The organism is Youngimonas ophiurae (nom. illeg.) (genome assembly GCF_049803795.1).
Taxonomy (GTDB): domain Bacteria; phylum Pseudomonadota; class Alphaproteobacteria; order Rhodobacterales; family Rhodobacteraceae; genus Thalassobius.
Genome location: NZ_JBNAGJ010000004.1, coordinates 111,424 through 167,482, shown reverse-complemented (window position 1 = coordinate 167,482; position 56,059 = coordinate 111,424). Strand labels below are relative to the sequence as shown.

Sequence of the window (56,059 nt, the reverse complement as noted above, 5' to 3'; positions counted from 1 at the left end):
AGATGGTCTGGCCCCACATGCTGGCCCGCGCCATGCTCACCGAACAGCTCTACCGCGCCGCTTCCATCCTCGCCGGCAGCCCCTATCACCGCGCCTGACCTCCTTCTTTGCTCTGTAAATACTCAAATTCCACGCCCACCGATTGCACCAAACCGGCGAAAGACGCCCATATTCCCCCCTGTGACGCCAACAGAGGTTCACCCTCACGCCCGAAGCCGTTAGAAGCAGGGCAAATCTGACGGAGCCCTCGCGACATGACCACACCCAAACCCGTTGTATTGTGCATTCTGGACGGCTGGGGCCTGTCCTCGGAAACCAAATATAACGCCCCGTATCAGGCCCACACCCCAACTTTCGACCGGCTGATGGCCGAATGCCCGAACAATACGCTGATCACCCACGGCCGCGATGTGGGCCTGCCGACGGGCCAGATGGGCAACTCCGAGGTGGGCCACACCAATATCGGCGCGGGCCGCGTGGTGGCCATGGACCTGGGCCAGATCGACCTGGCCATCGAGGAAGGCTCGTTTCAGACAAACGACGCCCTGACCGCCTTTATCGGCACGCTCAAGAAAACCGGCGGCACCGCGCATCTGATGGGCCTTGTCTCGGACGGGGGCGTGCATGGCCACCTGACCCACATCATCGCCGCCATTCAGGCCATCGCCGCCGCGGGCGTGCCCGTGGTCCTGCACGCGGTCACCGACGGGCGCGACGTTGCCCCCAAATCCGCCTTCACCTATTTCGAAGAGCTGACCGCCGCCCTGCCAGAAAACGCCCGCATTGGCACCGTCACCGGGCGCTACTATGCCATGGACCGCGATAACCGCTGGGAACGCGTTTCCGAGGCCTATGAGGCGATGATCCACGCCAAAGGCGGCAAATCGGCCAGCGCTCATGCCGCCGTAGACGCAGCCTATCAGCGCGAAGAATCCGATGAATTCATCACCGCCACCGTGATCGGCGACTATGCCGGTGCCCAGGACGGCGACGGGTTCTTCTGCCTGAACTTCCGCGCCGATCGCGCGCGCGAGATTCTGCGCGCCGTGGCCGAGCCCGGCTTTGACGCCTTCGACACCGGCACCCGCCCCGACTGGGCCGCACTGCTGGGGATGGTGGAATATTCCGAAGGCCATAACGCCTATATGGAAACGGTTTTTCCCCCGCGCGACATTGTGAACACGCTGGGCGAATGGGTGGCCAAGCAGGGCAAAACCCAGTTCCATCTGGCAGAAACCGAAAAATACCCGCATGTGACCTTTTTCCTGAACGGCGGCAAGGAAGCCCCCGAAGAGGGTGAGGATCGCTATATGGCCGCCTCGCCCAAGGTGGCCACCTATGACTTGCAGCCGGAAATGAGCGCGGGCGAGGTAACCGATGCTTTCGTCAAGGCAATCGAGGATGGCTATGACCTGATCGTCACCAATTACGCCAATCCCGATATGGTGGGCCACACCGGCGATCTGAAGGCCGCGATGGCCGCCTGCGAGGCCGTGGATCAGGGCCTGACCCGTGTCGTCGCCGCGCTGGAAAAAGTGGGCGGTGCGATGATCGTCACCGCCGATCACGGCAACTGCGAAACCATGGTCGATCCGGTCACCGGCGGGCCGCATACCGCGCATACCACGAATCCGGTGCCCGTCATTCTGGTGGGCGGCCCCGAAGGCGCCAAGCTGCGCAGCGGCGGCCGTCTGGCCGATCTGGCGCCCAGCCTTCTGGAGCTGATGGGGCTGGAACAACCCACGGAAATGACAGGGAAAAGCCTGCTGGAATGATCCGCGCTCTTGCTCTCTTGGCGCTCTGCCTTTGGCCCCTGTCTTTGGGGGCCGCCACCGACCCGGCCACCGCCGCACGGGCCGCGGCCAAAGCCCTGGAAGAGGCCGCCGAATCCCTGGCTCAGGCGAAATCGGCCCGCGACCGTGTGAAGGCCCTGACTGTCACGCTCAAGGCCTATGAGGACGGGCTGGAGGCCATGCGCGACGGGCTACGCCAGGCCGCCCTGCAAGAGGCACGCCTGACCCAGGAATTACGCGCCCGCGAGGCCGAGGTCGCGCAGCTTTTGGGGGTTTTGCAAAGCATCGCCTCGGCGCCGACGCCGGTGACGATGGTGCATCCGGACGGTCCCACCGGCACCGCACGCGCCGGGATGCTGCTGGCCGATGTCACCCCCGCGCTGAACGCCAGGGCGCTTGAATTGCGGACCAAACTGGAAGAGGTGCAAACCCTGCGCACCCTGCAACAAAGCGCCGCCGATACGCTGCGGCGCGGACTGGAGGGCGTTCAGACCGCCCGCGCCGAACTGTCTCAGGCGCTGGCCGATCGCAAAGACCTGCCGCGCCGCTTTACCGAAGACCCGGTGAAAACCGCGATCCTGATTTCCTCGACCGAGACGCTGGAGGGATTCGCCAGCGGGCTTTATGACATCACCAATGACGAGGCGAGCGGCAGCCTGCCCGACATCAGCCACCGCAAGGGCGCGCTGCCCCTGCCCGTCCAGGGCCGCGTGCTGCTGCGTGCCGGGGAATCGGATGCGGCCGGCATTGCCCGCCCCGGCGTGGTTCTGGCCACACGCCCGCGCGCGCTGGTCAGCACGCCCACCGCTGCGACGATCCGCTATCTGGGGCCGTTGCTGGATTACGGTAACGTGATGATCCTAGAGCCCCAATCAGGCGTATTGTTCGTCTTTGCCGGGCTGGAAACGGTTTACGGCCGGGCCGGGCAGGTTCTGCCGGGGGGCAGTCCGGTGGGGTTGATGGGCGGAACGGATGCACAACCGGGCACAATTCTGTCAGAGGCGAGTGATGGGGCTGGAACTCAGGCGTCGGAAACGCTCTATATAGAGGTCAGACAGGACAACGTCGCCGTTGACCCGGCCGCGTGGTTCAAAATGAAAAAGGATGGGTGATCCATGAAGAAGTTCGTCATGGCTGCGATCAGCGGCACGCTGGCCGGTGTGCTGGTGACCACGCAGGTGGCCGGGCCGCTGCTGGCTCAGGAAAGCGCACAGAAGACCAACGTCTACGAGCAGCTGGACCTGTTCGGCGACATCTTTGAACGGATCCGCGCCCAGTATGTCGAGGAAGTCGACGAGAAAAAGCTGATCGAGGCGGCGATCAACGGGATGCTGACCTCTCTGGATCCGCACTCCAGCTATCTGCCGCCGCAGGATGCCGCCGACATGCGGATGCAGACGCGCGGCGAATTTGGCGGGCTGGGCATCGAGGTCACGCAAGAAGAGGGCTTTGTCAAAGTCGTCTCGCCCATGGATGGCACCCCCGCGCAGTCTGCGGGCGTCGAGGCCGGGGACTTCATCACTCATGTGAATGGCGAAACCCTGCTGGGCCTGACCCTGGACGAGGCCGTGGAACTGATGCGCGGCCCCATCGGCAGCGAGATCATCATCACCGTCGTCCGCGAGGGCGAACCCGAACCCTTTGACATCTCGATCATCCGCGACACGATCAAACTGACCGCCGCCCGCGTCCGCCGCGAAGGCGACTCGGTCGTTGCACGGATCACCACTTTCAACGATCAGACCTATCCCAACGTGGCCGACGGGCTGGCCAAGGCAATCGAGGATGCCGGCGGCCTGGACAGCGTCAACGGTGTTGTTCTGGATCTGCGGAATAACCCGGGCGGCCTGCTGACCCAGGCGATCCGTATCTCGGATGCCTTCCTGGAATCGGGCGAGATCGTCTCGACCCGCGGCCGCGTCCCCGAAGAGGGCGACCGCTATAACGCCACCCCCGGCGATCTGATCAACGGCAAACCCATCGTCGTGCTGATCAATGGCGGGTCGGCCTCGGCCTCGGAAATCGTGTCGGGCGCGTTGCAGGATCACCGCCGCGCCATCGTCGTGGGCACCAAAAGCTTCGGCAAGGGCTCGGTTCAGACGGTGATGCCGCTGCGGGGCGAAGGCGCGATGCGCCTGACCACCGCGCGCTACTACACACCGTCGGGGCGCTCGATCCAGAATCTGGGCGTGTCCCCCGACATCGTGGTGGAACAGCCCCGCCGCCGCCCCACCTCCGAGGAAGACGAGACCACCAACCGCCATTCACGCACCGAGGCCGACCTGCGCGGCACTCTGGCCAATGACAGCCTGACCGAGGACGAGATCAAACAGATCGAAGCCGAACGCGCCAAAGCCGAAGAAGCCGCCAAACTGCGCGAGGAAGACTTCCAGCTGGCTTATGCGCTGGACCTGCTCAAAGGCCTGTCCGCCATGGCGGTACAGGAATAATCCGATGACCCCCGAAGAAATCGCCAAACTGCCCTATCGCCGCAATGTGGGCGTAATGCTGATGAACGCTGACGGACATGTGTTCGTCGGCCAGCGCATCGACAATCCCGGCCCCGCCTGGCAGATGCCGCAGGGCGGGATCGACAAGGGCGAATCCCCCCAGGACGCCGCCCTGCGCGAACTGCAAGAGGAAACCGGCGTGCCCGCCACCCTGGTGCAAATCACCGCCGAAACCGAAGGCTGGCTGCCCTACGACCTGCCCCACGATCTGGTGCCCCGCATCTGGAAAGGCCGCTATCGCGGACAGGAACAAAAATGGTTCCTGCTGCGCTTCTCAGGCACAGATTCAGACGTGAACATCCAAACCGCCCACCCCGAGTTCTGCGAATGGCGCTGGATGGCACCCAGCGATCTGGTGGACAATATCGTACCGTTCAAACGCGAAGTTTACAGCCGCGTTCTGGACGCGTTCCACCCTCATCTTTGATCCGCCATGCAGCTTCTTTTTGATAAAAATACTCAACGGCGCGACGGTCTCTTGCGCGGGACATTTTGAGTATTTGGATCAGAAAGAAGCATAGGGCCTACTTGCGGGCAAAGCTGTCCGCAAGGGCCTGAGCATCGTATTTTGTCGCGATCCAGTCGCGGATGGGCGTCGGAGTTTGCGCGGTGTCGGCGGCGTATTGCTTAAACATGTGATCCAGAACACCGGCGCGCGATCCTTTGAGGTGCAGGTAGCGCAGCCCCAGATGCGGGCGGGCCTGCTCCAGCGATAGTCCCTCTTGGGTCATCAGATACAACACCGAGGCCAGCCCAGCCCGGTCCGCCCCCGATTTGCAATGCATCAGGAAGGGGCGCGGCAGGCTGGGGAATATGTCGATCAGGCGCAGCATTTCATCCCGGTCACAGGGCTTTTTCGCGTGCAGGCTGACGTCAATCAGATCAATTCCGTGGCGCGCGCAGGCCTCTTGTTCGAACAGGTAGTGCGCTCGCTGCGCCCGCCCGCGCAGGGTGACAATCGTTTTGATTCCCATCCGTGCATAGCGCGCCACGCGGGCCGGCCCTGGCTGATTGGAGCGGTAGGCCCCCGGCGCAATCTGATCCAGGTTCGTCCACAGATGCCGCAACAGCGCATGGTCGAACAGCTCGAAATGGATCGAGGACAGCAGCCGTTGTCGGGGCGTGTCGATGCGATCTCCGAAAGATGTGCGGAACCTGCGTTCCCATTCCGCGATGGCCTGCGAAAGCTTCATCTGCGTCCCCATGATTGCAAACGGGTGATGCGCAGCCGGGGGGCACTCTGTCAACCGTCCTTGTTCAGATCAGGCCGGCGGCGGGCCGCAGCATCCCGGTTTCGATCCCGCGCCAGTTGCGGAGCACCGCGTTTCGGCGTTTCAGCGTGGCGGGGTGATCGGCCTCAAGCAGCCCGTATTTCACCAGAATCGAGGCAATCGCGCATTCCGCCCCACGGGTAGAGCCATCCATGATTTTCAGCGCAATCCCCCACCCTTTTTCCGGAACGATCCCGGCAAAGAATGCCTCGGCGCCGGTTTTCAGGGCCACGCGCCCGCCCGCCGCGCGCATCAGTTCGGTGCAGGCGCGGCCCTCGCCGGCCACCAGTTCGGGATAGGCGATCATCGCATCACGCAGGCGTGCCGCCGCCGAGGCCCGCGTGCCCTGCCCCTCTTGCGCCTTGGCGAAAACCGCCATCGCGCGGCCCATCCCCATCAGCGTGGTCGCGAAATTCGGAGCCGAGCAGCCGTCGATGCCAAAACCGGGGCTGTCCTCGCCAGTGACGTCCTGGAAGGCGTCTTTGATGGATTTCTGGATCGGGTGGTCCGGTTCCACATATTCCGCCCCCCCGCCGATATGTTGGTTCAGCGTCAGGAACCCGGCATGTTTGCCCGAGCAATTGTTGTGATACTGGCACGGGGTCTGCCCGGCGCGGATCAGGGCCTGATGCGTGTCCTGATCGCCCGGATCCTGCGGGCCACAGCGAAAATCGTCATCGCTCAGCCCCAGTTGCGCCAGCCAGGCCTGAACCCGACCGGTATGGATCGGGGCCCCATTATGCGAGGCGCAGGCCAGCGCCAGATGTTCCTGCGTCAACCCAAAAGCATCCGCAGCGCCGCTTTCGATCAGCGGCAGCCCCTGCACCATCTTGGACGAGCTGCGCGGCAACACCACCGCCGTGGGGTCGCCCCAGGCCTGAACGATCTGCCCGCTGTCATCCACGATCACCGCATGGCCCAGGTGCACGCTTTCCAGGAACGGACCACGCCAGATTTCAGCCAAAGGCACCGGGTTTCCCATGGTCAAACCTCTTCAACTCTGTTTGAACGCTGTGCGATTTTCCGCCAATGGCTCTTTCGCCCGTGGCGCAAATCAGGCTATTAATGCATTGTCGAGTGGAAAATGATGCGTCCGTCAAGAATCTTCAGAACAGAAGCGACGCATTCGCAGGATATTTGAGGCAAGCTACAGCTTGGAGGCTGGAACTATGGGATCACCTTTTGTGCGCGGCTTAGCCGGGGCCCTGATGGCGCTGGCAGCAACGGGTGTTTGGGCGCAGGACTCAAGCAATAACCAGGTCGCTGCGAAAACCGACTGGAGCGTCTTCGAAGACAAAGACCCGCGCGAATGCTGGGCTGTCTCGGCGCCCAAGGAAACCGTGAACACCAAGGACGGGCGCGTCGTGGCCGTGCGCCGCGGTGACATCCTGCTGATGGCGTTCTATCGCCCGGCGGCTGGCGTGAAGGGGCAGATCACCTTTACCGGCGGCTATCCCTTCGCCAAGGGCGTCCCTGTCACGCTGAACGTGGACGGCGACTCGTTTGATCTGTTCTCCGAAGGGGAATGGGCCTGGCCGGCCTCGGCCTCGGATGATGCCAAGATCATCGCCGCGATGAAGCGCGGGTCCAAGGCCGTTCTGACTGCCCGGTCCTCGCGCGGGACGCAAACCAAGGACAGCTTTTCCCTGCTGGGCTTTACCGCCGCGCTGGACGAGGCCGAAAAGCGCTGCAAATAACCACGTGCGCAGGTGACAGACTGAATGGGCCCTCGGATTTCGGGGGCCTTTACCGTTGGAAACATATGTTTTGGCATTCTGCGAAGAATCCTGTATGACCCCGGCTCATCCCGAAAAAGGAATAGCGCGATGTCGGCCCAGGCTCCGATCACCCAGGACGTAATGACCATTCCCCGTAAGGCCCCCGAGGGTCCGGTGAACCTTGTCGGGCTCACCCGTGATCAGCTGCGTCAGGCGCTGCTGTCGATTGGCACGCCCGAAAAGCAGGCCAAGATGCGGGTGAATCAGATCTGGCAGTGGATCTATCAATGGGGCGTGCGCGACTTTGCGGCGATGACTAACCTGGCCAAGGCCTACCGCGCCCAACTGGCCGAGAATTTCGTGATCGAAATCCCTGAAATGGTGTCCAAGCAGGTCAGCATGGATGGCACCCGCAAATACCTGGTGCGGATTGCAGGCGGCCACGAGGTCGAGGTGGTCTATATCCCCGAAACCGATCGCGGCACACTATGTGTCAGCTCTCAGGTGGGGTGTACGCTGACTTGTTCCTTCTGCCATACGGGCACGCAGAAACTGGTGCGGAACCTGACCTCGGGCGAGATTGTCGGCCAGATCATGATGGCCCGCGACGATCTGGGCGAATGGCCCGAACCGGGCGTCGGCACGGGCGAATCCGGGCCTCGGCTGCTGTCGAACATCGTGCTGATGGGCATGGGCGAACCGCTGTACAATTTCGATAACGTGCGCGACGCGATGAAGATCGCGATGGATGGCGAGGGGATTTCCCTGTCCCGCCGCCGCATCACCCTGTCCACCAGCGGCGTGGTGCCTGAAATTGCCAAAACCGCCGAGGAAATCGGTTGCCTGCTGGCCGTCAGCTTTCACGCCACCACGGACGAGGTGCGCGATAAGCTGGTGCCGATCAACAAGCGCTGGAATATTGCCGAACTGCTGGATGCCCTGCGCGCCTATCCCAAGCTGTCGAATTCCGAACGCATCACCTTTGAATATGTGATGCTGAAGGACGTGAATGACACGGATGAAGACGCCCGCCGTCTGGTCAAGCTGATCCAGGGCATCCCCGCCAAGATCAACCTGATCCCGTTCAACGAATGGCCCGGCTCGCCCTATCAGCGCTCGGACTGGTCGCGGATCGAGAAATTCGCCGACATCATCTATAAGGCCGGCTACGCCAGCCCCATCCGCACCCCCCGCGGCGAGGACATCATGGCCGCCTGCGGTCAGCTGAAATCGGCCACCGAACGCGCGCGTAAATCCCGCAAGCAGATCGAGGCTGAGGCGGGCGTCGCGCAACAATAACGCGCCAGACCCCAAACTGTTTCACATTTTCACATTAATGCCCCAATCCGGGGCATTTCCGGCCTCAATCCAGCAACAAACTGTTTCCAGTAACAAGTTAAAACTGGAGACAGTCCAATGCAGAAAATCGAGACCATCACCCCCGACCTGACCAACTCGGTCCTGGAACTGATCCGCGCCGAGCGCGAAAAATCCGTGTCCGTGCGCGAATGGAAATTCCGCCTGAAGGGCTATGGCTACAAGGTCATGGACACCGACCACGGCGAGGTCATCGCAAACCTGCGTCAGCAAGAGATTTGCGCCGTCCCCACCGAGCTGCTGCACTAACGACCCGGTATCACATCTCGTTTCTGGCCCGCACCATCCCAGTTGTGCAGGGCCTCGAACGCCTCTTCGGCAGTTTCGACATAGCGGAACAGCTCCAGATCATCCGGGCTGATCGTGCCGGCATCCGCCAGGGCCTCCCAGTTGATGATCTTTTCCCAGAACTCTTGCCCGAACAGCAGGAAGGGCACGCGTTTCATCCGGCCCGTCTGGATCAAGGTCAGCGCCTCGAACATCTCGTCCATGGTGCCAAACCCACCCGGGAAAACGCAGATCGCATTGGCGCGCATCAGGAAATGCATCTTGCGGATCGCGAAATAGTGGAAGTTGAAGCACAGGTCCGGCGTCACGTGCGCATTCGGGGCCTGTTCATGCGGCAGCACGATATTCAGCCCGATCGAGATCCCGCCTGCCTCTTCGGCGCCTTTGTTTCCCGCTTCCATTACGCCAGGCCCGCCACCCGTGCAGATGATGTTGTCATGCCGCCCGGTTTCCAGCGATTCGCGGGTCACCAATTGCGCAAACTTTCGCGCCTCATCATAGTATTTCGACAGATCCGCCAAAGTCTGCGTCCGCGCCTGCCCCTTGTTTTCAGGCGCCGGCACCCGCGCGCCGCCAAACAGCACAACCGTGCTTTCGACCCCGTATTCATCCATCATCAGCTGCGGTTTCAGCAGTTCCAGTTGCAACCGCACGGGGCGCAGCTCGTCTCGGCACATGAAATCGAAATCATCGAAGGCCAGCTTATACGAGGGCGCCCGCGTCTGCGGCGTATCCGGCACCTCACGCGCGGTTGTCCGGTCAACATGAGCATCCCGAAACGGGCTGGTACGGTCGTCTTTCATAATCGAATTCCTGCTACGCTTTTGCCTAAGACCTAGCGCGCTCTGTCCGTATTGACCAGCGGCTTGGACCGACGGACGCATTGCGCGCCGCGCCCCGGCCATCTATAGGCTTGGGCCAACCGGAAAACCTGACCTAGGGAGAGACCCATGTCGAATGCCCAGCTGGAAGCTGCAATCGAAGCCGCGTGGGACGCGCGCGACACCATCACCCCCGCCACCACCGGCGAAACCCGCGACGCCATCGAGGACACGCTGAACGCGCTGGATTCGGGTAAGCTGCGCGTCGCTGAGAAGCTGGAAAACGGTGACTGGCACGTGAACCAGTGGGCCAAAAAGGCCGTGCTGCTGGGGTTCCGCATCAAGGACATGGAAATCCAGACCGGCGGGCCGCAGGGCGGCACCTGGTGGGACAAGGTCGATAGCAAATTCAAAGGCTGGGGCGCTGAAGAGTTCGGCGCCGCCGGATTCCGCGCCGTGCCCAATGCCGTGGTCCGCAAATCCGCCTATATCGCGCCGGGTGTGGTGCTGATGCCGTCCTTTGTGAACCTGGGCGCATTCGTTGACGAAGGCACCATGGTTGACACCTGGGCCACCGTCGGCAGCTGCGCGCAGATCGGTAAAAACGTGCACCTGTCGGGCGGCGTTGGCATCGGCGGCGTGCTGGAGCCCATGCAGGCCGGCCCCACCATCATCGAGGACAACTGCTTTATCGGCGCGCGTTCTGAAGTGGTGGAAGGCTGCATTGTGCGCGAAGGCTCGGTTCTGGGGATGGGCGTCTATATCGGCCAGTCCACCAAGATCGTCGACCGTGAAACCGGCGAAGTGATGTATGGCGAAGTTCCCGCAGGCTCGGTGGTTGTGTCCGGTTCGATGCCCTCGAAAAACGGGATCAGCCTGTATTGCGCCGTGATCGTGAAGCGCGTGGATGCGAAGACCCGCTCGAAAACCTCGATCAACGAGCTGCTGCGCGACTGATCGCAGCCCCTTTTCAAAACGCGCCCTGTTCTGTCAGGGCGCGTTTTATGCGCTGGCCAGCAGCACCTGGGCCTCATACGGGCGCAGGGCCAGTCGCGCCGCCGGGCCATACTCAACCCCTTCGAAATCCGCGAGCCCTGGCATCAGGCGCAGAATTTCCGCGCGCGTGTCCGCATCAAAACTGTTCAGCGTCTCTTGTCCGGGGTGGTAGCTTTCGCTGGCCAGGCCATTGGCTGTCACGATCTCATGCCGGTCGAACAGCAGATGCACATAGGTGACGGGCCGTCCGTCCCGGCGCAGCGTCACCGTCGTGCCATTCAGCAAATCCCGCGCCTTGACCAGCACCTCGGGTTCGCCGAACAGCAGCGTCGCCCGCTCTGAGCGGTACAAAACCCGGTGATTTGGCGAAAACTCGACCGTTTGATGCGCACCAAATGTGCCTTCGGCAATGCGGACCGGGGCATCCTGCCCCGCGGCAAAGCATTTCGACACACCAATCCAGCGCAGAGGCTGCAATCCGTTGTCACGTGTCAGCACCAGATCCCCCGGACAAAGCGTTTCCACCGCGACCGGGCCATTGGGCGTCTGCACCACAGACCCGGCGGTGAAACAGGGGGTCGTTTCCACCGTGACATAGCCGATATCTGTGTTGCCATCCGCGTCCGTTACCTCATAGGTGAAAACGCTGGTGCCGTCCTCATCGTCAGCCCATAGGGTGATCGTCCCGTCTGGGTTCAGCACGATCACCTCGCCGGTTGCCAGGGTCACAGTATCCCCCGCCACGACGGGCTGCCCGTTGATCATTGTGATCGTCAAGGTCGGCCCGGCGGACGAGCTGTCATTGCCCAGCAGATCAAAGGTGCCCGACCCATCCACCTGCACCGAGATGTCATCATCCCCAGCCACCAGCGCGCATTGCACGGAATCGCCTGCAATCAGCAGGTTACTGTCATAATAGCGATCCCCGCCATCTGCGATCCCGATGCGGATCGTGTTTTCCTCGCCCGGAGTGACGGGCGCGTTCAGGGACAGTGTGACGGTAAAACCGTCCATCTCGGTATTGGCGACCTCATCATTGGCGGGGTTGTCGATATACAGGTTGGAATTGGATTCGTCGTTGATGTTGTTAATGGTGATGTCACCGTCGCCGATCGTCAGTTCGGCCTGCACACCATTCACCCAGATCCCGACCGCATCGTTGAAGCCCGATCCGCAATATTCCAGGTATTCCTCGGATGAAAATGTCACCTGCATTGTCAGGGTTGACCCGTCGGGGACGAAGGTCGCCTCGAAAATCGCGGCGTCATAGGTGTTCGCTCCTGCGATCTCATTCAGGTCGGCATCGCCGGCCGTGCGCATATTGCCCGAAGTCCCGGACGAAGTGTTCGCATCACCAGAGCTGTTGGTGATTGACGTTGCGCGCCCGGTAGACAGGATTACCCCGGTATCGGCAGGCGTAACATTCGGCGCCACGGTATCCCCGTTCGAATAGACGCCCGAGGCCGCATTATGCCCGGTATAATCCGCCGAGACGATTTCAACCCCCGAACCGAACATGGATTCCGCCATATCCATGGCCGAGGCAGACGTGTCGATTGGCAATTCAGACGCTGTAGGCATTCCCGTTCCCCAAAGCTGCAACTTTGGTTCTGGGTACGGGAAAAGGGTTCACAGACCCTTGCCACAGGCCGCATCGCACGCCCCTATTTACCAAGGATTTAAAGTAAATCCCACGCAGCCCGCTTGACCAGGCAAGGCCCAGCGCGTAAGGCCCAGCGCATGAGCAAGCAACCCAAAAAATCGCGGCAGAAGGTCTATACTCTGCTGGTACAGGTCGGACGCAAGGACGGGGACGGCCTGCCCAAAGGCAGCTCGGGCGCGGCGCTGATGTGCTATGCCTCGGGGGTGGACGAGGCCGAGGCCGTGCGCGAAACCGTCGCCATCCTGAAACAGGCCGATCTGGCGCCGCTGGATGTCACTGGCTATGGCACGCTGGAAGAACGGCTGGAGCAGGGCCATGACGTGCCCGGCCCCGAGCGCGAACTGATGCAGCGCGCGCTGGATGAGAACTCGGTCATCGTGGCGCAGATGACCCCGCTCTATGGTGATAATCCGGGCGAGCAGACCGCGCATTGATACCCAACTGATCGCATGGTTTCAGCCCCTCGCCCGCGCGGGTTTGCACGGGTGGGGGACCATGGCTATGCTGGTGCCTTTTGCGGCGGTCTGGCAGGAGTATTTAAGATCAGAAAGAAGCGGCAAAGGGCCGTGAAGACCTGTAGGGGTGGCTTTGGTGATCTGGTTTACTGCGGTTCCAGGCCAAACCAGCTTTCGTAGATTTCCCTGTATTTTCCGTTCTCGCGCAAGCTGAGCAGGGTCCGGTTGATTTCCTCGGTCAGGGCGCTGCCGGTGGGGGCCGCGATCCCGTAGTTTTCCCGCAGGAAGACCGGGCCGTTCATTTGCGCCTGCCCCTGCGCACGGGTTTTGACGTAATAGGCCAGAATCGGCGCATCGAAGACGACGGCCTCCAGTTCTTTGTTTTCGAACCCGGCCAGCATCTGATCCAGCCCGGCATATTCCTGATAATCCAGCCCCCGGTCATCCATGTATTTCGCCGCAGTCGAGCCCGATACCGTGCCGACTCGTTTGCCATAGAGATCGTTGACCGAGTTGATTGAGGTCGTGATTGCCTCGATTGTCATGGCAGAGGTCACATAGGCCACGAAAACCGACACAAAGAACAATGAGGTGATCACCATCCCCACCCCCATCAGGCGGCCCAGGGGCGTACGGGGGACTCGTTCTTCGAAACCGCCGTTCACGACCAGATTCAGCGCCCACCAGAAGGCCGGGAACATCGCCTGTTTAGCGGGCTTATCGAAATATTCCTGGTGGCGTCTTTCCAGCCACCACATCAGCATCCCCACCCCCAGAAGCGCCGCAAAGGCCAGGATCACCGAGAGAATGAGCTCTTTTTTGAAGAGGGTATTCCAAAGCGCCGCGCCAGTATGATCCGTCGGCGACATGATTTGCAGCCCCGAGGCAAAGATCGGCTGGCTGAAGTCCATGGCCTCTTCGCGGGCGGCGGTGATCGAGATATTGGCGATGGCCAGATCCACCTTTTGGTGTTCGACTGCGCTGAGCATTTCGGCAAAGCTGTCGAAGCGTTCGAACCGATAGTCCCGCCCCATCGAGGAGGCCAGAGCCTGCCACAGATCAATCGAAAAACCCAGATCCGTCCCCGCCAGCTCCATTGAAAACGGAGGGCGCGTGATCGTCCCAACCACCAATTCCTGTGACGTGGATTTCACCGGCCACAAGGCAACCACCAGTGCCAAGGCGAAAATGATGCGCGACATATGTTTCTTCCCCATCTTATCGACCGGATAGGTGAAAACCAAAAATTTCGCAAGTTTTTCAGGGGTCAGGCGGCGCGGTGTTGTAGCAGGGTGATGGCCTCGTAGGCGCGCAGCACGGGAAAGGCCGGTCTGGCGTGTTCGGGAAGGCGCGAACGGTCCAGCCCTGCGAATACGCTGGCCGCGATGTGATCGGCCTGCCTGCGCCGACGCCCCAGATACAGGGATTGCACCCGCGCACCCGCAGCCAGAAGAGGCTCGTTCCGGGGCAAGAGCAGCTGGTGCCACGTCTGCGTCAGACCGGCGCGCGGCAGATAGGCGAATCCGCCTGTCAGCAGATGCTGGGCCGGCAGCAGAACCGTTGGGGCCCCGAACAGGAACTCCACATCCGACCCCGAAGCACAGAGCCTTTGATCCGCCGCGACCGAGATATCCCGTTGCAACCCGAAATAAGGCGCCCGCAGCCGGATCGGGTGCAGGCTTGCACGGGCGGGCATCCGGCATGACAGATTGGCCAGCACCGGCACCAGCTCTCCGCCTGTTGTGCGCACCATGTCGCCGCGTTTCAGACTGTGCAGCGGGCGATACCCCGTTGCTGTCGATACCGGCACATCCGGTGCCAGGCTGGGCAGACACCCGACCGGCTGCGCCCCATCCGACAGGGCCGCAAAGATCACCCCGTGCGTGCGCGATTGCGCGGACAGATGGCTCGAAAACGCCTTTTGCATATCCCCCAGGCTTAGGGGAATGGGGGCCTTTACCGGATGCAGGACGTGCTGTTCGGTGCCCAGTACGTGCACGGACAGATGGCCGCTTTGTGCCGGGGCGTCCCAGACATAGGTGATCCGCAGCCGGTGATCCTGCCCGTTCTGCCCGTGATGCACCACCGTATGCGAGACCCGATCCCCCTGCGTGACGACCAGCGCGATCCCACCCTCTGGCAGCGCATGGAGCGACAGGCCGCGCTCCCACGGGTGGTGATGGTGATAGGCCAGCAGCACTCCGGGCCGCTCCAGAGCAGAGACCTCGGCCTCCAGCATCAGGCTGCCGCGCGGCATCAGATCAGCAGGCGAGAATTGCCGGCGCTCAGGCAAAGCCCTGTCGATCCCGCCGCTGTGAAACAGCGCGGTGCTGCGATCGGTCAATCCGATCCAGTTACCAGCTATGGACCTATGCGGCATTCTGCTCTGCCCTGAGACGGCCGGGTGCGCCCGGTTTCGTGTTGGTTACACGGCGCTTTTCTAACACATGGCTGTGAACAGGTGAATCCCCCCTGCGCAGGGTTTGCGCATTTCCGCGAACCGCGATAGCCCTAGGCCAAGACGAAAAGGACCAGTCATGCCCGATACCCAGACCTCGCCCCTTGATGCCGCACAGCTGACCGCCGATCTGATCCGCTGCCCCTCGGTCACCCCGAATGAGGGCGGCGCGCTGGTGCTGCTGCAAGACGTGCTGGAACACGCGGGCTTTGCCTGCACGCGGATTGATCGCAACGGTGTCTCAAATCTGTTTGCCCGCTGGGGGGATCAGGGCCATGCGCGCAGCTTTGGGTTCAACGGGCACACAGATGTGGTGCCCATCGGCGATCAGGCGGCCTGGACGGTTGACCCGTTCGGGGCCGAAATCAAAGACGGCATGATGTGGGGCCGCGGGGCAACTGACATGAAATCCGGTGTCGCGGCCTTTGTGGCTGCGGCCGTGGATCTGGTGACGCAAACGCCCCCCGACGGTGCAGTGATCATCACCATCACCGGCGACGAAGAGGGCGACGCCACAGACGGCACCACCGCCATTCTGGACTGGATGGCGGCCAAGCGCGAAAAGATGTCGGTCTGCCTGGTGGGCGAACCGACCTGCCCCAATGAAATGGGCGAGATGATGAAGATCGGGCGCCGAGGCTCGATGACCGCGTTCTTCACGGTGACGGGTGTGCAGGGCCACGCGGCCTATCCGCACCGGGCGAAAAACCCGGTGCCGGCGCTGGCGCGGCTGGTGGATCGTCTGGCCAGCCACGAACTGGATCGGGGCACCGATCATTTTGACCCGTCAACCCTAGCGGTGGTCACTTTCGACACCGGCAACCCCGCCACCAATGTGATCCCGGCGCAAAGCAAGGCCACCGTGAATATCCGCTTCAACGATGCCCATTCCAGCGACAGCCTGACAGGCTGGCTGCGCGCCCAGGCGGATAAGGTGGCCGATGAATTCGGCGTAACCGTGGATATGGCGCTGAAGGTCTCGGGCGAGAGCTTTGTCACACCGCCGGGCGCGCTCTCGCAGCTGGTCTCGGCCTCGGTTCAGGCGGAAACCGGGGTTGTTCCGGTGCTGTCCACCAGCGGCGGCACCTCGGATGCGCGTTTCGTGCAACATCACTGTCCGGTGGTGGAATTCGGCCTGGTCGGAAAGACAATGCACCAAGTCGATGAACGGGTCGAGGTGGCGCAGATCCATCAACTGAAATCCATCTACGCCCGGATCCTACAGGACTATTTCGCGTGACATGGAAGATTGAAACCGTCCGCGACCTGACCGACGTCCATGCCCTGCGCCGCGCTGTTTTCATTCAGGAACAGGGCATCCCCGAGGCCGAGGAGTGGGACGATCTGGACACTTCTGCCCAGCATCTGCTGGCAACGGTCGCGGGGGCTCCGGCCGGTACGGCACGGCTGCTGACCGAAGGTGCCACAGGCCGGATCGGGCGTATCTGCGTGGTGCCCGCGCAGCGTGGCACGGGGCTTGGGGCTGCTCTGGTCCGCGCGGGGATTGACCGGCTAAGCGCACAATCCGGGCCTGAAGCGATCCGGCTGAACGCGATCCGGCTGGGCGCACAGACCCATGCCATCGGTTTCTATGAAAAACTGGGTTTCCGCGTCTGCGGCCCGGAATATGACGACGCAGGCATTCCGCATTGCCCAATGGAGCGCCCCCTGTGAAGCCCACATTGGTGATCATGGTCAAAGAGCCGCGCGCCGGGCGGGTCAAAACGCGCCTTGGCCGGGAAATCGGGATGCCCGCTGCGGCCTGGTGGTTTCGCCATCAGGTGGCGCGCCTGCTGCGCCGGATCGAAGACCCCCGCTGGCGCGTCATACTGGCCGTTGCTCCCGACCGGGCGATCAGCAGCCGTGCCTGGCCAGTGCATTTACGCCGCGTCCCGCAGGGGCGGGGCAATCTGGGGGACCGCATGGCCCGGCAAATGCGCAATATGCCCCCCGGCCCCGTCTGCGTGATCGGCGCGGATATTCCCGACGTGGCTCGCCCGCATATCGCCCGCGCCTTTGCCGCGCTTGGGGCGCATGACACCGTATTCGGGCCTGCACCGGATGGCGGTTACTGGCTGGTCGGGATGAAACGCAGCCGAGCCCTGACCGCTGCTCTGTTCCGGGGGGTGCGCTGGTCCACGCACCATGCGCTGGCCGACAGTATCGCCAGCGTTTCAGGCCACCGCGTTGCGTTGGTGGATATGCTGCGCGATGTGGATATCGCAGCGGATTTGTCAGCCCCGCAGGCGCGTTTTCGTCATGACGCCGTTTCCCGGCTGTGATAGGCCAAAGACATGAGCCATTTGCCCTCGAAATCCGAGATTCTGGATTGGATCTCGGAGAACCCGACCCTTACTTCGAAACGTGACATCGCCAAGGCCTTTGGCATCAAGGGCGCTGCGCGTATTGATCTGAAACGGATCCTGAAAGAGCTGGAGGCCGAGGGCCATCTGGAAAAGCGCAAGAAAACCTATCGCGATCCGGACCGCCTGCCGCCCGTCAGCGTGCTGAAAATCCAAGAGATCGGCTCCGATGGGGATCTTTTCGCCAAGCCGATGGAATGGCAGGGCGAAGGGGTCGAGCCGCTGGTGCTGGTTATCCCGCGCGCCAGCGATCCGGCGCTTGGGGTCGGGGATCGGGTGCTGGCACGGGTACAAGAGGTGCGCGGCGAGGAATATCACTATACCGCGCGGCTGATCCGGCGGATCGGGCATAACCCGCGCAAGGTTCTGGGCGTGTTCCGCAAAGGATCCGAAGGCGGGCGTATCCTGCCGATCGACAAGGGCGACGGCAAGGAATGGCTGGTGCCCGAGGGGGCCTCGGGCGGGGCCAAAGACGGCGAGCTGGTCGAGGCCGAACAAAGCGGCCCCAAGGGCCGGCTGGGCCTGCCCCGCGCGCGGATCGTCAACCGTCTGGGCGATCCGACAGCGCCGCGCGCCGTGTCGCTGATCGCGATCCATCAGCATGGCATTCCCGATGATTTCCCCGATGCGGTAATCAAAGAGGCCAACGCGCAGAAACCCGCCGGCCTGAATGGGCGCGAGGACATGCGCGAGATGCCCTTGGTCACGATAGATCCGGCCGATGCGCGCGATCACGATGACGCCTGCTGGGCGCACGAGGATGACGACCCCAAGAATGAGGGCGGCTATGTCATCTGGGTCGCCATTGCCGATGTGGCGCATTACGTCACCCCCGGCAGCGCACTGGACCGCGAGGCGAAAAAGCGTGGCAATTCCAGCTATTTCCCCGACCGGGTGGTGCCAATGCTGCCGGACCGGCTGTCGGGCGATCTGTGCTCTTTGCACGAGGGCGTGCCGCGCGCCTGTGTGGCCGTGCGGATGCAGATCAACGCGCAGGGCGAAAAGATCGGGCATCGGTTTGTGCGCGGGCTGATGCGCTCGGTCGCGTCGCTGAATTACGCCGAAGTGCAGGCCGCTCGGGATGGCGCCCCCAATGACAAATGCGGCCCGCTGATGGAGGACGTGATTGACCCTCTCTATGAGGCCTATGCCCTGCTGGTGCGGGCGCGCAAGACCCGCCAGCCTCTGGATCTGGACCTGCCCGAGCGCAAAGTGATCCTGTCGGATGAGGGCAAGGTTCTGTCGGTCAATTTCCGTGACAGGCTGGACGCGCATAAGCTAATCGAAGAGTTCATGATCCTGGCCAATGTGGCCGCGGCCGAGACCCTGATCGCCAAGAAATCCCCACTGCTGTTCCGCGTCCACGAAGAACCCTCCCCTGAGAAGCTGGAGGCCCTGCGCGAGACGGCGCAATCTGCCGGGCTGCCGCTGGCCAAGGGGCAGGTGTTGCAGACCCGTCACCTGAACGCGCTGCTGAACGCTGCCGAGGGCACCGACCATGACGAGCTGATCAACATCTCCACCCTCAGGGCGATGACGCAGGCCTATTACAGCCCGGTGAATTTCGGACATTTCGGGCTGGCGCTGCGCAACTATGCGCATTTCACCTCGCCCATCCGGCGCTATTCGGATCTGATCGTGCACCGGGGGCTGATTTCCTCGCACGGGTGGGGCAAGGACGGGCTGACCTCCGAAGACATCGAGCGGCTGGAAAATACCGCCACCCATATCAGCGACACCGAGCGCCGATCCATGATGGCCGAGCGCGACACCACCGATCGCTACCTGGCGGCCTTTCTGTCTGAACGGGTGGGCAACGAATTCACCGGGCGGATCAGCGGCGTGGCCAAGTTCGGCGTCTTCGTGCGGATGGACGATACGGGGGCGGATGGTCTGATTCCGGTGCGGTCTCTGGGGCGCGAATATTTCCATTATGATCGCGACAGCAACACGCTGATGGGCTCGGACACCGGGCTGACCATCGGCATCGGCCAGCGCGTCACCGTCAAACTGCTGGAGGCCCTGCCCGTCACCGGCGGTATCGCGCTGGAACTGATCAGCCTGGACGGCAAAGACATGCCGCGCGGGCCCACCGGCTTTCGCGGGCGTGGCAAACCTCCGCGCCGCAAACAGGCCAGCACCCGCAAGAAATCGGCCAAAATCAAACGCAAGGTCGAACGCAAGCGCCGCAACTGATCAGCGGTCCGGCGCGGATTCCGGGGCGGCTGTATTTGTTTGCTTCCTCCGATGCCACATTCGCGTTAGAATCCGTGCAAGGTCAAAGAAAACAAAGAGGCCGGGCAATGCGTATCAAATTGTTCTTTGCTGCACTGGTTTTGCAGCCCCTGAGCCTGGCCGAGGCCAGCGTCAGCGAATCCCTGCGTCCTCAGGTCCGGCCGGGCCTGGAGCGTATCGAAACCGTTCAACCGGCGATCCTGACAAGCTCGGCCAGGCCTCAGGTGCGGCCGCAGGTGCGCTCTCAGGTGACGCTGGCCAGCGCCGATCAGCCGCGCGTTTCCACGTCGAATGCCGGGTTCCAGCGCTGGATCAAACGGTTCCGTGGCCGGGCAAACGCCGCCGGCATCACGAACCGCACCCTGGATCGGGCGTTTCAGGGCGTGCGCTATAATACCGACGTGATCCAGCGCGACCGCAACCAATCGGAATTCACCAAGACCCTGTGGGAATACCTGGACAGCGCGGCCTCGGATACGCGGGTGTCGAACGGCAAAAAGGCCCTGCGCGAACAGGGCCGCACCCTGCGCGCCATCGAGGCCAAATACGGCGTCGACAAAGAGGTCGTGGCCGCCGTCTGGGGCCTGGAAAGCGCCTATGGCACCTACCGCGGCAAGACCGACATCATCGAAGCCCTGGCCACCCTGGCCTATGACGGCCGGCGCGGTAAATTCTTCGAGGCGCAGCTGATCGCCGCCCTGAAAATCCTGCAATCGGGCGACGTGGCCCCGCGCAACATGACCGGATCCTGGGCAGGGGCCATGGGGCATACGCAATTCATTCCCACGTCCTATCTGGCCTTTGCGGTGGATTTCACCGGCGATGGCAAACGCGACATCTGGTCGGATAATCCAGCGGATGCGCTGGCCTCAACCGCCGCCTATCTGAAACGCCACGGCTGGGTCACGGGTCAGCCCTGGGGCGTCGAGGTGAAGCTGCCGCGCAATTTCAACTACGCGCTGGCCAATCGCAAGATCAAGAAAATGCCCAGCGAATGGGCCCGTCTGGGCGTGACGGATATGAACGGCCGGGCGGTGCGCAACCATGGGCAGGCGTCACTGCTGCTGCCCGCCGGATCGCAGGGCGCGGCCTTCCTGATCTTCAAGAACTTCTCGGTGATTGAACGCTATAATACCGCCGATGCCTATGTGATCGGGGTGGGCCACCTGTCGGACCGGCTAAAGGGTGGCCCCAAGATACAGGCCAAATGGCCCCGCGGCGACCGCGCCCTGACCTTCGCCGAGCGCAAAGAGCTGCAACGCCGCCTGACCGCCAAAGGCTTCAGCACCCAAGGCGTGGACGGCAAGATCGGCCCGCTGACAATCGACGCGGTGCGCGGCTATCAGCGCGCGCAGGGGATGACCCCCGATGGCTATCCTTCGCTGTCCTTGCTGAAAAAACTGCGCCGTTAAGCCTTGCCTGCGGGCCTTCTGGCCCCTAACGTCCCGCCTGTTCTCAGGGCGGGGTGAAATTCCCCACCGGCGGTAAGGGGCACACGCCCCAAGCCCGCGAGCGCCCCCGCTTTCGCGGGGGGTCAGCAGATCTGGTGCAATTCCAGAGCCGACGGTCACAGTCCGGATGAAAGAGAACGACAAAAAGGCGCGCATACTCGCGCCCTTTTCTTGTCGTTTTGACGCTCTGGGTGACGTGTCGGACAAGGAAAGGAGCCCCAGATGACACACACCCGCTATGCCTTTATCAAGGCCAACTGGCACTCAGACATTGTAGAAAACGCGCTGACAGGCTTCTGTCAGCTGATCCCCCCGGATCAGGTAGATGTCTACGACGTCCCAGGTGCCTTCGAAATGCCCCTGCTGGCCCGCGATCTGGCCGCCTCGGGACGGTACAAAGCCGTCGCCGCCGCCGCGCTGGTCGTCGATGGCGGCATCTATCGGCACGATTTCGTGGCCCAGGCCGTCGTAGACGGTCTGATGCGCGCCGGGCTGGACACGGGCACCCCCGTCCTCTCGGTCAGCCTGACTCCGCATCAGTTTCAGGACACCCCCCACCACACAGCCATCTACGCCGCGCATTTCGTGGAAAAAGGCCAAGAAGCCGCCCAGGCTGCGCTCATGATCACTCAAACCCGCGCCGCTCTGGCCGCCTGATGGCTTCTTTCTGATCCAAATACTCATGCCTCAGCCCGGCCACAGGCACACCGGGCCGAGGCCCCTTCCACCACCCAAAGCGGCCAGCCCGCGCCTTCCGATAGGGCGCCTCTTGGTGTTGACCCTGTTCAGCCCCCTTCTCGAGGCTGCGATGCTACTGGCGACGCCTTACCCCACGAACGCATCGCGCGCGTAGCCCTGCACATACAGCAAGGCGGTCAGATCGCCGTGGTTGATCCGCACGTCACATTCCGCCGCAACCGAAGGCTTGGCGTGCAGTGCAACGCCCGTGCCCGCGCGGCCCAGCATTCCCAGGTCGTTCGCGCCATCGCCCACGGCGATCACGTCTGCCTCGGTAATCCCCAGCCTGGCCGAGATCTTCTCCAACTGGTCAACCTTGGCCTGACGCCCCAGAATAGGCCGAGCCACGTCACCGGACAGCTGCCCGCCGTCCACCAGCAGCGTATTGGCGTGGTTCTCATCAAAGCCCAGCTCGTGCGCAACCTTGGCCGTGAACGCCGTAAACCCCCCCGAGACCAGCGCCGCATAGCCGCCATTGGCGCGCATCGTCGCCACCAGCTCTTTGCCGCCGGGCATCAGGGTAATGCGCTCGGCCAGAACCTTGTCGATGATCGCTTCAGGCAGGCCCTTCAGCAGACCCACGCGTTCGGTCAGCGCGCCTTCGAAGTCCAGTTCGCCGTTCATCGCGCGGGCGGTGATGTCTTTCACGCGGTCGCCCACACCGGCCTCGTCGGCCAGTTCGTCGATGCATTCCTGCTGAATCATCGTGCTGTCCATATCCGCCAGCAGCATCTTCTTTTTGCGGCCCTCGGTCGGCTGGATCACCAGATCCACCCCCATTCCTTGCAGATCGGCCCAAACGTCCCACTGATTATCCGGCAAACTGGCCAGCGGAAACTCGGCCGCCTCATCCGCAGACAGCCACACGGCATCCCCGCCGCCCCACGCATTACGCAGAGAATCAACCAGCGCCGCATCCAGATTGCGAACCGTAGGAGCAGTCAAAAGAGTGGCCACATACATAAGAAAGTTTCCGATCGTAGCTGTTGGACGTCGCAAATCGCGTTTCAAGCGGCGCTATAGCGGCATTTTTACCGTTGTGAAAGCTCTCTTCCCCCCTTACGTCGGTCAGCGGGACACCTCTCCCAACGAGGGTCACGGCTCATTCCGTTTTTTCCCTTTCTTTTCCATTAGTTGCATCTCGTTCAACACCTTGCTGTGTCACTTTTGTGTCAAACAGGGCATCCGTTACCGTGCGATCAGTCAGTGCATGTGCATAAGTCCGGAGCACGGTTGTCGCATCTTTCCAGCCCCCGCGTTCGGCCACGGTTTTCACATCGAACCCCCGGTGCAGCATCGAGGTGGCGAAGCCGTGGCGGCAGCAATGCGGTGTCAATTGTTCGATACCCGCCCGATCACAGACGTTCGCCCAGGGGCCTTTGACACTGCCCCGGCCCGCATATTTGAACACACGATCATCCGGGTTTCTGTTCGACGGAATAGCCGTGATGGCATTGACAAGCATCGGCTGGAGATGCGCGGTGCGTTCCCACGGGGTCGATTTGAACAGCATGAGCTTTGCGGTGCGACGATCAAGGTCCACATTCGTCCAAGTCAGTCGGCACGATTCACCGGCGCGAGCACCAGTGCCAAACATGAACACGCAAAGCGCCCCCAGATGCGGCAGATCGTCGATCACCGCCTGTGCGTAAAAACTCTGCACCCATTCCAGGGTCGCCGGGGTCTTTACCGCATTGGTTTCCGGGAAACGCTTCACAGAAACCCGCTGACACCAACCCAACCCAGCTGCGTGATTGATCGCGGCTTGCGTCGGTTTGATAACCTGCCGGTTCCAGGTCGCAGCACTGGCATTAGGATAAAGCTTTCGCGCGGCTTGCCGAATGGTCTCGGGGAACACCAATGCGACCGGAGTATCTTTCCAATGCGCGGCCAATTTCAGCAAGAAGCGGGCGGGTTTTTCAGCATCCAGATAAGCATGGAAGACCTGGGCCATCGTCAACGCTGCCCCCGGCCCTTCGAATTTACCCTGCCAGGCTTTGGCTTCGACTTCGGCTTTGACGCGCTCAGCGATTTTTCGGTCAGACGTTTTGCAAGACCCTCGTAGTCGCCTTCCGGCAACTGAACCACGGTAGTGCCAGATGTTGCCGCGCTGGTAGAGGGTGAGGGGCATTGCCTGATCCCTTCCATGAGTTTCTGAATGTCTTCGGCCAGCAAGATCATCTTGTTGCCCAACTTGCGGCACGCCCCCAGACGCTGCGCAGTCTCCCGTAAGGTCCGCTCGGGAACCCCAAAGTGCGAAGCCACATCCTCAGGGCTGAAATGATCTGGCAATTGAGCGGTCATTAGGCTTGCCCTTCTTCGGGCAACAGACCGACACCGATCATCAAGAAACTGGAGCCAGAAATAGAGCGTTCAGTGCGCACACCACCCTTGATAGGAGTGTATCCCTCCACGGGACGAAAGCCGTCAGGGGTGCGGACCATTACCTCCCCCTTGAAGGGAACAACCAATTCCCCAACAATCTCACGCCCCTCCATTTTCCATTGGTACAATTCGGCCAGGACTTCAAAATGGAAAACGCGCAAATGAAACACATTTTCATCGTGCCACTTGCAGCTTGCTTCAATGCCGACCGTTGATGGCAACGAGAAGATATGTGCCAACACCTCTTCTAGGGTCTCACCCTGAAACAGCTCGGAAAATTGATCTGGCTGGATAACCTCATAGCCACGGATTCTTTTCTTGAAGGTCGGGGAATACTTGATCTGACCAAACCGCTTGACCCTCTCGACACACTGGGAAGGGCTATCCGTTGTCAGAATCGCCAAGGTAAGTCGGGCGGCATCCATGGCCGTCATCTCGGGCGCATTCCGCCCTCGCGCGCCGGTAGTCAGCAACCCAGCCTCTTTCAGCAGGCGCATATACCGTCACCGTTTTTTCCGGCGTCGTGTATGCGCTGGCGATCAATTTGTTAAACTCAGCAGATTTCATTCTATTTGTGTAAAACACAAATCAACCAACGCCAATTCTATTTGTCTCAAACACAAATATGCCTTCTTCACGCATGTGTTTGCCCACACCTGCTACCAACCATGTGCGAACATGACTTGGAGCCTCCTGAGTTTTTCGAATCCGGCCAAATCATCCATTCGATTTTACGGGTCACGGGCATGGTTGGTTGGCAAACGGCGATTGCTACTGAAAAGCCAGATCGTACCAGTACCTCGATGTAAGGCGTGGTTGAGCCGACGAATTGCGCGGCAGAGCCTTCCGCTGAGACAAAGCGGCTATCGGCAGGCATTGCACACATAGGAATGGGAGTGCCGTCTTTGAGCGCCCCGCGATGGGTCAAGGCAACGTCTAAAATCGGAGCGGCACAAACGGCGTCCGCGCCCCATGCCTCAAGGAAGCCCCCATCTCAAGAAACAAGAGTGCCGAGGGCACTTCCGCCTTAAGACGCAGATAGTCGCGGAACAAATGTGAATTGGGCCAAAGGTCATCGTTCGCGCAAGCGCGTTCATAAGTCATTGTCAGGGTCTCCTGATGGGGGTATCAACAATTATTGTCGATATAGGGGTGAGACCGATGCGTCAACAATTTTTGTCGATATGACACCTGCACAATGCCGAGCCGCTCGGGCGCTCATCGGAATGACACAGACAGAATTGGCGAATGCGGCGGGCTTTGGCCTCTCTACAATCGTGGACTTTGAGAAGGAACGTCGCATCGTATCCACCACCGCCCAAATCAGGATGCTAGAAGCTCTTGAGGGGGCCGGGGTGGAGTTTATCGCAGAAAATGGTGGAGGCGCGGGCGTCCGCTTGAAAACAAGGAGCAAATGATGATTGAGGGCGGAAGGAATTACTCGCTGGTCATGCTAGAGCTGACCGACGCTGGCTATGACAAGGTGACTACCAGTGTGACGGTCACGGGCCGCGAAGGCAACCTGATCGAGGTGAACGGATGCGAGGTCATCAACACCGCATCCCCCCTATTTCACTCCTTGATCGACACTGAGGGCCAGAAAGCCCACTTTGCCAAGCTGCACTCCGATTTCGAGGCTGCGTTAAAGGGCAGCTGATCTCCCTATTGCCCCCAATCCACCATGCGCATGGCCCCGGCCAGGTCACCGGGCGGAATGCCCGCCTCTTTGGCTTCGGCCATTGTCTTGACGATTGCCGACAGAGCACGGGCGCGTCCGCCTGCGTCGAAGGCTTGCAAGGGGCGGATCGTGTCCACGGTCACGGCCTGGCCCAGCTTGGCGGTGGCTTCCTGCGCCAACAATTGGGCGACGGGTTGCAGGGTCCACAGGGCCAGCTAGCGCTGCGCCTCGCGGACCACGGGGCCGGTGGCCGCAGGGTTCAGCAATGAGGGCAACACACCATAGGCCATGAGGATGCCCGCCCGCGCGGCGGTCAGGGTCTCGGCCGTCATGGATTTGGACAGATCGGGCGACAACTGGTCGGGCTTCTGACCCAGTTGGGGGTTCATCCCCGCCGCCGTTGCCTGGGCCACGCCCTCGATCACCAGAGTGGAGCCACGCCGCCCGCGCGGGTGGTCAGCAGCGAAGAGGTGGACAGGGGCGATCCCGAAGGCTCGGCCAGGCCGTTATTCGTCATGGCGATATTGCCCGCCGGGATGTTCTTCACCAGGCGATCCCATTCCGTCACGGCGGTGCCGGGGATCAGAACCCCGTCCAGATAATCCCACAGCTCGGGCCGGATCAGGGCGCGCACCGCATCGGGCGATCCGGCGGTATTGGCGGTCATGAACCGGGTCACGGCAGCACGGAAAGCGGCCCAGCTCGCCTGTGCGTCAATCGCGGTGGACGTGATCCCATACGTGGCCGCGCCGGTGATCACACCCAAGGGCTGACCATTGGCCCCGCTGCCCTGGAATACAGCGTGATCCAGCGCGACGCCCATGGCCCCGTTCATGTCACGCCGCACAGCCTGTTCCAGTGCTGCGCCGGTCTGTTTCAGGGCCTTGCGGGTGATTTTCATCTGAATGCCAAGGTTATGGTCCGGCGCCATGGATTTGTCCGTGGTCGCATAGGCGCTGGGTCCAGCCACATTTTCGGTCTCGCCATCGGCCCAGCCTGCGGTGACGCTGGAGGTGGTCACGGGCCATTCCACCGCGCCCGCGTCAATGTTGATCATCTGCGCCCCCATGCGCGCGGCCACACTATCGGGGAACAGCCGGTCAATGATCGGGCGCGTCTGGGTCGGGGTCGGCGTCCCATCGGCCACGGTTTCCCCGGCGCGGACTTCCAGCGCTTGCCACGGCACCGGCACACCCCGGAACCCGCCCTGTTCGCGCAGTTCCTGCACAATCTCGGCGGTCTGGCCGCTCAGTTGCCGCCCTTCATCCAGGGCCAGCGCAACCTGACGCAGCTCGAACCCGGCCATCATCTCGGCCCATTCCTGCGCAGAACGGGTTTCCAGATCGGCCCCGGCCTCGCGGCGTTCTGTATCCTCGGCAATCAACGCCGCGCGGTAACGGGTTTCGTTCTGGCGGTATTCCCGGTCCAGATCCTCCATGCTGCGGATCTCGTCGTCGCTGGGGCTTTCCTTGCCTGCCAGCTCGGACAGTTTCTGGCGGATTTCGCTTTGCCGCCGCGCGATCTTCACACTTTCAAGCATCTTCATTCCTTTGGCTTGAGTTGGGTTTTGCCGGGGCGCTCCAGCGCCTCGACCGCATTCCGCCAATCCTGGCGGTCCTCTCGGGGCGGGGGATGCCCGCACTCGATCCGTGTTTTTCGGGTGTGGCAACTGGGGCAAAGCGCCTGAAGGTTGCCGGGGTCGTAGGACAATTCCGGGTGGGTCCGAACGGGCTTGATATGGTCCACCTCAAGCCGCCCACCGCAGCCGCAGGACCGGCACCGGAACCGATCCCGTTCCAGAATTTCCATGCGCAGAACCTGCCAGCGTTTGGTCCGCGTCACGCGCTTGGAATAGCGGTGGTGATCACGCCGGACACTCATGAGAACGGGTCCATTTTGGCTGTGAACTCGATGAATGCGCGACCGGGCGGAACCTCTTTGATGCCCGTGATGTCGAAAATATCGCCTTCATGCACCACACGATCCCAGTGCAGAACATCGCGGGTCAACGTGCTGGAGCGGACGATAAATCGGACGATCAGAATGTTCGTTTTCATCCCGGCCAGTATCTTTTCCTGATCGGAAATATCCCGGCGGCGCGCATAGACCGGACCGCCAAGGTCTTGCCAATCAGGGACGCGGCGCAAACCATCGTCTTCGGTGCCAACGTCGCGCCGAAACTGGATACGGCGATTGAGTTGGGAAGCGTTCAGGTCATCCAATGGATTCTCGCTTTCTGTCTGGGTTGCGCGGCGATCCGTGCGCCCTGGGCGACGGCCAGCACCGTGGCCGATGCCGCGTCGATCCGGCCCGTGGACCGCGCTTTGGTGAGTTTGAGATTGTTGGCGTCGTCGCGTTTGCAGACCGCATCCGCGAAAGCAGAGCGCAGCAGAAGCGACGGTTCGGCTTTCACCTGGCCGTCAAACACCGCCCGGCGAAAGCGTTCGCAATCCTCGCCCCCGTCGCGGAACCCCTGCCCCCGCCATGCCAGCGGCGCGCGGATGCCTGCACGATTCAACCCTTCGGACAGCTCGGCCTGTTTGTAACGGTCCATGGTGATTGCGCTGACGGTCTCGCCTTCGACATGGCGCAACACCTCGGCCAGCCATGGGGCCACCGGCACCGTCCGATCCCCCAGCACCGTCAGTTCCCCGCGGTCCTGCATTTTGACATAGCGGTCTGAGACGCCATCGGACTGGCCCCGATCCAGCAAAGAAGGGGCAGACGGGAACGTGCCCAGGCATTCCAGCCGTCCGGTTTCCGGCCAGTAGAACGCCGCCGCCGTCATCGAGGCCGATCCGCCCAGGTCGATCCCGATCACCACGCCGCCCTGGCGCGGGGGCAAATTGGCGGTCTCGCAGGCCAGCCATTCGTCCATGGTAACCAGCAGTTCACGGGTTTCCCCCGACACGCGTTCATTGCGGTTGTAGAGCCGGAAACTGGTAAGGCTGGAGCCGCCGCGCGCAATCGCCCGTTTGGCCTGTGCCTCCAGCCAATCCATGGACGCGCCGATCCCGTATTCCGAACCGGGATTGGCGATCAGCAGCGATTCCCGATCATCCGCAGGCAAGCCGGGGGACGGGCGATGCTCCTGGACATAGGAACCGGGCAAGGGATCGTCGATCCACCGGGAAAACGGGTGCGTGTCGTCGCTGGCGCTGGTGCTGATCAGAAAGGCCCGCCCGCCGCGCTTACCCATGCCCGACAACAGCGCATGTTCCAACTCGTCGCCGCGATCCAGCGCCCAATGCCCTCGTTCGTCCATGATCACCATTGTGGGAGCGCCGCCCAGGGCCGATTTGCCATCCGCCGCGATCACGCGCAGGACATGCCCGCCGCGAAACCGGCTGCAAAGTCCCAGGCGATTTTGCCCTGGTCACGGGTTCGCGCGGCCACCACGATTTCCCGGCGCGGCTGACGATCCCACACGCCCAGCAGACCGCCCAGAGCGATCCCTGCCGTCAGCGCGGTTTTGGCATTGCCGCGCCCGATGCTGAGAATGGCGTTGGACACGTCCGGGGCCATTGCGCCTTCGATGAATTGGCGCTGAAACGGGGCCAGCTTGACCGGCTTCCCGGCGTTCGGCCCCTCGGGAATGGACAGTCTATGCATGAAGCGCATAGCTCTTTCGGCGGCGGTCAGATCGGCGGAATTTTCCTCGGGCGCGAAAAGAGAAAACTCTCCTCCCCGGTCCCGTGCATTCAGCAGATCGGCGGCATTGGGACCATTTCCAAAGAGATCGGCTTGCAACTGATCCGATCCGCGTTGGCTCAACGGCTCGGAAGCGGGCGGCAGCTTCGATCCATCCGCCTTGCGCCACTCTCTTTTTTTCTTTGTCGCGTCGCTCATTCAATCCTCTTTCACGCGTCTCTCTTCGTTCAACCGTTGCTCTGTCCTCCCCTGGCCCAAACCATGTCTTCGACGTCATCGGGCAGCGAGGTCAGCGCAGCGATGGCAAGACAGGCGCGCTCCTGGACTGTCATGCGCGCCGTGATGACCGTGACGAAGCCAATCCATGCGTCGGCGGTGCCAAGCGTCAGCACATAACCCAGCACCCGCGCAACACGCTTGTGGGTCGGGGCCATAAAACGGGAGAGAATCGACTTTGTGCGCGGAGCTTCCGCCGTGATCGCAGTCGGATTTGCTGTGTCAGTTTTGTGTCGCTGATTGCGGGTCGTTCCCGCATTGTTCGGCGCAAAGCTGCACGAAATCGCGCTGTTTTTAGCGATCTCATCTTTCCCTATTGCTTTTTTTTCTAGGGTTTCATAGGTCCGTTCGTGGGACACCTCTCCCCAACGAGAGGCGCTTATCTGGAAGGGTAGCATTCATGGCTATTGAACAACCGGCAACGCGGCCGGCTAATCCGCGTTTTTCCTCGGGCCCCTGTGCCAAAATCCCCACATTCTCGCTGGATCTGCTGTCGGACGCCGCCTTGGGCCGGTCGCACCGTGCCGCCATCGGCAAGGCCAAGCTGAAGGATGCCATCGAAGGCACCCGCGAGGTACTGGGCATCCCCGCAGACTATAAAATCGGCATCGTGCCCGCGTCGGACACTGGCGCCGTGGAAATGGCCCTGTGGTCGCTGCTGGGCGCGCGTAAGGCTGAGATGGTCGCGTGGGAATCCTTTGGTTCGGGCTGGGTCGCCGATGTTGTGAAACAGCTGAAGATCGACGCCGAGGTGAAAACCGCCGAATACGGCCAGATCGTTGACCTGAGCACCATCGATTTCAACAACGACGTCGTGTTCACCTGGAACGGCACCACCTCGGGTGTGCGTGTTCCCAACGGTGATTTCATCCCCGCCGACCGCGAAGGCCTGACCATCTGCGACGCCACCTCGGCCGCATTCGCAATGGACCTGCCCTGGGACAAACTGGATGTGACCACCTTTAGCTGGCAGAAGGTTCTGGGCGGCGAAGCGGCCCACGGCATCCTGATCCTCAGCCCACGCGCGGTGGAACGTCTGGAAAGCTACACCCCCGCATGGCCGCTGCCGAAGATTTTCCGCCTGACCAAGGGCGGCAAGCTGATCGAGGGCATCTTTACCGGCGCCACCATCAACACCCCCTCGATGCTGGCCGTCGAGGATTACCTGGTCGCGCTGGACTGGGCCCGTTCCGTGGGTGGCCTGCAAGGCCTGATGGGCCGCGCCAATGCCAACGCGCAGGCCGTGTTCGATTTCTGCGACGCCAAGCCCTGGATCGCCAACCTGGCCGAGGATGAAGCCACGCGCTCGAACACCTCGGTCTGCCTGAAGTTCACCGATGACCGCATTCAGGACGGTGCCGCCTTTGCCAAGGCCGTGGCCAAACGCCTGGAGGCCGAAAACATCGCGCTGGACATCGGTGCCTATCGCGACGCCCCCGCGGGCCTGCGCATCTGGTGCGGCGGCACGGTTGAGACCTCGGACATCGAGGCGATGCTGCCCTGGCTGGAATGGGCCTTCGAGGCCGAGATCGCAGCCCAATAAGTGATGACTGCCCGGCGGTAACGCCGGGCCGTTCCCCCACTTCATCATTCATGGCCCACTCGGCCACCCGACATCAAAGGACCAAACACATGGCCCCCAAAGTTCTCGTATCTGACAAACTGTCCGAAACCGCCGTTCAGATCTTCCGTGATCGCGGCATCGACGTTGATTTCCTGCCCGACGTGGGCAAGGACAAGGAAAAGCTGGCCGAAATCATCGGTCAGTATGACGGCCTGGCGATCCGCTCGGCCACCAAGGTCACCCCCTCGCTGCTGGAGCACGCCGACAAGCTGAAAGTCGTCGGCCGCGCCGGGATCGGCACCGATAACGTGGACAAAGAGGCGGCCTCGAAAAAGGGTGTGATTGTGATGAACACCCCCTTCGGCAACATGATCACCACTGCCGAGCACGCCATCGCCATGATGTTCGCCGTGGCCCGTCAGATCCCCGAAGCCTCGGCCAGCACCCATGCCGGCAAGTGGGAAAAATCGAAATTCATGGGCGTTGAGCTGACCAACAAAACCCTGGGCGTCATCGGCGCCGGCAACATCGGTGGCATCGTGTGCGACCGTGCCAAGGGCCTGAAAATGAAGGTCATCGCCTTCGACCCGTTCCTGTCCGAGGAAAAAGCCGACAAGATGGGCGTGGAGAAGGTCGAGCTGGACGATCTGCTGGCGCGCGCCGATTTCATCACCCTGCACGTGCCGCTGACCGATGGCACCCGCAACATCCTGTCGGCTGAAAACCTGGCCAAGACCAAAAAAGGCGTGCGCATCATCAACTGTGCCCGCGGCGGCCTGGTGGACGAAAACGCCCTGGCCGAGCTGCTGAAATCCGGCCACGTCGCTGGCGCAGCCTTTGACGTCTTCGCCGAAGAGCCCGCCAAGGAAAACGTGCTGTTTGGCCTGCCCAACGTCGTCTGCACCCCGCATCTGGGCGCCTCGACCACCGAGGCACAGGAAAACGTGGCCCTGCAAGTGGCCGAGCAGATGTCGAACTACCTGCTGGATGGCGCGGTTGAAAACGCGCTGAACCTGCCCTCGATGACCGCCGAAGAAGCTAAGGTCATGGGCCCCTGGGTTGCCCTGTCCGGGCATCTGGGCAGCTTCATCGGGCAGTTGACTGATGAACCGATCAAAGCCATCAACATCCTGTACGATGGTGTTGTGTCCGAAATGAACCTGCCCGCGCTGAACTGCTCGGTCGTGGCAGGGATCATGAAGAAATCGAACCCCGATGTGAACATGGTCTCGGCCCCTGTTGTTGCCAAGGAACGCGGGATTCAGATCAGCACCACCAATCAGGACAAATCGGGCGCGTTCGAGGGCTATGTCAAAGTGACCGTCGTCACCGACAAGCGGGAACGCTCGATCGCGGGCACCGTGTTCAGCGATGGCAAGCCGCGTTTCATCCAGATCAAAGGCATCAACATCGACGCCGAAGTGGGCGAGCACATGCTCTACACCACCAACGAAGATGTCCCCGGCATCATCGGTACTCTGGGCGGTGTTCTGGGTAAAAACGGCGTCAACATCGCCAACTTTACCCTGGGCCGCGCCGCCGCGGGTGGCGAGGCGATTGCCCTGCTGTATGTGGATGATTCGCTGAACCAGACTACGCTGGACGCGCTGGCGGAAACCGGCCTGTTCAAGCAGATCAAGCCTCTGGAATTCAACGCTTAATCGTTGCAAAATCTGAACATAGGCCCCGTCCAGCATCCGTTGGGCGGGGCTTTTTATCTGCACGCAATTGCCGTTCGTTCCCCCCTGCCCTAGGGTGCCTCAAACCGGCAGGAGCCCCCAATGCCCCCCATTTACGCCGTTGGCGATATTCATGGTCAGTATGACATGCTGGAAACCGCCCTTCAGCGGATCGAGGCCGACGGCGGCCCGGACTCGAAGATCGTGTTTCTGGGGGATCTGGTGGATCGGGGGCCGGGCAGTGCTAAGGTCATTCAGCGCCTGATGGAGGGCCAGGCCGCCGGTCGGGACTGGACAATCCTGTGCGGCAATCATGATGACCTGTTCCACGGCTTCGTTTCCAAGGGGATTGACCTGGACCCGCGCGTTTTGTCTGGCGTGCCATGGACCGGCCCTCGGATCGGGGGTCGGGCGACGCTCGAATCCTATGGCATGTCCGATCTGGATCGCCCCACAGATGAGCTGATCGCCGAGGCGCAGCAGACCGTCCCCCAGGCCCATCTGGATTTTCTGGCCAACCTGCCCACACATCTGCTGCTTGGAGATCTGCTGTTTGTCCATGCCGGCATTCGCCCCGGCATTTCCCTGCAGAATCAAAACCCCGATGATCTTATGTGGATTCGCGGAGAATTCCTGAATGATCCTCGCCCGCATCCCTGGCTGGTCGTTCACGGGCACACAGCCGTCCAGGCCCCCGAACACCGGGGAAATCGCGTCAATCTGGACGGGGGGGCAGGCTATGGCCGTCCGCTCACCACCGCTATTTTCGAGGGACAGAAAGTGTGGACTCTGGACGTCTTCGGGCGCGCCGAACTGTTACCAAGCGCATAAAACTCGATGGATTTGCCACAATCCTGACACCGATACTGCCCGATTTTCGGTGCGATCCCATCCCACGATTTGGACAGAGTTCAATGAAAGGGATCCACCATGTTCTATCAGAAAATTGACCCGGCCGACGCCGAGAAGCTGATGCCCGAAGTGCTGGCCGAGGCCGCCGCTCGGGGGAAAACAGACAAGACGGACGAGCCCGGCGTCCTGCGTCTGCTGCGTGAATTGACCCAAAGTAACCTGTTCACCGCGCAAGATTGATAAAGTGCCCCACCGTTCCTTCGGTGGGGATCTATTTTCTGCTGTTTCGCACATCATGTCTGCGCTAGCTTCGCCCAGACTTCAGCCGAGGAGAGACAGCATGACTGATATCGTAATTCTGGACGGTGCCCGCACCGCGATTGGCACATTTGGCGGATCGCTGGCCGGCACGCCCCCCACGCAACTGGGCGCCCTTGTCACCAAAGAGGCCATGACCCGCTCGGGCGTTGAGCCAGACCAGATCGGCCACGTGGTCTTTGGCCATGTCATCAACACCGAGCCTCGGGATATGTACCTGTCGCGCGTTGCCGCCGTCGAGGCCGGGATTCCCAACACCACACCCGCGATGAATGTGAACCGGCTGTGTGGCTCGGGCGCGCAGGCGATTGTATCGGCCACGCAGTCGCTGATGCTGGGCGACGCGGATTTCGCCGTCGCCGGTGGGGCCGAGAACATGAGCCGCTCGCCCTATATCATTCAGGATCAGCGCTGGGGTCAGAAAATGGGCGACATCCGCACCGTGGACATGATGCTGGGCGCGCTGAACTGCCCGTTCGGCACCGGCCACATGGGGATCACCGCGGAAAACGTGGCCTGCGAACATGACGTGACCCGCGAACAGATGGACGCCTTTGCTGCGGAATCGCAGCGCCGCGCGCTGAACGCGATCGAGCAGGGCTATTTCAACAGCCAGATCGTGCCGGTCGAAGTAAAGGTGAAACGTCAGGTGGTGGAATTCGCCGCCGATGAACACGCCAAACCCACCACCGAGGAAACCCTGGCCAATCTGCGCCCCGCGTTCAAAAAGGACGGTCTGGTCACGGCGGGCAATGCCTCGGGTCTGAATGACGGGGCGGCCGCGATTGTGATGGCTCGCGCCGAGGCAGCCGAGAAGGCCGGGCTGAAGCCCAAGGCCCGCGTCCTGGGCTATGCTCATGCCGGCGTGCGCCCCGAGGTGATGGGCATCGGCCCTGTCCCGGCGGTGGAAAACCTGATGGCCAAGACCGGCCTGAGCATCAGCGATTTCGACGTGATCGAATCGAACGAGGCTTTTGCCGCGCAGGCTCTGGCCGTGAACAAGGGGCTGGGTCTGGACCCCGCCAAGGTGAACCCGAACGGCGGCGCGATTGCGCTGGGGCATCCGATTGGCGCCACCGGCGCGCTGATCACCATCAAGGCCCTGTATGAACTGGAACGTATCGGTGGCTCTAAGGCGCTGATCACCATGTGCATCGGCGGCGGTCAGGGCATCGCCATCGCCATCGAGCGCCTGTAATCCATACGGCACAGAATGCACGAAGGGCGGGGATTTCCCCGCCCTTTTCGTTGCTTATTCCACCCGGATCTGCACCCGGTCCGAGCGCCCCTGCGCGTCGATCACCGACAGGGTGACAAAGCCTTTGCCCACCCCTTGCAACGCCAGTTCGCGGTCACGCTGCCCCACCGCCAGCGGCTGCCCATTGGCCAGGACGGTAAAGGGCGGCACCCCATCGCGCAGCTTCACAACCACCCCAAGATCCCCCAGCGGCAGCCGGGCTCCGTCTGGGGGGAAGGCCAGTTTCGGCGCGTCGTTTTGCGGCTCCCACACGGCATTGCGCCCGCGAAACCGGCGCAGGGGCTGCGGTAACAGAGAGGCTCCGACCAGCAGGGTTTCAGCAGGCGGCGGGCCCAGCGGATCCAGTTGCGGTTTCAATCGCTGGAAGGCTTCGAACAGAACGGGGGCGGCGATGTCACCGCCAAAGACACCGGGCACCGGGGTGCCATCGGGCCGTCCGATCCACACACCGATGACATGCGCCCCGTCATAGCCTATCGCCCAGGCATCGCGGTGGCCGTAAGAGGTGCCCGTCTTATAGGCCAGACGATTGAGCGGCGCTCCGGGCGGGGGGGGCATGGCGGACAGAATATGCCCGACCTGCCAGGCAGCCGAGCGGCTGACCACGCGCTGCGGCTTGGCCTCGGAGGGCTGCGCACGAAGCGCCACGGACCGCCCGCCATTGCCAAGCGCCGCATAAAGCTGCACCAGGTCGTGCAGACTGACGCCAACCCCGCCCAAGGATACCGCCAGGCCCGGCTTGCCCCCCGGCACCACAGGTTGCGCGCCCGAACGGCGCAAGGCAGCCATCAACCGAAGCGGGCCGATCTCTTGCGTCAGCAGAACCACGGGGATGTTCAAAGACAGGCGCAGGGCTTTGGCCACTTTGATGTCGCCTCGGAACTGGCCGTCAAAATTCTGCGGTCTGTAACTGCCAAAGGCGACGGGCCGATCTTGAATCAAGGTTTCGGGATGGGCCAGCCCCTGATCAAAGGCCATCGCATAGACCAGCGGCTTCAGGGTCGAACCGGGGGACCGCAGGGCGCGAGTCATATCGACAAACCCCTGGCCTTTGCCCCCCGCATAGCCCGCCGACCCGACCGAGGCCAAGATCTCTCCGCTGTGAATATCGGCGGCCAGAATCGCGATGGACAGTTCGGCCTGTTTCCCATGCAGGCTGTTGCGCGCCAGCCTTTCCAACTGCTTTTGCAGGGTGGCATCCAGTGTCAGATCGTGGCGCTGGCGGTCCGGGTTTTGCGCCAGCACACGATCCGCCAGATGCGGGGCAAGCGCAGGGAAATCACGGCGGTGATGCGGGATCGGATCCAGGCGGGCGGCTTGCAGGTTTTCCGCGCTCAGCACCCCGTCACGGTGCATCCGCCACAAAACCCGTTCCCGTGCCGCACGCGCCGTGTTGCCGGGCCGATCCGGACGCCGGGCCTCGGGGGCCTGCGGCAAAGCCACCAGCAGCGCCGATTGCGCCGGGGTCAGCCGGGCGGGCTCTTTGCCGAACCACGCAAGCGAGGCGGCGCGCAGCCCCTCCAGATTTCCGCCATAGGGGGCCAGCGACAGATAGAGATTCAGAATTTCGGCCTTGCTGAGCCGTTGCTCCAGCGCCAGCGCCACCCGAAGCTGACGGATTTTCCCGGCCCAGGCGCCGGTGGTGCCGTCCTCCAGCAAACGGGCGACCTGCATGGTCAGCGTAGACCCGCCCGAGACAATGCGCCCATGCCAGATCGCCTGCCCAGCTGCACGCAGCGCCGCCCAGGGGTCAACGCCAGAATGTCGATAGAACCGCCCGTCCTCATAGGCAATCAGCATCCGCAGGAAACGCGGGTCCACCCGATCCACCGTCACGGGCAATCGCCACAGACCATCCGCCACCGTATAGGCGCGCAGCAACTGCCCCTGCCGGTCGCGCAGCTCGGGTGAATAGGCGATGGCCGTCGAGGGCAGATCCGTCTGCGCCACCCAGCGATCGAACCCATCGCGCAGCCCGGCCCCGATCAGCAGGGCCAGGACGCAGACAAAGGGGAAAACCCGCCTCATTCCGAGACCGCCACCCGGCCTGTTTCAGTACGGGCATGGTATTGCGGGCGGTACATGTCCTCGACCGTGGCGGCCGGATGATGGAAGGCCCCAGGCGAAATCGCACGCACGATATAGGCCAGCTGGAAGGGCTTATCGCGCCGCCAGTCCACCGCGGCCAGGAACCGATCCGCGCGGAACTCGGCCATATCGGCATAGGCCGTATCCAGCCAATCCATCTGCCGGATGTCCCCCGAGCGCAGCAGCGACGGATTGTCGATCTCCAGGCCCGCAGGCAGAGGATCGTTCACCATCAGCCGTGCGCCGCCCTTTTCAAACGGCGTGACGGTCAGCACCACGACCAGACGCTCGCCGGTTTTGATCCCGTCCAGCTGGCGTTCGACACCTTCGGGGGTGTAGTAGCGCCGCGCGATCCCATAGCCATAGCCCCCTGCGGGCAGCGGCACCTCGGGCACGCCGGTTGTGGTCAGCGTGATCTGCACCGGCGCGGCGCGGGTATTGCGGATCAGGGCGGGCTGGCTGCCGACCTCGTCCTCCAGCATCCGGACCAGCGGGCCGGTGGCGGGGGCACCGTCGATCTCCAGCCCCGAGACACCGGGATCGGTGACCATCGCCTGAGCCGCCATCAGCGCCCAGACGGATTCCTGCGTGGACAGACCCCGCCCGGCCGCGCCGATCCGGCTGGCCAGAGCGTTTGAATCCACGGCACTGGACCCGGATTCAACCGCCAGCGCCAGAACGCCCGCCGCATCCCGCAGATGGGTGCCGTAATCGGCGCGCCACAGGTTCGGGCCTTTGGGCGCGTCCGGCTGGATCATCCGCGCGGCACGGGTGAACATCGCATCGGCGCGGGTCTGATCACCATAGGCCGCCAGCGCCGCCCCCAGCTGCGCCGCCGCCAGGGGGGTGCTGAACGCATCGCCTTTGACATCGGCGTAATACCGCAGATCGCTCATCGAGGCGGCCCCCTCGCGCGCCAGCACCAGCAGCGCATAGGCAATTTCCTGGCCGCCACTGTCGAAATCAGCGGCATAGTTCAGCCGGTTGCGCAGATTGTCCATCGCCAGACGGAAGGCCAGATCCGGCACCGTATGGCCGGCGGCACGCGCCCGCGACAGGAAATCGCTGACATAGGCATCCAGCCAGAAATCATCCGATTCTGCGCGCCACAGACCGAAGGCTCCATTGCTGGATTGCCGCGTCAACACACGGTCCACCGCCTGGGAAATACGCTTGTCGATGTCGATGCTGTTGCCCAGCCCCATCGCCTGCGCGACCGAGGACAGATAAAGCAGCGGCATCGCCTTGCTGGTGACTTGCTCGGTGCAGCCATAGGGGTAGCGATTCAACGAGGCCAGCAACGCCGGCGCATTCAGCGCGGCCAGAGGCCCGGCGGTAAAGGTCGCCTGCCCCGTACCGGCCTGCATCCCGGCAAAGACATTTCTATCCAGCATGAACGTATCGCCCGACGCCAGCTGCAACCGCTGCGTTGTAGAGACCGCCGGATCGTTCTGGCGCACCGGGACGGTCAGCTCTTTGACCAACTGGCGGCCATCGGGCGTGGTCAGCGCCACGCGGATCACGTGATCCCCCACATCCCCGGCCGTCACCGGCACGGACAGGACTTCTTTGGCCTTTTCCGACAGCTCCAGCCCCGACGGAAGTGCGCTGGCCAGCGTCACCCCAGTGGCCGAGACATCCAGCCCCATGCGTCCCGCAGGGCCAGTGGCATGGACGATCTCCAGCAGCAGACGGCTGGTATCGCCGGGCGCCAGGAAACGCGGCAGGCTGGCGGTGATCACCACCGGATCACGGACCAGAACGTCCGCCTCGGCCTGCCCGACAGCCGTATCGGACCAGGCAATCGCCATCAGCCGCACGGTGCCGTTAAAGGCAGGCAGGTCAAAACTGACCTCGGCCCGGCCATCGGTGCCCACCTGCACGGGGCCGCTGAAATAAGCGACCAGTTCCTCGGTCGGCGGGGGCGATTGGAACCGCCCACCCGCAGCGGCATCCCCACCCGAGCGCACCTGCCCCAGCGCACCGTTCATCCCGTCGATCAACCGGCCATAGACATCGCGGATTTCCACGCCCAGACGGCGCTGGCCAAAGTAATGCCCAGACGGATCGGGCGATTGGAACCCGGTCAGGTTCAAAATACCCACATCCACGGCGGCCACGGTGACATAGGCGGTCTCGCCTTCGCGGATACCATCAACCTGCACGGCGGCTTGCAACGTCCCGCGCGGATCGGCCTGAGGCGGCGCGTCGAACCGCACGTTCAGCTGCTTTTCCCCCGGATCGATCTGCGCATAGGACAGCCCCATGGCCCGCGCCGGATTGCGCCCTGCGGCCACATCCATCGGACGGATCACCGAGGCCGAGACATAAGCGCCAGCCCCCCATTCATCCGTGACATCCAGCGGGATCAGGTTCTCGCCTTTCTGAACCTGTACGGTTTTCATTGCGATCACCCGGTTGGACATGACCGTCACCAGCGCCGTGCCCGCATAGCGCGGCACGATCCGCAGCGTCGCCGTGTCCCCGGATTCGTAATCGGGGCGGTCCAGCGACAGTTCCAGCATGTCAGGCGTCGTGGTCACATCGGCGGGCGCATACCAACCGGCCGCATAGCTGGCCGAGGCCGACACGCTGTCATCCTCCAGGCTTTGCACGACCAGCTCGTAGCGGCCCCATTCGACTGGCGCAGTCACGGTCAGCGGATCGGTGCCCAGCATCACATCGCCCGAGGCCACGCGTTTGCGGGTGGTAATCGGCTCCCACTCCCAATTGCCGTATTGCTGATACCACTGATAGCGGCGCTCGACCCGGTTGATCGTCCAGCGCACCTGCATCGGCGCAGGGGTCAGCGTGCCATCCAACCCGATAATCTGTAACGCGGCCTCGGTCCCTTCGGGGACAACGCCATCAAACAGCGGTTTGATCCCGATCAAGGGCTTTTCAGGGGCCAGAACGCGGGTTTCCTGCCGTTCAACAGGACGGCCCGAGCCTTCGTACATCGACACGGTGATCCGCGCGGACAAAGGCCCGTTTACCTCGGCCATATTCCCGATATTCAGCGGCAGGCGCAATTTACCATCGGCATCGGTGACACCATCGCCCAGATATTCTGTCCGGGGGCTGAAACGGCGATCATAGCGGCCAAACCGATAACCGGGGTAGGCCTCCAGCACCGAGGTTTCGGACAAACGGGCCAGCGCCTCGGCCTTCAGCCCGGCACCGGGCGCGCCGAACAGATACCGCGCCGTCAGATCCAACGAGGGCTCCTCTGCCAGACGCAGCGTGCCCTCGGGCAGCCCCATGTCAAAGTCGATACGTTCGGGCAGGAAATCCTCGACCAGGAATTTCGCCGTGCTAAGCGGCGCGGCCTGCGTGTCGGCCTTGATCGCCAGCCGCCAGGTGCCGCGCGGCACGGTCGCGCCCAAAGGCATCTGGAACACATGCCCCCCCGCCATATCCCGAGCGGACAGATGCCGCGCATATTCCACCCCATCGGGACGCGTCAGAATCGCGGTGATCGGCAGGCCGGTTAGCGAACGCGCCACCCCATCGCGGGCCAGAACCGTGGCATAGACGGTTTCACCCGCGCGATAGGCGCCACGATCGGTGCTTAGGAACACGTCAATCGGCGGGGCGGGCTCGCGCCCTTCGACACCCCGATCAGACAGGTCAAAGGCCGGATCCTTCAGCGACAGGAAGGCAATGTCCTGATCGCCCTTTTCCACCACCAGAAGCGCAGGAGCACCACCGCCCGTGCCACGCGTCAGCCCGGCCTCGAATAGCGCGTGGCCGTCGGCGTCGGTCTGAACGGTATCCAGCACCCGGTTAGCAGAGGATAGCAGGGAAACCTTGACGCCTGCCTCGGCCTGCGCGGTTTTCAAAGACCGCACGAACACGTGCATTCCGTCCACGCCCGACAGGCTGCTGACCCCCAGATCCGACAGCACAAACCATTGCGTCGCGCCCGGATCGTCATAGGGATCGCCCCCCGGCACAGCTGCGGACAGCGCGTAAATCCCGGCAGGCAGATCGCGGATCACATCGCCCATCGGCAGGCGGGTGGTCATGTCACGGTTCAGTTCAGACTGAACCTGACCACTGCCGGTCCAGATGTCCTCGGCGATTTCAGAGGAAAACTCGCGCTCTTCCCAATAGGTCAGAGGCCGCCCGAAATAGCTATCCTGAATGGCGCGCAGCAGGTTGCGGTCACTGACCCGGCGCAGTTTCAGGGCGACCTCGGACAGGTTCACGGTTTCAATCGGCAGGCCCGCGTCCTCCGTGCGCGGCAATACATACCCGCGCCCCGGAAAACGGATCGAGGGCGAACGGTCACGCACATACAGCGTCAGATCCACGTCCTTGATCAGTTTTTCACCGCTTTGCGCCGGCAGACCCGCGCGAAAGGTCAACCGATAGCGATTGCCATGCTCGGCCCCTTCGACGCAGATTTCATTGCCCGAGGCCTGCACCGCCATGCCCGATTCCGGCAGCCGCAGATAGGTGGCATAATCCACGCCGGTTTTCACCAGAGGTTCCGAGAATTCAGCGCAGATACGCGGGGTGGCCAGATCATTTTCAACCTTGTGATCCGTGATCCGAAACCCGTATTTGGCAATCGCCTTGTCCAAAGTCTCTTGGATATCCTGACGGTTCGGCTGTAGCTGTTGCGCCAGGCGCAGCGCATGGATCATATCGCGGCCCCGGCTGGATTTCTCCAGCGCGTCCGCCATGATTTGCAAAGCGCTGACCTGCTGGGCCGCGTTCTGAGCCCGCAGGTAAGCATTGACAGACCCCAACCGCGCACGATCTGCATATTTCCGGCGATCCGCGCTTTTCTTGGTCTGGATCAGCAGGGAAAGCCGTGCATATTCCGCCCACAGATCGCTGCGATCCAGATTCGCCACCGCGCCCCCCGTCCAGCGCATCGTATTCAGCCAGTCTCCGGCGGCCCGGCTGGTCTGCGCCGCATCCAGCAACTCGGCCGCGGAATATTGCCCCAAGGGATGCACCCCCCCGATCCGATGGGCCTGCTCTAACGCGCGCTTCATGTCCGAAGTGCCCACAAAGCCCAGATCCCCGGCCCGCAGAGCGGCCAGATCCTTGGTGGCTTGGCTGGCGACAACCACCTCGGCCGACCAGGCGCCATCATAGGGCTGACGGTCCGACACGCTGGATTTGGCAAAACAGGCCTTGGACCGGCTGTTAAAGGTAAAGGCCCGGCAATTGTCATCCGCCAGGCACATGTTCACACAGGACTGATAGGTCGTATCGAACAATGACCCCAGATCGGCCCCATAGAAATCCACGTTGCTGGTCACGATCAGACGTTTGTCCGGCACCTCATCTGCGGCCACGGCCGCAGACATGCCAAGAAAGGCCGACAAAACGGCACTCAGAATACGGCGCATGAAAACTCTCCTCTAACAATGCGCTGATCGTGGCACGACAGATCGCTAAAAATCAATGGTTTCAGACCCCACTTGCGATCACGTTTTTTAAGCAGATTTTCACGTTCAGCGGCCCAAACTTTGACAGAACGATTCTGCAGATATCCGGTGCCAAAGATGAATCTTGCCCAGAAACTGGCCGAAGAACGGCGCGCCCGATTGGCGGCTGAACGGCTTCTGGAACTCAAACAGGCCGAACTGTTTGCCGCGAACCAGAAACTGGGGCGCCATGCCCGCGCACTATCCGAGGAAATCGTTGAAACGCGCGCACAGGTGGAAACTTTCCGCAACGAAAACCAGCAGGTGAAATCAGACCTGACCGTCGCACATCAGAAAGTTGAAATCGCTGAGCGGCGCCTGTGGCATTCGATTGAAACCATTCAGGACGGCTTTGCCTTCTTCGATGTGGACAGTAAGCTGATCTCGGCAAACCGGGCCTATCTGGCCATTTTCGATGGGCTGGAGGAGATCTCTCCTGGCGTCTCTTACACCCGGATTTTGCAGCTGATGACCGAAGAGGGCATCGTTAACATCGGCGATTACGCAGCCAGCAACTGGCGCGCCATGATGCAAAAACGATGGGAGGCGCCGACGCCGCCGCCCGTGGTGATCCGACTGTGGAATGACACCTATGTTAAGCTGATCGACCAGCGCGGCCATGGTGGGGATGTGGTCAGCCTGGCCTTGGACATCACCGAAACCGTCGGATACGAAAAAGAACTGAAAGAGGCCCGCGCCAAGGCCGAGGCGGCCTCGCGTGCCAAATCCGCGTTCCTGGCCAACATGAGCCACGAAATTCGAACGCCCATGAACGGTGTCGTCGGCATGGCCGAGCTGCTGTCTGACACGCCCCTGTCCAAAGAACAGCAGCTTTATGTGCAGACCATCAAAAACTCGGGCGAGGCGCTGCTGGTCATCATCAACGACGTGCTGGATTACTCGAAAATCGAGGCTAAGAAACTGGTCCTGCACCCCGAACCCTTCGATCTGGAGCGCTGCATCCATGAAATCGTGATGCTGCTGCAACCTCTGGCGCGGGATAAGCAGATCGACCTGCTGGTGGATTACGATCTGTTCCTGCCAACGATGTTTGTCGGCGATCCGGGGCGGATCAGACAGGTCTTAACGAACCTGCTGGGCAACGCGGTGAAATTCACAGAGAAGGGCCATGTTCTGGTCCGCGTGGTCGGGGTGCAGCCCGGCGACAGCCCCGATACGCATATCCATGTCACGATTGAGGACACCGGCATCGGCATTCCGGCCGAAAAAGTCGATCATATTTTCGGTGAATTCAATCAGGTCGAGGATGAACGCAACCGTAAATTCGAAGGCACGGGCCTGGGGCTGGCGATCACTCAGCGCCTGATCACATTGATGGAAGGCAAAATCTGGGTCGATTCCGAAGAGGGCATCGGTTCGAGCTTTGGTTTCCGCATCACCCTGCCCGCGACGGAAACCATTGATGATGTCGCGCCGGTCCTGCCTGAAAAGCTGAAAAAGGCGCTGGTCGTCGATGACCTGTCCGTCAATCGCGAAATCCTGGCCAAACAGATGGCTATTCTGGGCATCGAAACCGAATGCTGTGACAGTGGTATCACGGCGCTAGAGGCGCTGAATGATAGCTTTGATGTGGTCATGACAGACCATAATATGCCCGGAATGGACGGGATTGAGCTGGCCCGAAACATCCGTCGGCGGGGCAGTGAAATCCCCATTCTGCTTTTCAGCTCCAATTCGACCTTCGCCGAGATGGAAGAGGGCAAAGCCTATTTACAGGCGATCATGCAAAAGCCCACGCCGCGGCGCGAATTATTCGCGCGCCTACAGGCGCTTGGCGCGGATATCGAAGCAAACCAGCCCCCCCCTGCCCCGCCGGCACCAGAACCAGAGCCCTCTGCCGGCACCCGTCTGATGCGGGTTCTGGCCGCCGAGGATAACCGGACAAACCGGCTGGTTTTCTCAAAAATGGTCAAAACCGCCGAAATCGACCTGCGCTTTGCCGAAAATGGGCACGAGGCTGTGGAAATCTACAAGGAATTCGACCCCGATGTGGTGTTCATGGACATCTCAATGCCCGGAATGGATGGCAAAGAGGCCACGCGCACCATCCGTCGGCTGGAGGCCGATGGCGAAAAACATGTGCCGATTTTTGCCATGACCGCACATGCCATGGATGGTGATAGCGAGGGGATTTTGGCGGCTGGCCTCGATTTTTATCTTACAAAACCGCTCCGAAAAGGAGAGATCCTGGCCGCCTTGCAAGAGCACTGCCCCGAAGACGCGGCGCCTGCCATGCCGCCCCCTGCGTCTCAGGCGGCATCCGCCACCTGAGCAGGCCGCACGAACACTGGCTTATCGCGATCAGACAGATCCGCGCTGAAACGATATCCTCCGGTATCGAACTCAGCCAGGGCCGACGCATCCGTCAGGCGGCGTTGAATAATGTAGCGGGCCATCGCACCCCGCGCGCGCTTGGCGTAGAAGCTCACGATTTTGGGCGTCCCGGCTTTTTCTTCCATAAAGACGGGGGTAATCACGCGCGGGGTCAGCGCCGACTGATCGACCGCACCGAAATATTCCTGACTGGCGCAATTCACCAGAACATCCGTCCCAATCTCAGTTGCCTGAGCATTCAGGGCCTGCGCAATCGTGTCACCCCAAAATTCATACAGGTTCTTGCCGCGTGGCGTTTTCAGGCGACTGCCCATTTCCAAACGATACGGCTGAATTTCATCCAGAGGGCGCAGCACCCCATAAAGCCCTGAAAGAATTCGGAAATGACGTTGAGCCCACGCCATTTCATCCGCATCCAACGAAGCCGCTTCAAGCCCGACATAGGTATCCCCGGCAAAGGCCAGCGCGGCGGCTTTGCGCTCCATCTGCCCGAAATCACGGAACCGATCATAGTTCAGCTTGGCCAGGTTTTCGCTGATATGCATCAGCTTTTGCAGATCCTCGACAGACAAATCCCGCGCAACGGCCGCCAATTCCTGGGCTCGGTCCGCAAAGATCGGCTGCGTCGGGCGAACACCCTCTGCGGGCTTCATATCCATTTTTTTAGCGGGAGAAACGACAATCAGCATGGCAGCTCCTTTTGGATTTAGAACCCTTCTAACCTGCCGCGCGCAGCACGTCCAGAAAAGCCGCGCCAAACCGATCGGCGCGGCGGTCCCCCAGCAGGCGGGCCATGGCCTGTTCATCCTGAGGGCGCATCTGCGCAACCTTTGCCAACAAAGAGGCCGAGCAGGTCAGCGGTTTGTCCAGCCCGTCCTGCCCGCGGGCCAAATCTGCCTGAACCTCAAGCAATCGGTCAAACAGCCCTCCGGAATCGCGTCCGGCCAGCTTGCGGCGCATCGGGTGGACAGTCTCGGCCGCCCCGGTGATCACCTGAAGGAAGGTGTCGCCGTACCGCTCCAGTTTCTTGGCGCCAACCCCGCTGATCCCGGCCATCTGATCCAGATTTTCGGGCCGTTTTTCGGCCATTTCGATCAGCGTCCGGTCGTTGAAGATCACATAAGCCGGCACCGAGGCCGCCTCGGCCAGGGCGCGCCGTTTCGCCTTGAGCGCGGACAAAAGCGGCGCGTCCTCCTCGGATACCAGCGCCTTGACGGCGGGGCGGCGGGGCGCATCGCGAATGGTATCGCGCCGCAAATCAATCTGCGCCTCGCCGCGCAGGATCGGCAGAGCCGTGTCCGTCATGGTCAGCGCACCGTGGCGTTCGGGGTTGGGTCGGATCAGATCATGCCCCATCATCTGCCGGAAAACGGCCTGCCATTGGCGCTTGTCATAGTCCCGCCCCACCCCGAAAGTGGGCAGGGTATCGTGCCCTTTCTCGCGTACGCGGTCAGTCAGATTGCCCAGCAGAATGTCGATCAGATGCCCCGCGCCGTACCATTCCTCGGTCCGCAGAATCGCGGACAGGGCCATTCTAACAGGTTGAGTTCCATCGAATATTTCAGGTGGCGAGTCACATAGATCGCAATTTCCGCAGGTGACATCCGTTTCCCCGAAATAGGACAACAGAGTCGCCCGGCGGCATTTTAACGCCTCAGCCAGACCCAGCAGCGCATTCAGACGCGCATGATCGGCCGAGCGGCGCTCGGGCGGGGCCAGGCCTTCGTCAATCTGCGCGCGGCGCAGGCGGATGTCATCGGGGCCAAAAAGAGTCAGCGTCTCGGCCGGGGCCCCATCGCGCCCCGCGCGACCGATTTCCTGGTAATAGGCCTCGATGGATTTGGGCAGATCGGCATGGGCAACCCAGCGGATATCGGGCTTATCGACCCCCATCCCAAAAGCCACGGTGGCGACGACAATCAGCCCATCCTCTTGCTGGAAACGGGTCTCGGTCGCGCGGCGGTCATCCGGGTCCATCCCGCCGTGATAGTGGCAGGCCTGAAATCCGGCCTCGTTCAGGGCGCGAGCCAGGCCCTCGGTTTTCGCACGCGTGCCGCAATAAACGATACCGGACTGGCCTTTGCGCGCGGCAGCGAAATTCAGGATCTGCTGACGCGGCGAGTTCTTGGCCGCAAAGGCCAGGTGAATATTCGGCCGGTCAAAACCGCGCAGGAAGGTCTGCGGCGGCTGGCCATCAAAGAGGCGTTCAACGATTTCGGCGCGGGTTTCGGCATCAGCCGTGGCGGTGAAAGCGGCCAAAGGCACCCCTAACGCGCGCCGCAATTCCCCAATCCGCAGATAATCAGGCCGGAAATCATGGCCCCATTGGGACACGCAATGCGCCTCGTCCACGGCGATCATCGACACCCCGATCCGCCGCAACATCCCCAGCGCAGACCCGGCGGACAGACGTTCGGGCGCGATATAGAGCAGCTTCAGACGGCCAGCGTCCAGCGCGTCCCACACCGCGTCGGTTTCCTCGGGCGTGTTGCCCGAGGTCAGCGCCCCGGCCTCGACCCCTGCTTCGCGCAGGGCGCGCACCTGATCCCGCATCAGGGCAATCAACGGTGAAATCACCACCGTGACGCCTTCGCGCATCAGGGCAGGCAGTTGGAAACACAGCGATTTTCCGCCGCCCGTGGGCATGATCGCCAGCACGTTCTGCCCATCGGCAACCGCGGCCACGACATCATCCTGCCCTTCGCGAAACGCGTCAAAGCCGAATACGTCCTTCAGGATGGTCTGGGCGCCTGTCATGTGCCTCTGTCTGCCTATATCTGCTCTGACAGAGGTTTTCCCACACTACGGATAGTGGGGCAAGGGCAGGATCAGTAGAACAAAGCCGCGTTGTTGATCAGGATGATCCGCAGCGCGTAAATCCCCAGCAGCACCACCAGCGGCGCCAGGTCCAGCCCGCCCATGTTCGGCAGAACCCGGCGGATCGGCGCGTAAAGGGGTTCAAGCAAACGGTTCAGCCCGTACCAGATCTGCGCAACGAACTGTTGCCGCAGATTCAGCACCTGGAAGCTGATCAGCCAGCTCATGATGACCTGCGCCAGAATGAAGAACCAGACAACATCCAGGATCAGCATCAGGATTTGAAACAGCGACGTCATAGGCGGGGTCCTCTTGATTGGTTGCTCAACAGGTAAGCACCGGCGCGCCAAAGGGCAAGCGTTTGACGCCGTGTTTGGCTTGACGCGCCCGGATTGCTGGCTCAGGTCGGAAAACAAAGGAGCCGCATATGTACCCTGTCGTCCGTTTTGCCAAGGAATTCATCAAGTTTCGCAACGCCCCCAAACTGCCATTCAACGGCACCCATGTGTCGCATCACATGTGTATGCCCTGGGATATTGACCTGTGGATGGAGCTGAACAACGGCCGCACGCTGACGCTCTATGATTTGGGGCGGATGATTCTGGGGCAACGCGCCGGGCTGCTGGCGGCGCTGCGACGGAACCGCTGGGGCATGACCATGGCGGGGGCCTGCGTGCGGTATCGCCGCCGCATTCGCATGTTCGAAGTGATCGAGATGCGGTCTCGGGCGGTGTGCTGGGATGATCGCTTTATCTATATCGAACAGTCGATGTGGAAAAAGGACGGCGAATGCGCCAACCATATCGTCTATCGCACAGCGATCACGGATCGGAACGGCATCGTTGCGCCGCAGATCGTGGCTCGGGACATCATGGGCGAGGCCCCCGACACCCCCATTCCCGATTGGATCGCCACCTGGATCGCGGCCGAAACCCAACGTCCCTGGCCGCCGATGCAGGATTGACTTGCCAGCGTCACAATTCGCCTGCCATAAGCATATTCAATGGGGATGAATAGTGATTGAGGCAGTTCCATGCGCAAGCGCATCTGGGGATGGTTTTTCTTTGACTGGGCCAGCCAACCGTACCACACGGTTCTGGTGACCTTTGTCTTTGGGCCCTTCTTTGCCGGCATCGCGGCCGAGTATTATATAAATCAAGGCCTTAGCGAAGGTGCCGCCGACGCGCAGGCGCAAAGCCTGTGGTCCATGGGGCTGACATTCTCGGGGCTGATTATCGGCCTGGGCGCGCCTTTGATCGGGGCTTTGGCGGATACGGCGGGCCGGCGGATTCCCTGGATTGTCGGGTTCTCGGTTATGTATTTTCTGGGGGCGGCCGGGCTGTGGCTGGCCAATCCGGATGGCTCGAATATGCTGATGATGCTGGCGCTGTTCGCTTTTGGCTTTATCGGCGCGGAATATGCGCTGATCTTTGTGAATTCCCAATTGCCCGGCCTGGGGAACAAGGACGAGGTGGGGGATATCTCGGGTTCGGGTTTTGCCTTTGGCTATCTGGGCGGGCTGGTCGCGCTGGCCATTTTGCTGGCTTTGTTTGTCGAACAACCCAACGGGAAAACGCTGATCGGGCTGGACCCGGCGCTTGGGCTGAATGCCGACCAGCAAGAGGGCACGCGTTTCGCCGGCCCCTTCACTGCGCTGTGGTATCTGGTGTTCATGATCCCCTATTTCATGTGGGTCAAAGACCCCGGTACCCCCGGCGCCCGCACCAGCCTAAGCACCGCGCTTAGCAAACTGGGGCAATCGGTGCGCGGGCTGAAAAACCGGGTCAGCCTGTCCAGCTATCTGGGATCGTCCATGCTGTATCGGGATGCGCTGAACGGGCTTTACGGCTTTGGCGGCACCTATGCAAAGCTGGTGCTGAACTGGGAGCTGGTCTCGATCGGGGTATTCGGCGTCGTGGGGGGCCTGTCTGCGGCGGTGTTCAGCTGGATTGGCGGCAAGGCCGACCGCGCCTTTGGCCCCAAACCCGTAATCAAATGCGCGATCTGGGTGCTGATCCTGGTCTGCATCACCATCGTCAGCATGGACCGTTCGCAGATTTTCGGCCTGCCGCTGCCCGACGGATCGACTCTGCCCGACAAGGTGTTTTTTGTCTGCGGCGCATTGATCGGCGGCATGGGCGGCGTGTTGCAAGCCGCCAGCCGGTCATTGATGGTGCGCCACACGGATCCGGACAACCCAACCGAGAGCTTCGGGCTTTATGGACTGTCCGGACGCGCCACCGCCTTTATCGCGCCGATGCTGATCGGAACGGTGACGGTGATGACGCAAAGCGCCCGAATTGGCGTTTCCCCGCTGATCGTGCTTTTCCTTCTGGGGTTGATCTTGCTACGCTGGGTCAAACCCGAAGGAGACCGCGCCACATGGTCCGAAACATCCGCCTGATCGCTGCCTGCCTGTTGCTGGCCTCTTGCGCTGCAACGCCGACCCAGGAACGCCAGCTCTCGACGAAACAGGAAATCCCGCATTCCATGCAAGGGATCGCCGCAAAGCAATTGTTCGGCGCGCATGAGCACGGCTCGCATCAACACGCCGAGCCGCATGGCGGCTATGCCAAGGGCTGTCTGGCTGGCGGGGTCGAGCTGCCCGAGACCGGACCGACCTGGCAGGCCATGCGCCTAAGCCGCAACCGCAATTGGGGCTATCCGGAAACGATTGATTTCATTCAGGATCTATCTGCAAAGGCCGCGCAGCAGCCCGGATGGAAAGGGCTCTATATCGGCGACATCAGCCAGCCGCGTGGCGGGCCGATGCTGACCGGCCACCGCAGCCACCAGATCGGGATGGATGTCGATATCTGGATGCTGCCGCCCAAACGCCTGGACCTGAGCCAGGCCGAACGCGAAAGCCTGTCCTCGATTTCCCTGCGCCGCTCGGCCGGGGCCTATGTGAATGAAAACTGGACCCGCGGGCATCATGAGATCCTGAAGGCCGCAGCCCAGGATCCGCGCGTGGCACGGATTTTCGTGTTCCCCGGCGCTAAGGTGAAAATGTGCAACGCGGAAAAAGGCGACAAATCCTGGCTGCGCAAAATCCGGCCCTGGTGGGGGCATCACTATCATTTCCATGTCCGGCTGAATTGCCCGAAGGGCGCGCAGGGCTGCGTGGATCAGGCTCCGCCCCCGCCCGGTGACGGCTGCAAAGACGCCGAGCAATGGGTCTATGACATTCTGCATCCCAAACCGCCCGATCCAAACGCGCCCAAACCCAAGCCGCGCCGTGAACTGACCATGACTGACTTACCCGGCCAATGCGTAAACGTCTTGCAGTCGCCCTAGCGGCGCTGACAGGTCTGATCGTGCTGTTCACCCCCCCGTGGGCCAAAGGGCCCGCGGTGTTTATGGGCACACTGGACCTGCCCTCAAATGGAACCAAACTGGGTGGCTTTTCCGCAATCGAGCTAAGCCCGGACGGCGTGGATTTTCATTTGATCACAGATCGCGGACACCTGCTGCGCGGACGGATCGAGCGCACCGCAGGGAACCTCATCGGCCTGCGGCATGGTCCGGTCCTGCCTCTGCGCGCGCGAAACGGTCAGGTTCTGCGAAAAACCGGCAATGACGCCGAAGGGGCCGCCATTGCCCCGGACGGCACCCTGTTCATCAGCCTGGAGGGCAAACACCGCATCCTGTCCTTTCCCAAAGGGGCCGAGCAGGCCAGCGACCGGCTGGACGCTGCTGAATTTTCCAGGCTGCCCAAGAATGGCGGGCTTGAGTCCCTGGCCATTGCGCGGGATGGCACGTTATACGCCCTGCCCGAACGCACCTGGACACGGCGCCAGAACACGCCGGTCTTTCGGCATGGCCCGGACGGGTGGTCCGCGCTGCCGGGATATACCCGCACGCATGGGTTTGTGCCGGTGGGTGCCGATTTTGGCCCCGATGGGTTGCTCTATATTCTTGAACGTCATTTCAAAGGCTTAGGCTTTGCCAGTCGCGTCCGTTCCTTTCGCGTGACGCCTGCCGGGCTCAGCGATCCGCAGCTGATCCTGCAAACCCCGCAGAGACGTCACGGCAATCTCGAAGGCCTGTCCGTCTGGCGCGATACGCAGGGGCAAATCCGGCTGACCATGGTGTCGGATGACAATTTCCTAAGCCTCTTTCGCAGCCAGATCGTCGAGTATGCCCTGCCGAAACCCCTTGCCAAACAGGGGAATCAGGACTAAACGCCGCCCGTTCCCGATGGTCGGGGACCATGTCGCCGCTACCATGTAAAAACGGATCGAAATCATGAACCGCACCCATATTCCTGGCATTCTTGCCATGGCCGCCGTCGTTGTGGCCTCGAACATCCTTGTTCAGTTCCTGTTCGGCCAATGGCTGACCTGGGGCGCCTTTACCTATCCGATCGCCTTTCTGGTGACCGATGTGATGAACCGCGTCTACGGCGCAGGCCCCGCGCGCAAAGTCGTCGTGGCTGGGTTCGTCGTCGGCGTCATCTGCTCGCTGATCGGCACGCAAATCATGCTGCAAGGCGATGGCTACACCTATCCCGCCGTGACCTTGCGGATCGCCATTGGCTCGGGCCTGGCGTTTCTGACCGCCCAGCTGGTGGACATCGCTGTCTTTAACCGCCTGCGTTCGGGCAGCTGGTGGCGCGCGCCGCTGGCCTCAACCCTGGTGGGCAGCTCGCTGGACACCGCGATCTTCTTCACCATCGCGTTTTCCGCCGGCCTGACCGGGCTGGAGCCAGGCAATGACGTGTCCTGGGCGAACGAGGCCCTGCCCCTGCTGGGCGCCGGTCCCGTGGTGCCGCTGTGGGTTTCGCTGGGCGTGGCCGACTGGCTGGTGAAACTGTCGCTTGCTTTGGTGGCACTTTTGCCTTTCCGCATCATCGTGGGGTCGCTTACCGCCCGCACCACATGATTTTGTTTTGACATACGGCATTTCTGTGCAAACCTGAGGTTATCGAAACATCAGAAAGGAGGTGCTCTTGTGTCTAATGGGATCATGGAGAACGGTAATGGGACAGTTCGAGGAGACACAGCCTAAGGCAGCCCTTAGGCCGCAAACCTTCGAATTGGTGAGCATCTAACCGACGCCACCTCCTTCAATCTCTGAGGGCCGCACCACATCGGGCGGCCCTTTCAGTTTTTTCCACCCCACGCTAAGAACGGCTATGCTCCGCGTCACCGATCAGATCATCATTCAGGACTGGGAACTGACCGAACAGTTCATACGCGCCAGCGGCCCCGGCGGGCAGAACGTCAACAAGGTCAGCACCGCGGTGGAACTCCGGTTCGAGGCCGCCCGCTCCCCTTCTCTCCCCGATCCGGTCAAATCCCGCCTCAAACGCCTCGCCGGCCGCCGCTGGACAAAAGAAGGCGCCCTGATCCTGCAATGCGATGAAACCCGCAGCCAGGCCCGCAACCGCGAAATCGTCCGCCAGCGCCTGGCCGAACTGATCGAAAAAGCCACCCACCGCCCCAAACGCCGCATCCCGACAAAACCCACCAAAGCCAGCCAACGCCGCCGCGTGGACGCCAAAAAACAACGGGGCCAAATCAAGGCCCTGCGCCGCAACGCCCCCGATCAGGACTAACGCCTTCTTTGCTCTGAAAATACTCCGGGGGAGGCCGCAGGCCGGGGGCAGAGCCCCTACACGCCCAGCTCACCGCCCAGATGCGTCTCCCCGCGCGCCTTGGCCAGGGCAATCTGCTTCTGACGCTCCCGGAATCGCGCCTTATCCGCCTCCGAGGTCTCCGCCGTACAATGATGACAGCTCACGCCTTCCTCATATTCCGCGCGTTCCGTATCCTCGGGCAAGATCGGACGGCGGCAGGCATGACACAACAGATGCGGCCCCTCGGCCAACCCGTGCCCCACGGACACCCGCCCGTCAAAAACGAAACATTCCCCTTCCCAGGTGCTCTCCTCGGCCGGAATCTCCTCCAGGTATTTCAGGATACCGCCCTTCAGGTGATAGACCTCCTCGATCCCCAGCCCCAACAGGTAGTTCGTGGATTTCTCACAACGAATACCACCCGTGCAGAACATGGCGATGCGCTTGTTGTGGAACCGCTCTTTGTTTGCCTCCCACCAGGCGGGGAATTCACGGAAACTGGCGGTTTCGGGATCCACCGCGCCCTCGAACGTGCCGATTGCCACCTCATAATCGTTGCGCGTGTCGATCAGCGCCACGTCCGGGCTGAGGATCAGATCGTTCCAATCCTCGGGCTCGACATAATGGCCAACCTTGGCACGCGGGTCCACATCCGGCTGGCCCAGGGTCACGATCTCTTTTTTCAGCTTCACCTTCATCCGGGCAAAGGGCTGTTCGGATGCGGTGCTTTCCTTCCACTCCAGGTCCGCACAGCCGGGCAGCGCGCGGATATGAGCCAGCATGGCGTCGATCCCTTCCCGCGATCCGGCAATGGTGCCGTTGATTCCCTCATGCGCCAGCAGCAAAGTGCCAGTGACACCTTTGGATTTGGCCAGGTCCAGCAACGGCGTGCGCAATGCGGTATGATCAGCGAACGGCGTAAAGTGATAGAGAGCGCAGACAGTATACATACAAGGCGATTTACGCCTGTTCCGGCCCCTTCGCAAGACGGGCAAAGCGCCACATGATTGACGCAGCGCAGGGCGCGGCTTACCCCTGCTGATCAAAGGAGACCCGCCATGACCCAAGCCTTGATCGTGATCGACGTCCAGAATGATTTCTGCCCCGGCGGCGCCCTGGCCGTGCCCGCAGGCGATGAAATCGTGCCGGGAATCAATGCTTTGATGGACAGTGCCCAGGCCGTGATCCTGACGCAGGACTGGCACCCGAGGGATCACAGCTCTTTTGCCTCGCAGCATCCGGGCGCCGCGCCCTTTGGCATGACACAGATGCCCTATGGGCCTCAGGTCCTGTGGCCCGATCACTGCGTTCAGGGCAGCCAAGGCGCCGCGTTTCACGCGGACCTGAATGTGGACCGGGCCGATATGATCATCCGCAAAGGCTTTCGCCGCGAGATCGACAGCTACTCGGCCTTTTTTGAAAATGACCGCGAAACGCCAACCGGGCTAGAGGGATACCTGCGCACGCGCGGCATTTCCAAGCTGCTGCTGGTGGGACTGGCCACCGATTTTTGCGTGAATTTTACAGCACTTGATGCCGCGCGGCTGGGCTTCTCGGTTGAGCTGCGCCTGGACCTGTGCCGCGCAATTGATCTGGATGGGTCTCTGGATCAGGCTCTGGCAGGTATGAAAGCAGCGAAGATCCGGCTTAGCGGGGTTTGATTTGGAGGTTGTTTACCCTTTCTCGGGAATAATGCGGGTTCATAGTCTGCGATGGACCTTCGATGCCCGATACCACCGTCAACTCTGTTGAGGAATTCGACGCCCGCTATACCAAAGCCGGACGTCTAAAACGCTATGCGCATGGGCGAGTCCGCAGTTTTCTGGCACGGCAGGCGCTAACGCTTACCGGGTCGCTGTTTCTGATCTTTCTGGCGTCGCCGCAGGTCGGGCTGCTGGCCTGTTTCGCAGTGCTGCTGGGGGAAACGGTCGATTGTCTGACGCTGACGCGTGTCTCGTATAAACTGGGCCGCG

At 61.9% G+C, this 56,059-nt stretch carries 55 protein-coding genes, 1 pseudogene and 1 riboswitch (2 of these 57 running past the window's edge); of the genes and pseudogenes, 32 read left to right on the top strand and 24 right to left on the bottom strand.

Features of this window, described 5'->3' with window-relative positions; translation table 11 throughout:
* The 5 genes from rlmH to ACP15O_RS10685 all read left to right on the top strand — a co-directional run.
* Nucleotides 1-98: the end of a 23S rRNA (pseudouridine(1915)-N(3))-methyltransferase RlmH gene (gene rlmH / locus ACP15O_RS10705; protein WP_425096091.1), read on the top strand. Its footprint begins 373 nt before the window's first position; 98 of the gene's 471 nt are visible here — the last part of the coding sequence; the start codon falls outside the window, past its left edge; the stop codon is at nt 96-98.
* A 156-nt stretch (nt 99-254) separates the two neighbouring features.
* Entirely contained in the window at nt 255-1,775 is a 1,521-nt protein-coding gene (gpmI, locus tag ACP15O_RS10700) for a 2,3-bisphosphoglycerate-independent phosphoglycerate mutase (protein WP_425096090.1), read from the top strand.
* Entirely contained in the window at nt 1,772-2,905 is a 1,134-nt protein-coding gene (locus tag ACP15O_RS10695; protein ID WP_425096089.1) for a murein hydrolase activator EnvC family protein, read from the top strand. Before gpmI ends, ACP15O_RS10695 begins: the two co-directional genes overlap by 4 nt.
* 3 nt (nt 2,906-2,908) lie before the next feature.
* Nucleotides 2,909-4,243: a S41 family peptidase gene (locus ACP15O_RS10690; protein WP_425096088.1), complete on the top strand. Its 1,335-nt coding sequence runs from the start codon at nt 2,909-2,911 to the stop codon at nt 4,241-4,243.
* A 4-nt stretch (nt 4,244-4,247) separates the two neighbouring features.
* Nucleotides 4,248-4,730: an RNA pyrophosphohydrolase gene (locus ACP15O_RS10685; RefSeq protein WP_425096087.1), complete on the top strand. Its 483-nt coding sequence runs from the start codon at nt 4,248-4,250 to the stop codon at nt 4,728-4,730.
* Between the two features lie 97 nt (nt 4,731-4,827).
* On the opposite strand, the gene ACP15O_RS10680 is transcribed toward ACP15O_RS10685, so the two are convergent.
* A complete protein-coding gene (locus ACP15O_RS10680) occupies nt 4,828-5,496 on the bottom strand; it encodes a protein-tyrosine phosphatase family protein (protein WP_425096086.1) in 669 nt (222 codons plus the stop codon).
* Nucleotides 5,497-5,560: 64 nt separating this feature from the next.
* Nucleotides 5,561-6,556: an asparaginase gene (locus tag ACP15O_RS10675; protein ID WP_425096085.1), complete on the bottom strand. Its 996-nt coding sequence runs from the start codon at nt 6,554-6,556 to the stop codon at nt 5,561-5,563.
* A 187-nt stretch (nt 6,557-6,743) separates the two neighbouring features.
* Between ACP15O_RS10675 and ACP15O_RS10670 the strand changes: the two genes are divergently transcribed.
* The 3 genes from ACP15O_RS10670 (at nt 6,744) to ACP15O_RS10660 (ending at nt 8,918) form a co-directional block, all read left to right on the top strand.
* Entirely contained in the window at nt 6,744-7,271 is a 528-nt protein-coding gene (locus ACP15O_RS10670) for an invasion associated locus B family protein (RefSeq protein ID WP_425096084.1), read from the top strand.
* 129 nt (nt 7,272-7,400) lie between these two features.
* Nucleotides 7,401-8,591 carry a dual-specificity RNA methyltransferase RlmN gene (gene rlmN, locus ACP15O_RS10665; RefSeq protein ID WP_425096083.1) on the top strand — a complete coding sequence of 397 codons (1,191 nt, stop codon included), beginning with the start codon at nt 7,401-7,403 and terminating at the stop codon, nt 8,589-8,591.
* A 117-nt stretch (nt 8,592-8,708) separates the two neighbouring features.
* Nucleotides 8,709-8,918 (top strand): hypothetical protein, encoded by a 210-nt coding sequence (locus tag ACP15O_RS10660; RefSeq protein ID WP_425096082.1) that lies wholly within the window; start codon nt 8,709-8,711, stop codon nt 8,916-8,918.
* Here ACP15O_RS10660 and ACP15O_RS10655 read toward each other — a convergent pair.
* Nucleotides 8,915-9,760 (bottom strand): LOG family protein, encoded by an 846-nt coding sequence (locus tag ACP15O_RS10655; RefSeq protein ID WP_425096081.1) that lies wholly within the window; start codon nt 9,758-9,760, stop codon nt 8,915-8,917. The genes ACP15O_RS10660 and ACP15O_RS10655 overlap by 4 nt on opposite strands.
* 147 nt (nt 9,761-9,907) lie before the next feature.
* Between ACP15O_RS10655 and dapD the strand changes: the two genes are divergently transcribed.
* The gene (gene dapD, locus ACP15O_RS10650) at nt 9,908-10,735 is read left to right on the top strand and encodes a 2,3,4,5-tetrahydropyridine-2,6-dicarboxylate N-succinyltransferase (protein ID WP_425096080.1); all 828 of its coding nucleotides are present in this window, start codon (nt 9,908-9,910) and stop codon (nt 10,733-10,735) included.
* A 45-nt stretch (nt 10,736-10,780) separates the two neighbouring features.
* Here dapD and ACP15O_RS10645 read toward each other — a convergent pair whose 3' ends face one another.
* On the bottom strand, nt 10,781-12,355 hold the full coding sequence (locus ACP15O_RS10645; protein WP_425096079.1) for a choice-of-anchor L domain-containing protein: 1,575 nt from the start codon (nt 12,353-12,355) through the stop codon (nt 10,781-10,783).
* 159 nt (nt 12,356-12,514) lie between these two features.
* On the opposite strand from ACP15O_RS10645, the gene ACP15O_RS10640 reads away from it, so the two are divergent.
* The gene (locus ACP15O_RS10640; protein ID WP_425096078.1) at nt 12,515-12,871 is read left to right on the top strand and encodes a hypothetical protein; all 357 of its coding nucleotides are present in this window, start codon (nt 12,515-12,517) and stop codon (nt 12,869-12,871) included.
* 167 nt (nt 12,872-13,038) lie between these two features.
* On the opposite strand, the gene ACP15O_RS10635 is transcribed toward ACP15O_RS10640, so the two are convergent.
* Nucleotides 13,039-14,094: a transporter substrate-binding domain-containing protein gene (locus ACP15O_RS10635; RefSeq protein ID WP_425096077.1), complete on the bottom strand. Its 1,056-nt coding sequence runs from the start codon at nt 14,092-14,094 to the stop codon at nt 13,039-13,041.
* A gap of 65 nt (nt 14,095-14,159) precedes the next feature.
* Entirely contained in the window at nt 14,160-15,272 is a 1,113-nt protein-coding gene (locus ACP15O_RS10630; protein WP_425096075.1) for a Hint domain-containing protein, read from the bottom strand.
* A 157-nt stretch (nt 15,273-15,429) separates the two neighbouring features.
* On the opposite strand from ACP15O_RS10630, the gene dapE reads away from it, so the two are divergent.
* From dapE to ACP15O_RS10600, 6 genes are all read left to right on the top strand, one after another.
* Complete coding sequence (gene dapE / locus ACP15O_RS10625; RefSeq protein ID WP_425096074.1) at nt 15,430-16,590, top strand: succinyl-diaminopimelate desuccinylase; 1,161 nt, start codon at nt 15,430-15,432, stop codon at nt 16,588-16,590.
* Nucleotides 16,587-17,024, top strand: a complete 438-nt coding sequence (locus ACP15O_RS10620; RefSeq protein WP_425096073.1) for a GNAT family N-acetyltransferase — start codon at nt 16,587-16,589, stop codon at nt 17,022-17,024. The genes dapE and ACP15O_RS10620 overlap by 4 nt, the downstream gene beginning before the upstream one ends.
* Nucleotides 17,021-17,632, top strand: a complete 612-nt coding sequence (locus ACP15O_RS10615) for a TIGR04282 family arsenosugar biosynthesis glycosyltransferase (protein ID WP_425096072.1) — start codon at nt 17,021-17,023, stop codon at nt 17,630-17,632. Before ACP15O_RS10620 ends, ACP15O_RS10615 begins: the two co-directional genes overlap by 4 nt.
* A 12-nt stretch (nt 17,633-17,644) precedes the next feature.
* Complete coding sequence (gene rnr, locus ACP15O_RS10610) at nt 17,645-19,909, top strand: ribonuclease R (protein ID WP_425096071.1); 2,265 nt, start codon at nt 17,645-17,647, stop codon at nt 19,907-19,909.
* A 107-nt stretch (nt 19,910-20,016) separates the two neighbouring features.
* Nucleotides 20,017-21,360: a lytic murein transglycosylase gene (locus ACP15O_RS10605; protein WP_425096070.1), complete on the top strand. Its 1,344-nt coding sequence runs from the start codon at nt 20,017-20,019 to the stop codon at nt 21,358-21,360.
* Nucleotides 21,361-21,395: 35 nt separating this feature from the next.
* Nucleotides 21,396-21,542, top strand: a riboswitch (FMN riboswitch).
* Nucleotides 21,543-21,621: 79 nt separating this feature from the next.
* Nucleotides 21,622-22,056 (top strand): 6,7-dimethyl-8-ribityllumazine synthase, encoded by a 435-nt coding sequence (locus ACP15O_RS10600; protein WP_425096069.1) that lies wholly within the window; start codon nt 21,622-21,624, stop codon nt 22,054-22,056.
* Between the two features lie 168 nt (nt 22,057-22,224).
* Here the strand turns inward: ACP15O_RS10600 and serB are convergent, their stop codons facing one another.
* The 4 genes and pseudogenes from serB to ACP15O_RS10580 form a co-directional block, all read right to left on the bottom strand.
* Complete coding sequence (gene serB, locus ACP15O_RS10595; protein WP_425096068.1) at nt 22,225-23,100, bottom strand: phosphoserine phosphatase SerB; 876 nt, start codon at nt 23,098-23,100, stop codon at nt 22,225-22,227.
* Nucleotides 23,101-23,239: 139 nt separating this feature from the next.
* Nucleotides 23,240-24,268 (bottom strand): tyrosine-type recombinase/integrase, encoded by a 1,029-nt coding sequence (locus tag ACP15O_RS10590; RefSeq protein WP_425096067.1) that lies wholly within the window; start codon nt 24,266-24,268, stop codon nt 23,240-23,242.
* A gap of 172 nt (nt 24,269-24,440) precedes the next feature.
* The gene (locus tag ACP15O_RS10585; RefSeq protein ID WP_425096066.1) at nt 24,441-25,019 is read right to left on the bottom strand and encodes a hypothetical protein; all 579 of its coding nucleotides are present in this window, start codon (nt 25,017-25,019) and stop codon (nt 24,441-24,443) included.
* Nucleotides 25,020-25,156: 137 nt separating this feature from the next.
* Nucleotides 25,157-25,501 (bottom strand): annotated as a pseudogene (locus ACP15O_RS10580) (hypothetical protein); the annotation flags it as partial.
* A gap of 205 nt (nt 25,502-25,706) precedes the next feature.
* On the opposite strand from ACP15O_RS10580, the gene ACP15O_RS10575 reads away from it, so the two are divergent.
* Both ACP15O_RS10575 and ACP15O_RS10570 read left to right on the top strand, forming a co-directional pair.
* Nucleotides 25,707-25,940: a helix-turn-helix domain-containing protein gene (locus ACP15O_RS10575; protein ID WP_425096286.1), complete on the top strand. Its 234-nt coding sequence runs from the start codon at nt 25,707-25,709 to the stop codon at nt 25,938-25,940.
* Nucleotides 25,940-26,179, top strand: a complete 240-nt coding sequence (locus ACP15O_RS10570) for a hypothetical protein (RefSeq protein WP_425096065.1) — start codon at nt 25,940-25,942, stop codon at nt 26,177-26,179. The genes ACP15O_RS10575 and ACP15O_RS10570 overlap by 1 nt, the downstream gene beginning before the upstream one ends.
* A gap of 5 nt (nt 26,180-26,184) precedes the next feature.
* Here ACP15O_RS10570 and ACP15O_RS10565 read toward each other — a convergent pair whose 3' ends face one another.
* From ACP15O_RS10565 to ACP15O_RS10530, 8 genes are read right to left on the bottom strand one after another with little or no spacing between them, the layout of a single operon-like run.
* The gene (locus ACP15O_RS10565) at nt 26,185-26,379 is read right to left on the bottom strand and encodes a hypothetical protein (RefSeq protein ID WP_425096064.1); all 195 of its coding nucleotides are present in this window, start codon (nt 26,377-26,379) and stop codon (nt 26,185-26,187) included.
* A 36-nt stretch (nt 26,380-26,415) separates the two neighbouring features.
* Nucleotides 26,416-26,589 carry a hypothetical protein gene (locus tag ACP15O_RS10560; protein WP_425096063.1) on the bottom strand — a complete coding sequence of 58 codons (174 nt, stop codon included), beginning with the start codon at nt 26,587-26,589 and terminating at the stop codon, nt 26,416-26,418.
* 32 nt (nt 26,590-26,621) lie between these two features.
* Nucleotides 26,622-27,740, bottom strand: a complete 1,119-nt coding sequence (locus ACP15O_RS10555) for a phage major capsid protein (protein WP_425096062.1) — start codon at nt 27,738-27,740, stop codon at nt 26,622-26,624.
* Nucleotides 27,741-27,742: 2 nt separating this feature from the next.
* Nucleotides 27,743-28,081 (bottom strand): HNH endonuclease, encoded by a 339-nt coding sequence (locus ACP15O_RS10550; protein WP_425096061.1) that lies wholly within the window; start codon nt 28,079-28,081, stop codon nt 27,743-27,745.
* Nucleotides 28,078-28,422: a head-tail adaptor protein gene (locus ACP15O_RS10545; protein ID WP_425096060.1), complete on the bottom strand. Its 345-nt coding sequence runs from the start codon at nt 28,420-28,422 to the stop codon at nt 28,078-28,080. The genes ACP15O_RS10550 and ACP15O_RS10545 overlap by 4 nt, the downstream gene beginning before the upstream one ends.
* Nucleotides 28,410-29,519 carry a terminase TerL endonuclease subunit gene (locus ACP15O_RS10540; RefSeq protein ID WP_425096059.1) on the bottom strand — a complete coding sequence of 370 codons (1,110 nt, stop codon included), beginning with the start codon at nt 29,517-29,519 and terminating at the stop codon, nt 28,410-28,412. The genes ACP15O_RS10545 and ACP15O_RS10540 overlap by 13 nt, the downstream gene beginning before the upstream one ends.
* Nucleotides 29,516-30,049 carry a hypothetical protein gene (locus tag ACP15O_RS10535; protein WP_425096058.1) on the bottom strand — a complete coding sequence of 178 codons (534 nt, stop codon included), beginning with the start codon at nt 30,047-30,049 and terminating at the stop codon, nt 29,516-29,518. The genes ACP15O_RS10540 and ACP15O_RS10535 overlap by 4 nt, the downstream gene beginning before the upstream one ends.
* 29 nt (nt 30,050-30,078) lie before the next feature.
* Entirely contained in the window at nt 30,079-30,486 is a 408-nt protein-coding gene (locus tag ACP15O_RS10530) for a hypothetical protein (protein ID WP_425096057.1), read from the bottom strand.
* Between the two features lie 41 nt (nt 30,487-30,527).
* Between ACP15O_RS10530 and ACP15O_RS10525 the strand changes: the two genes are divergently transcribed.
* The 5 genes from ACP15O_RS10525 to ACP15O_RS10505 all read left to right on the top strand — a co-directional run bounded on the left by ACP15O_RS10525 (nt 30,528) and on the right by ACP15O_RS10505 (nt 35,738).
* A complete protein-coding gene (locus ACP15O_RS10525) occupies nt 30,528-31,670 on the top strand; it encodes a phosphoserine transaminase (protein WP_425096056.1) in 1,143 nt (380 codons plus the stop codon).
* Nucleotides 31,671-31,759: 89 nt separating this feature from the next.
* A complete protein-coding gene (gene serA / locus ACP15O_RS10520) occupies nt 31,760-33,352 on the top strand; it encodes a phosphoglycerate dehydrogenase (protein ID WP_425096055.1) in 1,593 nt (530 codons plus the stop codon).
* Nucleotides 33,353-33,472: 120 nt separating this feature from the next.
* The gene (locus ACP15O_RS10515) at nt 33,473-34,201 is read left to right on the top strand and encodes a metallophosphoesterase family protein (protein WP_425096054.1); all 729 of its coding nucleotides are present in this window, start codon (nt 33,473-33,475) and stop codon (nt 34,199-34,201) included.
* Between the two features lie 99 nt (nt 34,202-34,300).
* A complete protein-coding gene (locus ACP15O_RS10510; RefSeq protein WP_425096053.1) occupies nt 34,301-34,462 on the top strand; it encodes a hypothetical protein in 162 nt (53 codons plus the stop codon).
* A 100-nt stretch (nt 34,463-34,562) separates the two neighbouring features.
* Nucleotides 34,563-35,738 carry an acetyl-CoA C-acyltransferase family protein gene (locus tag ACP15O_RS10505; protein ID WP_425096051.1) on the top strand — a complete coding sequence of 392 codons (1,176 nt, stop codon included), beginning with the start codon at nt 34,563-34,565 and terminating at the stop codon, nt 35,736-35,738.
* Nucleotides 35,739-35,792: 54 nt separating this feature from the next.
* Here ACP15O_RS10505 and pbpC read toward each other — a convergent pair whose 3' ends face one another.
* Both pbpC and ACP15O_RS10495 read right to left on the bottom strand, forming a co-directional pair.
* Entirely contained in the window at nt 35,793-37,826 is a 2,034-nt protein-coding gene (gene pbpC / locus ACP15O_RS10500) for a penicillin-binding protein 1C (RefSeq protein ID WP_425096050.1), read from the bottom strand.
* Nucleotides 37,823-43,255, bottom strand: coding sequence for an alpha-2-macroglobulin family protein (locus tag ACP15O_RS10495; protein WP_425096049.1), 5,433 nt, complete (start codon nt 43,253-43,255; stop codon nt 37,823-37,825). The genes pbpC and ACP15O_RS10495 overlap by 4 nt, the downstream gene beginning before the upstream one ends.
* Nucleotides 43,256-43,411: 156 nt before the next feature.
* Between ACP15O_RS10495 and ACP15O_RS10490 the strand changes: the two genes are divergently transcribed.
* Nucleotides 43,412-45,625: a response regulator gene (locus tag ACP15O_RS10490; protein WP_425096048.1), complete on the top strand. Its 2,214-nt coding sequence runs from the start codon at nt 43,412-43,414 to the stop codon at nt 45,623-45,625.
* Here ACP15O_RS10490 and yaaA read toward each other — a convergent pair.
* From yaaA to ACP15O_RS10475, 3 genes are all read right to left on the bottom strand, one after another.
* A complete protein-coding gene (gene yaaA / locus ACP15O_RS10485; RefSeq protein ID WP_425096047.1) occupies nt 45,604-46,377 on the bottom strand; it encodes a peroxide stress protein YaaA in 774 nt (257 codons plus the stop codon). The two genes, ACP15O_RS10490 and yaaA, sit on opposite strands and share 22 nt — an antisense overlap.
* Nucleotides 46,378-46,405: 28 nt before the next feature.
* Nucleotides 46,406-48,445 (bottom strand): DNA helicase RecQ, encoded by a 2,040-nt coding sequence (gene recQ, locus ACP15O_RS10480; protein WP_425096046.1) that lies wholly within the window; start codon nt 48,443-48,445, stop codon nt 46,406-46,408.
* Nucleotides 48,446-48,516: 71 nt separating this feature from the next.
* Nucleotides 48,517-48,804 carry a YggT family protein gene (locus tag ACP15O_RS10475; protein WP_425096045.1) on the bottom strand — a complete coding sequence of 96 codons (288 nt, stop codon included), beginning with the start codon at nt 48,802-48,804 and terminating at the stop codon, nt 48,517-48,519.
* A 128-nt stretch (nt 48,805-48,932) separates the two neighbouring features.
* Between ACP15O_RS10475 and ACP15O_RS10470 the strand changes: the two genes are divergently transcribed.
* The 6 genes from ACP15O_RS10470 to arfB all read left to right on the top strand — a co-directional run bounded on the left by ACP15O_RS10470 (nt 48,933) and on the right by arfB (nt 54,065).
* Nucleotides 48,933-49,469, top strand: a complete 537-nt coding sequence (locus ACP15O_RS10470; protein ID WP_425096044.1) for an acyl-CoA thioesterase — start codon at nt 48,933-48,935, stop codon at nt 49,467-49,469.
* 69 nt (nt 49,470-49,538) lie between these two features.
* On the top strand, nt 49,539-50,909 hold the full coding sequence (locus ACP15O_RS10465) for an MFS transporter (protein ID WP_425096043.1): 1,371 nt from the start codon (nt 49,539-49,541) through the stop codon (nt 50,907-50,909).
* A complete protein-coding gene (mepA, locus tag ACP15O_RS10460; protein WP_425096042.1) occupies nt 50,888-51,802 on the top strand; it encodes a penicillin-insensitive murein endopeptidase in 915 nt (304 codons plus the stop codon). Before ACP15O_RS10465 ends, mepA begins: the two co-directional genes overlap by 22 nt.
* Nucleotides 51,775-52,689, top strand: coding sequence for an esterase-like activity of phytase family protein (locus ACP15O_RS10455; protein WP_425096041.1), 915 nt, complete (start codon nt 51,775-51,777; stop codon nt 52,687-52,689). Before mepA ends, ACP15O_RS10455 begins: the two co-directional genes overlap by 28 nt.
* 64 nt (nt 52,690-52,753) lie before the next feature.
* On the top strand, nt 52,754-53,389 hold the full coding sequence (locus ACP15O_RS10450) for a queuosine precursor transporter (protein WP_425096040.1): 636 nt from the start codon (nt 52,754-52,756) through the stop codon (nt 53,387-53,389).
* Nucleotides 53,390-53,642: 253 nt separating this feature from the next.
* The gene (gene arfB / locus ACP15O_RS10445; protein WP_425096039.1) at nt 53,643-54,065 is read left to right on the top strand and encodes an alternative ribosome rescue aminoacyl-tRNA hydrolase ArfB; all 423 of its coding nucleotides are present in this window, start codon (nt 53,643-53,645) and stop codon (nt 54,063-54,065) included.
* A 56-nt stretch (nt 54,066-54,121) separates the two neighbouring features.
* Here the strand turns inward: arfB and trhO are convergent, their stop codons facing one another.
* Nucleotides 54,122-55,036, bottom strand: a complete 915-nt coding sequence (trhO, locus tag ACP15O_RS10440; RefSeq protein WP_425096038.1) for an oxygen-dependent tRNA uridine(34) hydroxylase TrhO — start codon at nt 55,034-55,036, stop codon at nt 54,122-54,124.
* Nucleotides 55,037-55,144: 108 nt separating this feature from the next.
* Between trhO and pncA the strand changes: the two genes are divergently transcribed.
* Together pncA and ACP15O_RS10430 are read left to right on the top strand one after the other, a co-directional pair.
* A complete protein-coding gene (gene pncA / locus ACP15O_RS10435) occupies nt 55,145-55,747 on the top strand; it encodes a bifunctional nicotinamidase/pyrazinamidase (protein WP_425096037.1) in 603 nt (200 codons plus the stop codon).
* Nucleotides 55,748-55,809: 62 nt separating this feature from the next.
* Nucleotides 55,810-56,059 carry the start of a PAS domain-containing hybrid sensor histidine kinase/response regulator gene (locus ACP15O_RS10430; protein ID WP_425096036.1) on the top strand. 1,955 nt of this gene lie beyond the right edge of the window, so the window shows 250 of its 2,205 coding nt (coding positions 1-250); it begins with the start codon at nt 55,810-55,812; the stop codon falls past the right edge of the window.

Bases quoted from the DNA above. Each gene is read 5' to 3' on its own strand.
- gpmI (WP_425096090.1), top strand. From the start codon at position 255: ATGACCACACCCAAACCCGTTGTATTGTGCATTCTGGACGGCTGGGGC.
- ACP15O_RS10695 (WP_425096089.1), top strand. From the start codon at position 1,772: ATGATCCGCGCTCTTGCTCTCTTGGCGCTCTGCCTTTGGCCCCTGTCT.
- ACP15O_RS10690 (WP_425096088.1), top strand. From the start codon at position 2,909: ATGAAGAAGTTCGTCATGGCTGCGATCAGCGGCACGCTGGCCGGTGTG.
- ACP15O_RS10685 (WP_425096087.1), top strand. From the start codon at position 4,248: ATGACCCCCGAAGAAATCGCCAAACTGCCCTATCGCCGCAATGTGGGC.
- ACP15O_RS10680 (WP_425096086.1), bottom strand. From the start codon at position 5,496: ATGAAGCTTTCGCAGGCCATCGCGGAATGGGAACGCAGGTTCCGCACA.
- ACP15O_RS10675 (WP_425096085.1), bottom strand. From the start codon at position 6,556: ATGGGAAACCCGGTGCCTTTGGCTGAAATCTGGCGTGGTCCGTTCCTG.
- ACP15O_RS10670 (WP_425096084.1), top strand. From the start codon at position 6,744: ATGGGATCACCTTTTGTGCGCGGCTTAGCCGGGGCCCTGATGGCGCTG.
- rlmN (WP_425096083.1), top strand. From the start codon at position 7,401: ATGTCGGCCCAGGCTCCGATCACCCAGGACGTAATGACCATTCCCCGT.
- ACP15O_RS10660 (WP_425096082.1), top strand. From the start codon at position 8,709: ATGCAGAAAATCGAGACCATCACCCCCGACCTGACCAACTCGGTCCTG.
- ACP15O_RS10655 (WP_425096081.1), bottom strand. From the start codon at position 9,760: ATGAAAGACGACCGTACCAGCCCGTTTCGGGATGCTCATGTTGACCGG.
- dapD (WP_425096080.1), top strand. From the start codon at position 9,908: ATGTCGAATGCCCAGCTGGAAGCTGCAATCGAAGCCGCGTGGGACGCG.
- ACP15O_RS10645 (WP_425096079.1), bottom strand. From the start codon at position 12,355: ATGCCTACAGCGTCTGAATTGCCAATCGACACGTCTGCCTCGGCCATG.
- ACP15O_RS10640 (WP_425096078.1), top strand. From the start codon at position 12,515: ATGAGCAAGCAACCCAAAAAATCGCGGCAGAAGGTCTATACTCTGCTG.
- ACP15O_RS10635 (WP_425096077.1), bottom strand. From the start codon at position 14,094: ATGTCGCGCATCATTTTCGCCTTGGCACTGGTGGTTGCCTTGTGGCCG.
- ACP15O_RS10630 (WP_425096075.1), bottom strand. From the start codon at position 15,272: ATGCCGCATAGGTCCATAGCTGGTAACTGGATCGGATTGACCGATCGC.
- dapE (WP_425096074.1), top strand. From the start codon at position 15,430: ATGCCCGATACCCAGACCTCGCCCCTTGATGCCGCACAGCTGACCGCC.
- rnr (WP_425096071.1), top strand. From the start codon at position 17,645: ATGAGCCATTTGCCCTCGAAATCCGAGATTCTGGATTGGATCTCGGAG.
- ACP15O_RS10605 (WP_425096070.1), top strand. From the start codon at position 20,017: ATGCGTATCAAATTGTTCTTTGCTGCACTGGTTTTGCAGCCCCTGAGC.
- ACP15O_RS10600 (WP_425096069.1), top strand. From the start codon at position 21,622: ATGACACACACCCGCTATGCCTTTATCAAGGCCAACTGGCACTCAGAC.
- serB (WP_425096068.1), bottom strand. From the start codon at position 23,100: ATGTATGTGGCCACTCTTTTGACTGCTCCTACGGTTCGCAATCTGGAT.
- ACP15O_RS10590 (WP_425096067.1), bottom strand. From the start codon at position 24,268: ATGCCCCTCACCCTCTACCAGCGCGGCAACATCTGGCACTACCGTGGT.
- ACP15O_RS10585 (WP_425096066.1), bottom strand. From the start codon at position 25,019: ATGCGCCTGCTGAAAGAGGCTGGGTTGCTGACTACCGGCGCGCGAGGG.
- ACP15O_RS10575 (WP_425096286.1), top strand. From the start codon at position 25,707: ATGACACCTGCACAATGCCGAGCCGCTCGGGCGCTCATCGGAATGACA.
- ACP15O_RS10570 (WP_425096065.1), top strand. From the start codon at position 25,940: ATGATTGAGGGCGGAAGGAATTACTCGCTGGTCATGCTAGAGCTGACC.
- ACP15O_RS10560 (WP_425096063.1), bottom strand. From the start codon at position 26,589: ATGAACCCCCAACTGGGTCAGAAGCCCGACCAGTTGTCGCCCGATCTG.
- ACP15O_RS10555 (WP_425096062.1), bottom strand. From the start codon at position 27,740: ATGCTTGAAAGTGTGAAGATCGCGCGGCGGCAAAGCGAAATCCGCCAG.
- ACP15O_RS10550 (WP_425096061.1), bottom strand. From the start codon at position 28,081: ATGAGTGTCCGGCGTGATCACCACCGCTATTCCAAGCGCGTGACGCGG.
- ACP15O_RS10535 (WP_425096058.1), bottom strand. From the start codon at position 30,049: ATGAGCGACGCGACAAAGAAAAAAAGAGAGTGGCGCAAGGCGGATGGA.
- ACP15O_RS10525 (WP_425096056.1), top strand. From the start codon at position 30,528: ATGGCTATTGAACAACCGGCAACGCGGCCGGCTAATCCGCGTTTTTCC.
- serA (WP_425096055.1), top strand. From the start codon at position 31,760: ATGGCCCCCAAAGTTCTCGTATCTGACAAACTGTCCGAAACCGCCGTT.
- ACP15O_RS10515 (WP_425096054.1), top strand. From the start codon at position 33,473: ATGCCCCCCATTTACGCCGTTGGCGATATTCATGGTCAGTATGACATG.
- ACP15O_RS10510 (WP_425096053.1), top strand. From the start codon at position 34,301: ATGTTCTATCAGAAAATTGACCCGGCCGACGCCGAGAAGCTGATGCCC.
- ACP15O_RS10505 (WP_425096051.1), top strand. From the start codon at position 34,563: ATGACTGATATCGTAATTCTGGACGGTGCCCGCACCGCGATTGGCACA.
- pbpC (WP_425096050.1), bottom strand. From the start codon at position 37,826: ATGAGGCGGGTTTTCCCCTTTGTCTGCGTCCTGGCCCTGCTGATCGGG.
- ACP15O_RS10495 (WP_425096049.1), bottom strand. From the start codon at position 43,255: ATGCGCCGTATTCTGAGTGCCGTTTTGTCGGCCTTTCTTGGCATGTCT.
- ACP15O_RS10490 (WP_425096048.1), top strand. From the start codon at position 43,412: ATGAATCTTGCCCAGAAACTGGCCGAAGAACGGCGCGCCCGATTGGCG.
- yaaA (WP_425096047.1), bottom strand. From the start codon at position 46,377: ATGCTGATTGTCGTTTCTCCCGCTAAAAAAATGGATATGAAGCCCGCA.
- recQ (WP_425096046.1), bottom strand. From the start codon at position 48,445: ATGACAGGCGCCCAGACCATCCTGAAGGACGTATTCGGCTTTGACGCG.
- ACP15O_RS10475 (WP_425096045.1), bottom strand. From the start codon at position 48,804: ATGACGTCGCTGTTTCAAATCCTGATGCTGATCCTGGATGTTGTCTGG.
- ACP15O_RS10470 (WP_425096044.1), top strand. From the start codon at position 48,933: ATGTACCCTGTCGTCCGTTTTGCCAAGGAATTCATCAAGTTTCGCAAC.
- ACP15O_RS10465 (WP_425096043.1), top strand. From the start codon at position 49,539: ATGCGCAAGCGCATCTGGGGATGGTTTTTCTTTGACTGGGCCAGCCAA.
- mepA (WP_425096042.1), top strand. From the start codon at position 50,888: ATGGTCCGAAACATCCGCCTGATCGCTGCCTGCCTGTTGCTGGCCTCT.
- ACP15O_RS10455 (WP_425096041.1), top strand. From the start codon at position 51,775: ATGCGTAAACGTCTTGCAGTCGCCCTAGCGGCGCTGACAGGTCTGATC.
- ACP15O_RS10450 (WP_425096040.1), top strand. From the start codon at position 52,754: ATGAACCGCACCCATATTCCTGGCATTCTTGCCATGGCCGCCGTCGTT.
- arfB (WP_425096039.1), top strand. From the start codon at position 53,643: ATGCTCCGCGTCACCGATCAGATCATCATTCAGGACTGGGAACTGACC.
- trhO (WP_425096038.1), bottom strand. From the start codon at position 55,036: ATGTATACTGTCTGCGCTCTCTATCACTTTACGCCGTTCGCTGATCAT.
- pncA (WP_425096037.1), top strand. From the start codon at position 55,145: ATGACCCAAGCCTTGATCGTGATCGACGTCCAGAATGATTTCTGCCCC.